General features: G+C 52.7%; 36 protein-coding genes and 5 pseudogenes. 27 read left to right on the top strand and 14 right to left on the bottom strand.

Features of this window, described 5'->3' with window-relative positions; genetic code table 11:
- The 6 genes and pseudogenes from BHE85_RS00825 to hcaE all read right to left on the bottom strand — a co-directional run.
- Positions 1–351, bottom strand: a pseudogene (locus tag BHE85_RS00825) (transposase); the annotation flags it as partial.
- A 65-nt stretch (positions 352–416) separates the two neighbouring features.
- Positions 417–1,429: pseudogene (gene hcaD, locus BHE85_RS00830) on the bottom strand (phenylpropionate dioxygenase ferredoxin reductase subunit); the annotation flags it as partial.
- Between the two features lie 9 nt (positions 1,430–1,438).
- Positions 1,439–2,251 carry a 3-phenylpropionate-dihydrodiol/cinnamic acid-dihydrodiol dehydrogenase gene (gene hcaB / locus BHE85_RS00835; protein WP_001281377.1) on the bottom strand — a complete coding sequence of 271 codons (813 nt, stop codon included), beginning with the start codon at positions 2,249–2,251 and terminating at the stop codon, positions 1,439–1,441.
- Entirely contained in the window at positions 2,248–2,568 is a 321-nt protein-coding gene (locus BHE85_RS00840; RefSeq protein ID WP_001080104.1) for a bifunctional 3-phenylpropionate/cinnamic acid dioxygenase ferredoxin subunit, read from the bottom strand. Before BHE85_RS00840 ends, hcaB begins: the two co-directional genes overlap by 4 nt.
- Positions 2,568–3,086, bottom strand: coding sequence for a 3-phenylpropionate/cinnamic acid dioxygenase subunit beta (hcaF, locus tag BHE85_RS00845; protein ID WP_001276086.1), 519 nt, complete (start codon positions 3,084–3,086; stop codon positions 2,568–2,570). Before hcaF ends, BHE85_RS00840 begins: the two co-directional genes overlap by 1 nt.
- Positions 3,083–4,444 carry a 3-phenylpropionate/cinnamic acid dioxygenase subunit alpha gene (hcaE, locus tag BHE85_RS00850; protein ID WP_000211182.1) on the bottom strand — a complete coding sequence of 454 codons (1,362 nt, stop codon included), beginning with the start codon at positions 4,442–4,444 and terminating at the stop codon, positions 3,083–3,085. The genes hcaF and hcaE overlap by 4 nt, the downstream gene beginning before the upstream one ends.
- Positions 4,445–4,579: 135 nt before the next feature.
- On the opposite strand from hcaE, the gene hcaR reads away from it, so the two are divergent.
- Both hcaR and BHE85_RS00860 read left to right on the top strand, forming a co-directional pair.
- Positions 4,580–5,470: a DNA-binding transcriptional regulator HcaR gene (hcaR, locus tag BHE85_RS00855; protein WP_000423266.1), complete on the top strand. Its 891-nt coding sequence runs from the start codon at positions 4,580–4,582 to the stop codon at positions 5,468–5,470.
- 159 nt (positions 5,471–5,629) lie between these two features.
- Positions 5,630–6,769 carry a 3-phenylpropionate MFS transporter gene (locus BHE85_RS00860; RefSeq protein WP_000244210.1) on the top strand — a complete coding sequence of 380 codons (1,140 nt, stop codon included), beginning with the start codon at positions 5,630–5,632 and terminating at the stop codon, positions 6,767–6,769.
- On the opposite strand, the pseudogene csiE reads toward BHE85_RS00860, so the two are convergent.
- The 3 genes and pseudogenes from csiE to suhB form a co-directional block, all read right to left on the bottom strand.
- A pseudogene (csiE, locus tag BHE85_RS00865) lies at positions 6,761–8,061 on the bottom strand (stationary phase inducible protein CsiE). The gene BHE85_RS00860 and the pseudogene csiE sit on opposite strands and share 9 nt — an antisense overlap.
- Before the next feature lie 169 nt (positions 8,062–8,230).
- The gene (locus tag BHE85_RS00870) at positions 8,231–9,085 is read right to left on the bottom strand and encodes an alpha/beta hydrolase (RefSeq protein WP_001445932.1); all 855 of its coding nucleotides are present in this window, start codon (positions 9,083–9,085) and stop codon (positions 8,231–8,233) included.
- 144 nt (positions 9,086–9,229) lie between these two features.
- On the bottom strand, positions 9,230–10,033 hold the full coding sequence (gene suhB / locus BHE85_RS00875) for an inositol-1-monophosphatase (RefSeq protein WP_000553451.1): 804 nt from the start codon (positions 10,031–10,033) through the stop codon (positions 9,230–9,232).
- 118 nt (positions 10,034–10,151) lie between these two features.
- On the opposite strand from suhB, the gene trmJ reads away from it, so the two are divergent.
- From trmJ to sseB, 11 genes are all read left to right on the top strand, one after another.
- Positions 10,152–10,892: a tRNA (cytosine(32)/uridine(32)-2'-O)-methyltransferase TrmJ gene (trmJ, locus tag BHE85_RS00880; RefSeq protein ID WP_000940019.1), complete on the top strand. Its 741-nt coding sequence runs from the start codon at positions 10,152–10,154 to the stop codon at positions 10,890–10,892.
- A gap of 269 nt (positions 10,893–11,161) precedes the next feature.
- Positions 11,162–11,650, top strand: coding sequence for a Fe-S cluster assembly transcriptional regulator IscR (gene iscR / locus BHE85_RS00885; protein ID WP_001241357.1), 489 nt, complete (start codon positions 11,162–11,164; stop codon positions 11,648–11,650).
- 111 nt (positions 11,651–11,761) lie between these two features.
- Positions 11,762–12,976, top strand: a complete 1,215-nt coding sequence (gene iscS, locus BHE85_RS00890) for a cysteine desulfurase (protein WP_001295373.1) — start codon at positions 11,762–11,764, stop codon at positions 12,974–12,976.
- A gap of 27 nt (positions 12,977–13,003) precedes the next feature.
- The gene (iscU, locus tag BHE85_RS00895) at positions 13,004–13,390 is read left to right on the top strand and encodes a Fe-S cluster assembly scaffold IscU (protein ID WP_000331709.1); all 387 of its coding nucleotides are present in this window, start codon (positions 13,004–13,006) and stop codon (positions 13,388–13,390) included.
- Between the two features lie 16 nt (positions 13,391–13,406).
- Complete coding sequence (gene iscA / locus BHE85_RS00900) at positions 13,407–13,730, top strand: iron-sulfur cluster assembly protein IscA (RefSeq protein ID WP_000028953.1); 324 nt, start codon at positions 13,407–13,409, stop codon at positions 13,728–13,730.
- 95 nt (positions 13,731–13,825) lie between these two features.
- Positions 13,826–14,341: a co-chaperone HscB gene (gene hscB, locus BHE85_RS00905; protein WP_000384413.1), complete on the top strand. Its 516-nt coding sequence runs from the start codon at positions 13,826–13,828 to the stop codon at positions 14,339–14,341.
- 16 nt (positions 14,342–14,357) lie between these two features.
- On the top strand, positions 14,358–16,208 hold the full coding sequence (hscA, locus tag BHE85_RS00910; protein ID WP_001196599.1) for a Fe-S protein assembly chaperone HscA: 1,851 nt from the start codon (positions 14,358–14,360) through the stop codon (positions 16,206–16,208).
- A 1-nt stretch (position 16,209) separates the two neighbouring features.
- Positions 16,210–16,545, top strand: coding sequence for an ISC system 2Fe-2S type ferredoxin (fdx, locus tag BHE85_RS00915; protein ID WP_001124469.1), 336 nt, complete (start codon positions 16,210–16,212; stop codon positions 16,543–16,545).
- A gap of 11 nt (positions 16,546–16,556) precedes the next feature.
- On the top strand, positions 16,557–16,757 hold the full coding sequence (gene iscX, locus BHE85_RS00920; protein WP_000523616.1) for a Fe-S cluster assembly protein IscX: 201 nt from the start codon (positions 16,557–16,559) through the stop codon (positions 16,755–16,757).
- A 177-nt stretch (positions 16,758–16,934) separates the two neighbouring features.
- Positions 16,935–18,218 carry an aminopeptidase PepB gene (pepB, locus tag BHE85_RS00925; RefSeq protein ID WP_000133575.1) on the top strand — a complete coding sequence of 428 codons (1,284 nt, stop codon included), beginning with the start codon at positions 16,935–16,937 and terminating at the stop codon, positions 18,216–18,218.
- 141 nt (positions 18,219–18,359) lie between these two features.
- Entirely contained in the window at positions 18,360–19,136 is a 777-nt protein-coding gene (gene sseB, locus BHE85_RS00930; protein ID WP_005007820.1) for an enhanced serine sensitivity protein SseB, read from the top strand.
- Positions 19,137–19,167: 31 nt separating this feature from the next.
- Here the strand turns inward: sseB and timP are convergent, their stop codons facing one another.
- Complete coding sequence (gene timP, locus BHE85_RS27995; RefSeq protein WP_001385884.1) at positions 19,168–19,293, bottom strand: small toxic inner membrane protein TimP; 126 nt, start codon at positions 19,291–19,293, stop codon at positions 19,168–19,170.
- A 335-nt stretch (positions 19,294–19,628) separates the two neighbouring features.
- A complete protein-coding gene (gene sseA, locus BHE85_RS00935; RefSeq protein WP_000108645.1) occupies positions 19,629–20,474 on the bottom strand; it encodes a 3-mercaptopyruvate sulfurtransferase in 846 nt (281 codons plus the stop codon).
- 199 nt (positions 20,475–20,673) lie between these two features.
- On the opposite strand from sseA, the gene yfhM reads away from it, so the two are divergent.
- The 11 genes from yfhM to BHE85_RS00990 all read left to right on the top strand — a co-directional run bounded on the left by yfhM (position 20,674) and on the right by BHE85_RS00990 (position 37,360).
- Entirely contained in the window at positions 20,674–25,635 is a 4,962-nt protein-coding gene (gene yfhM, locus BHE85_RS00940; protein ID WP_000736280.1) for an alpha2-macroglobulin, read from the top strand.
- Positions 25,636–27,948, top strand: coding sequence for a peptidoglycan glycosyltransferase PbpC (gene pbpC / locus BHE85_RS00945; RefSeq protein ID WP_039064218.1), 2,313 nt, complete (start codon positions 25,636–25,638; stop codon positions 27,946–27,948). It begins immediately after the preceding gene.
- 148 nt (positions 27,949–28,096) lie between these two features.
- Complete coding sequence (gene ndk, locus BHE85_RS00950; RefSeq protein WP_000963837.1) at positions 28,097–28,528, top strand: nucleoside-diphosphate kinase; 432 nt, start codon at positions 28,097–28,099, stop codon at positions 28,526–28,528.
- A 149-nt stretch (positions 28,529–28,677) separates the two neighbouring features.
- Entirely contained in the window at positions 28,678–29,832 is a 1,155-nt protein-coding gene (locus BHE85_RS00955) for a bifunctional tRNA (adenosine(37)-C2)-methyltransferase TrmG/ribosomal RNA large subunit methyltransferase RlmN (RefSeq protein ID WP_000003317.1), read from the top strand.
- A 283-nt stretch (positions 29,833–30,115) separates the two neighbouring features.
- On the top strand, positions 30,116–31,129 hold the full coding sequence (gene rodZ / locus BHE85_RS00960) for a cytoskeleton protein RodZ (RefSeq protein WP_039064217.1): 1,014 nt from the start codon (positions 30,116–30,118) through the stop codon (positions 31,127–31,129).
- 26 nt (positions 31,130–31,155) lie between these two features.
- Positions 31,156–32,274 (top strand): flavodoxin-dependent (E)-4-hydroxy-3-methylbut-2-enyl-diphosphate synthase, encoded by a 1,119-nt coding sequence (ispG, locus tag BHE85_RS00965; protein WP_000551818.1) that lies wholly within the window; start codon positions 31,156–31,158, stop codon positions 32,272–32,274.
- 110 nt (positions 32,275–32,384) lie between these two features.
- Entirely contained in the window at positions 32,385–33,659 is a 1,275-nt protein-coding gene (hisS, locus tag BHE85_RS00970; protein WP_001107136.1) for a histidine--tRNA ligase, read from the top strand.
- Positions 33,660–33,676: 17 nt separating this feature from the next.
- Positions 33,677–34,297, top strand: a complete 621-nt coding sequence (yfgM, locus tag BHE85_RS00975) for an ancillary SecYEG translocon subunit YfgM (protein WP_000409205.1) — start codon at positions 33,677–33,679, stop codon at positions 34,295–34,297.
- A gap of 10 nt (positions 34,298–34,307) precedes the next feature.
- Positions 34,308–35,486, top strand: a complete 1,179-nt coding sequence (gene bamB / locus BHE85_RS00980) for an outer membrane protein assembly factor BamB (RefSeq protein ID WP_001177044.1) — start codon at positions 34,308–34,310, stop codon at positions 35,484–35,486.
- A gap of 117 nt (positions 35,487–35,603) precedes the next feature.
- Positions 35,604–37,076, top strand: coding sequence for a ribosome biogenesis GTPase Der (gene der / locus BHE85_RS00985; protein ID WP_004985527.1), 1,473 nt, complete (start codon positions 35,604–35,606; stop codon positions 37,074–37,076).
- Positions 37,077–37,144: 68 nt separating this feature from the next.
- Positions 37,145–37,360, top strand: a complete 216-nt coding sequence (locus BHE85_RS00990; protein ID WP_001297332.1) for a zinc ribbon domain-containing protein — start codon at positions 37,145–37,147, stop codon at positions 37,358–37,360.
- Here BHE85_RS00990 and xseA read toward each other — a convergent pair.
- Positions 37,357–38,726 (bottom strand): annotated as a pseudogene (gene xseA, locus BHE85_RS00995) (exodeoxyribonuclease VII large subunit). The gene BHE85_RS00990 and the pseudogene xseA sit on opposite strands and share 4 nt — an antisense overlap.
- 161 nt (positions 38,727–38,887) lie before the next feature.
- On the opposite strand from xseA, the gene guaB reads away from it, so the two are divergent.
- The gene (gene guaB, locus BHE85_RS01000; protein WP_001299507.1) at positions 38,888–40,354 is read left to right on the top strand and encodes an IMP dehydrogenase; all 1,467 of its coding nucleotides are present in this window, start codon (positions 38,888–38,890) and stop codon (positions 40,352–40,354) included.
- A gap of 68 nt (positions 40,355–40,422) precedes the next feature.
- Positions 40,423–42,000, top strand: a complete 1,578-nt coding sequence (guaA, locus tag BHE85_RS01005) for a glutamine-hydrolyzing GMP synthase (protein WP_000138275.1) — start codon at positions 40,423–40,425, stop codon at positions 41,998–42,000.
- Between the two features lie 94 nt (positions 42,001–42,094).
- Here guaA and BHE85_RS01010 read toward each other — a convergent pair whose 3' ends face one another.
- Both BHE85_RS01010 and BHE85_RS27120 read right to left on the bottom strand, forming a co-directional pair.
- Positions 42,095–42,634 carry a DUF5384 family protein gene (locus BHE85_RS01010; protein WP_000755183.1) on the bottom strand — a complete coding sequence of 180 codons (540 nt, stop codon included), beginning with the start codon at positions 42,632–42,634 and terminating at the stop codon, positions 42,095–42,097.
- Between the two features lie 15 nt (positions 42,635–42,649).
- Positions 42,650–42,742 (bottom strand): annotated as a pseudogene (locus tag BHE85_RS27120) (hypothetical protein); the annotation flags it as partial.
- Between the two features lie 51 nt (positions 42,743–42,793).
- Here BHE85_RS27120 and BHE85_RS01020 point away from each other — a divergent pair.
- The coding region (locus BHE85_RS01020; protein WP_047664789.1) for an IS1 family transposase at positions 42,794–42,958 on the top strand (165 nt) is incomplete at its 3' end.

Raw genomic sequence — 42,958 nt, forward strand, 5'->3', positions numbered from 1 at the left:
ATACCTGACACATCGCTTCAATGGGAAATTGTTGTCGCCATTGTTCGATTAACGCGTATTTTTCAGCGACTCCTGTGCAAAATACGCTGTTGCTTTTTTTAATATATCTCGCTCAAGGCGAGCTTCATTTAACGCCTTACGCAGTTGCAGAATTTCAGATTCCAGTTCAGCCACCGTGCGGGAACCAGGAGTACCGAGCCCTTTTCTGGCGGCGGTAACCCATTGTCCTAAAGTGCCTTCAGGAAGGGATAATCGGGAAGCGCCTTCACTGATCGAAAGTTGATTTTCAAGAACCGTTCTGACAGCTTCGGCTTTGAACTCTTTAGAGTAACGTTGGTTTTTTCTGCTCATTATTAGCTCCTTCATGATGCCATTCTATTTCAGGAAGGAGTGTCCGTTAAACTCAGGCTACCTCAGTCATCGCCACGCATATCGCCAATAAACTGTAAGTTATCACTGTACTGATCGCTCCAGAACCACGGCAGTAGCGGTAGCGGTAGCCCTAACATTGCGGCAGCGGCAATTTGCGCCTGGTTATTGGCGTTTTCCCAGCTTTCACAGCGGTGTAGTGCACCATTATCAAGACGAGTGATTGCCACATCGCCACCGGCAAAGATCGCGGGATCGCAGGTGCGGCAAGCCTCATCAATGACAATGCCATTGGCAGTATCAAGGTTGGCCTCGCGAGCCAGTTGCTCGTTGGCGCTGATACCAATACCGTAAATCACCACATCAGCCTGAAGCGTTTCCCCACTTTGCAGCGTCAGTTCTACTTTTTCACCATCGACTACATGTTCAATGGCATTATTGAGCAGAATGCGCACACCAGCCTGCTGGTGGCGCTGTAAAAGATAGCGTTGCACGGGCGGTGGTGCATTACGGCCCATGACGGTTGCCGCCAGTTCAATCACTGTCACCTTACATCTGCGCTGCGCTGCGTGGCGCTGGCAGCCAGTTCCAGACCAATAGTTCCGGCACCGACAATCACGACTGACCGTTCGGGCTGCAGAACTTCTCGCAGTCTGGCGGCATCACCGGCATGGCGTAGGGTAAAGCAGCGTTCTCCCAGTGCATCAAGCAACGGCAGCGGTCGAGCTGCCGCGCCGGTTGCTATAAAAAGCTGATCCCAGTGCCAGCTTTCGCCGTTGGTTAACACTAACTCTCGTGTGTCGCGACCCAGCGTTTTGATGGTTACACCGGAATGCAGATGAACATTGTTTTCCTGCCACCAGTTAGCGGGTAACACCTGCTGTAACTGCGGGGAATCTTCCAGCAACATGGATTTCGAGAGTGGAGGTCGTTCATAAGGAAGATGTCGCTCATCGGAAAACAGATGCAGCTCACCGGTGAACCCTTGCTGGCGTAGCGAGGCCGCAGCCATTGCCGCCGCTTGCACGCCACCGACAATAATGATCGTTTTTTCTTTCATCGTGCTTCCTTAAAGATCCAGCCCAGCCGCTACGTGGCGAATGCCGCGAATCGCTAAACCCGCATCAGCGTTGATCATCACACCGCTTAATGCGCGATTATTGCGCCGCGATGCCAACATCACATACGGCCCCGTAAAATCCGCCGGTTGCGGGAAAAATTGCAGCGGTAAAATGGCGGCAATTTTCTCCGGCGTCAGAGACTGCATTATCGAGGTTTCACTTTGCCCGAGCGCCTGTGGGCCGCGCAGGTCGCTGGCCATACCACACGGGCCGACGCCATTCACCCGCACTTTCGGTGCCAGTTCATAAGCCAGTTGGCGAATAAGTCCGGTTGCGGCATGTTTACTGGCGGTGTACAGCGGGCCACCGCCGCCAGGATACCAGGCGGCATTTGACAGTGTGAAAATCATGCTGCCTTCACTGGCGATTAACGCCGGAGCGCAGGCTTTTGCGCCCAGCAGGTAACCGAGTACGTTGACGTTAAACAGCTCGTGGAAGCCGGTTTCGAGCGTCTCTGCGGGAGTATTAACCAGTGAGGCATTGTGATCCCAGATGCCTGCATTGCCGATAAAACAATCCAGCTTGCCGGAACGAGTCAGGATCTGATCGACCGCGCGTTGATAATCGGCATAACAGGTCACGTTACCTTCCACCGCCAGAATATGTTCGCCAAATCGCTGACGCAGACTGGCGACTTTTGCCGCCGACAGTTCCAGCGTGGCAACCTGCGCGCCTTCTTCGATAAATCGCTCGACCAGCGCCAGCCCTAATCCCGATCCGCCGCCGGTAATAAAAATGGACTCGTTATGCAGATCGCTCATGGCTGCGCCTCCGGTAAGTCGATGAAAATGTCACTACCTTCAACGTGTACTGGATAAGTGGTGAGCGGATCGGTGGCGGGCAGGCATAACGCTTTCCCCGTTTTCAGGCAAAAACTGGCGGCGTGTAGCGGGCACTCCACCGTGGCGTCATCTTCCAGATACCCTTCTGACATCGACGCATTACCATGGCTGCAACGATCGTTAATGGCATAAAACTCGCCGCCAACGTTGAACAGGGCGATGACGGGCGAGGTATCGATCCGGAGAGCCTCACCCTCCGGCACATCCGCAACGGGACACGCATAAATTCGATTCATCAGAACAGTACACTCAGGTTATGGGAAGTGATTACCGCTTGATCCAGGACGATATCCCGTTCCAGCAAGCGCCAGTTGTCATCTTCCAGACGGCGAACTTTGTCGAAACGCGTTCCAACATAGAATGTTTCATCGCGCTCTTTTTGTGCCTGATAAAGCAGATAATTTACCCGCACAGCAAATACGTTTGGGATGTCGGTTTCGCTTATCTGGCAGTTGCTGATTAAGTGACGGGTGCGTGACGGCGGCTCTTCTGCCCAGGCCATGCCCGTTTCCAGACGGGCGATTCGCCGCTCCAGCTGGTCTTTGGTGTCATTAAAAATCCAGGTTGTCGGTGGCTGGACGCCTTTGCGGCGGTCGCGTGTTTGCGCGTTAACTGTGGTGCGCATGGTGTAACGAATCTCTTCGTCGAGCTGCGCCAGCCAGTCACGAAATTTCCAGTCGTCCAGTAAGCTGGCTTCGTGAAAGAGAAACTGGCTAATGCGGAGATGTAACTCTAGTGAAACTTGCGCACTCATTTCATCACCTCCTGCTGGTAAGCGGCGGTTTTATCGAGCACTTCCTGCCAGCTTTCGCTACTCAGAAGATCGGCCCAGCGTTGGTACATTCCACGAGCGGCAGTTTCTGAAAAGATATAGTTAGTAATGCCAGGAATGCCGTCGTCGCGGCGCTTTTCCTGACCAAGCCCCATTTCCAGACACAGTTTGCTGTTGCGGGCGCGGTGGCCTTTAAGCAATTTCTGGATTTCACACCAGTTCTCCGAGTCATCCTGCTCGAGAAAACCAGCAGGACCAAAAGCACGAGTGGCGCTGTTTTCAAAAGCGGCTTTAACTTCATCGGAGGCGGCTTTGTCAGTAATACAGAACGCCCACACTTCAACTTGATCAGGGCCGCGCGGATGCCAGACGCGGAGTGTGGCAGTGCCGTTTAGCCATGAAAGCGTGGGGAATATATTGTTATGACCCGCCAGGCGCAGGGCGCGAACTTCACCTAAACGTTGTTCTGCTTCGGCATAGGTTTCGCGGTAATAGCTGGAAACCGCGCCATCGACCCAGACATTAGCATCCGGTTTTTCAGTAAAGAAGAAACCGCTACCGTGACCGTCCTGACCAAATTGCAGCGCATCTTTGGCGGTTTCCCACACCGGGCGGGCGGTTTGTCCATCACCGAGACGCTTATCGCTGCCATCATCTTTCGCCCCTAATACCTGAACGGCAGAAGCATGGCTGAACAGAGCATGATATTGGTCACTGGCGAACTGCTCTGCCGGGGATTTCCAGTTACAGTTGATCACCCACTTTTGTACGCCGCCGACAATTTCGGTGCCGCCTTCGCGACGATCCAGCATGCCATCCAGATACCAGGCAATGTCACCAAGGTAATCACGCAGGCCCGGTGCGCTGGTATCCCAGTTGCCAAAAATCAGCCCTTTATAACTCTCCACACAAGGAACTTCGTTTAGCCCCCAGTGGGATTTACACAACCCTTGTGGGTAGGCGCGAGGTTCCAGCGGTACATCGATCAACTCGCCGTTAATGCCATAAGACCAGCCGTGATACGGGCAGGTAAAGGCGCGAGTGTTGCCGCAATCTGCATAACTCACACGCATGGCCCGGTGGCGGCATTGGTTGAGAAACGCCTTGATGCTGCCGTCTTTCTGACGCACTACGACAACCGCATCTTCTCCCATGTAGGTGTTAAAGAAATCACCGGGTTTTGGGATCTGGCTTTCGTGGGCGAGAAATAGCCAGCAACGACCGAAAATACGCTCAAGCTCCAGTTGGTAAATATCCGGGTCGGTATAAATACGCGGAGTGACCCGACCATTTTGGGTGTCAATCAGTTGGTAAATGTTCAAATCTGAGGGTGTGGTCATATTTTTTAATCCTGAAAGATAAGATGTATTGACCTTCTATTTTTGTGCCATAAGGATGTTGCTGGTTGGTTGCTAATATGTGAAATAGTTAATTTCTACCAGCTGAGACGTTTTTTCGATAACAAGGGGAAGGTGATGGAACTACGGCATTTACGCTATTTCGTCGCAGTGGCGCAGGCACTGAACTTTACCCGTGCGGCGGAAAAACTGCATACCTCACAGCCTTCGTTAAGCAGCCAGATCCGCGATCTTGAAAACTGTGTCGGTGTTCCGTTACTGGTGAGGGATAAGCGCAAAGTCGCGTTGACGGCGGCGGGAGAATGTTTTCTCCAGGACGCGCTGGCAATCCTCGAACAAGCGGAAAATGCCAAATTACGGGCGCGGAAAACTGTTCAGGAAGACAGACAATTAACCATTGGCTTTGTGCCATCGGCGGAAGTGAATTTACTGCCAAAAGTATTACCGATGTTTCGTCTCAGACAGCCAGACACCTTGATTGAGCTGGTGAGTTTAATCACCACGCAACAGGAGGAAAAAATTCGCCGTGGTGAACTCGACGTCGGCTTAATGCGCCATCCTGTTTATAGCCCGGAGATTGATTATCTGGAGCTTTTTGACGAACCATTAGTGGTTGTGTTACCGGTTGATCACCCTTTAGCACATGAAAAAGAGATCACCGCCGCGCAACTGGATGGCGTGAATTTCGTCAGTACCGATCCGGCGTATTCCGGTTCGCTTGCGCCGATCGTTAAAGCGTGGTTTGCGCAAGAAAACAGCCAGCCAAATATCGTCCAGGTGGCAACGAATATTCTGGTGACCATGAATCTGGTGGGCATGGGGCTGGGCGTCACTTTGATACCCGGTTATATGAATAATTTTAATACCGGACAGGTTGTTTTTCGTCCCATTGCCGGAAATGTGCCTTCCATTGCTTTACTGATGGCGTGGAAGAAAGGGGAGATGAAGCCGGCATTACGCGATTTCATCGCCATTGTGCAGGAACGTTTGGCAAGCGTAACGGCATAATTACGCATTATTTTTGCAACATGCGTCGCGGATCGCAGTTTTTTAGTGCTTGTGAACTGGCGTTACAGACATCGGGAAGCAGGCTCGAATATTCTTATTTTTCAACTTGCACCAACATTCGATTAACCCCAGACTAACGCCTCCTGACGGGAGGGACTCATGGTTTTGCAATCCACGCGCTGGTTGGCGCTCGGCTATTTCACATACTTTTTTAGTTACGGCATTTTTCTACCTTTCTGGAGCGTCTGGCTTAAAGGGATTGGTTTAACGCCAGAAACCATCGGCCTGTTATTGGGGGCAGGTCTGGTTGCCCGTTTTCTCGGGAGTTTGCTCATCGCGCCCCGCGTCAGCGATCCTTCTCGCCTGATTTCCGCCTTGCGCGTGCTGGCAATGATGACACTTCTCTTTGCTGTCGCCTTCTGGGCGGGGGCGCACGTAGCGTGGCTGATGCTGGTGATGATTGGCTTTAACCTCTTTTTCTCACCGCTGGTACCGTTGACCGATGCACTGGCGAATACGTGGCAAAAGCAGTTCCCGCTTGATTACGGCAAAGTGCGACTGTGGGGCTCGGTGGCGTTTGTCATTGGCTCGGCGCTGACGGGCAAACTGGTCACTATGTTTGATTATCAGGTGATCCTCGCGCTGTTAACATTGGGCGTGGCATCTATGCTGCTCGGCTTTCTCATCCGTCCGACGATTCAGCCACAAGGGGCAAGCCGCCAGCAGGAGAGCACCGGTTGGTCAGCGTGGTTGGCGCTGGTTCTTCAGAACTGGCGCTTTCTGGCCTGCGTTTGTTTATTGCAGGGGGCACATGCGGCCTATTACGGTTTTAGCGCCATTTACTGGCAGGCAGCTGGCTACTCGGCCTCGGCGGTGGGGTATTTGTGGTCGCTGGGCGTGGTGGCGGAAGTCATTATCTTTGCGCTGAGTAATAAACTTTTCCGCCGTTGTAGTGCACGCGATATGCTGTTGATCTCGGCGATTTGCGGCGTAGTGCGCTGGGGCATTATGGGAGCAACTACGGCGTTGCCGTGGTTGATAGTGGTGCAAATTCTGCATTGCGGCGCCTTCACGGTCTGCCACCTGGCCGCCATGCGCTATATTGCCGCTCGCCAGGGTAGCGAAGTCATCCGTTTACAGGCGGTTTACTCTGCCGTCGCGATGGGCGGCAGTATAGCTATCATGACCGTTTTCGCCGGTTTCCTGTATCAATATCTGGGCCACGGCGTGTTCTGGGTAATGGCGCTGGTGGCGCTTCCGGCAATGTTTTTGCGCCCGAAAGTTGTTCCCTCATGCTGATTCGAGCATTTTGCGGATCTGCTCCTGTTGATGTGTTGTCAGTGTCAGGTCCGTATAGATCAGCGGTGGTGAAAAGAGCGGTAACGGCATGGTATAAGGCGCAATAATCAGTGCCGCGCCGCGCGGAGCGCCTGTCTGCAAAAATGCCTTTACCGACATATGTTTAATGTTGAGCGGCAGTAACGTTAGTTCGCGTAACTGCTGCTCAATCTGCGCTTCTCGCTCGCTATCATTCCCGGTAAGAAGAATAATCTGTTTTTCATGCAGATCGTTTTCCTGCATTAGCCAGGCACCGAAAATCACCGCGACCAGACCACTTTCCTCATCAGAAAGATGGACGCCGTATTCACTTTCAAATCCGGCCAGCGCCGCGCGGGTGGTGCGCACCAGGCGTGGGTACAGTTTGGCGAACTCTTCTGGCAGGGTATTATCAATACCGATGGCAAACAAACTGCGATTTAACGCCTGGGCGAGGTGGGTATAAAGCTGATCGCATAACCCCTGTTCATCATAAAAACGAACATTTCCCAGCTCACGAAAATGGTTTACCAGACGTTTGATAGACTGACGCAATTGTCTGTCTCGCTGATGCGCATCACGCAATGGATCGGGAACCCGCAACATGGAAAAAAGTAATGCCATAAACAGTGGCTCATCAGGCGGTACAGGCTGGAGCGCCGACGCTGCCAGTGGCGTCCAATTTCCTGCGCTACCTGAAATTCAAGGCAGGATTCCGCCCAGCGACGTTGGAGCGGATTAAACTGAGGCGTAATTCCAGCGTGGTGTTGCAGCAAACAATATTGCAGATACAGACACAGGAAATGAATATCGCGCGTTTCAAAGCGTTTTTGCAGCCGTCGGGAGCAGAGATTCACTAACGCTTGTAGATTGGTATCGTCGTAAAAGTTACGCGCAATTCCGCGCCGCTTCAGTTCACTCTTCAGGGCGGGGGTGAATTGGCTGGTAATAAATGACGGACACAGACGGAAACCACGTCGTAGCCAGTGAAATAAACACAAACGTTGGTTAAGCACTGTACCTTCAACCCGGTAGCTACCGTCATAACCAGTCGTCAGTGTGAGTTGATGATAGCGCAGGATCTCCCGTCCTGTTTCGCTGATATCAAGACTGGCAATATCATCATCCACACCATTAAGCTCGCTGAAGGTTGCCATGGTGGCGGTCAACCCCGGCTGAAAGAGCGTCAGCAAGATCTGGCAGCGGCGCTGGGGAGCCGAAAGGACAGATGGTGGAGCAAGCGTAGGCATCATCTGTAGATCTCCCATAAGCATAATTGATAAGAATAGCTAAAGTTTGCTCAGGTAAATGGCGAAGGGAATGCTAATCATCAGAAATGTTGGCAAGCGTCACAGAATTTTTCTCATCTTAAACTGTTCTGACCAGTGGATTAGCATGTCTTAAGGTGGTTTTGTGAATGATTATCGTGCTAGCGATCATGGGTTAGTTCTGCGGATTCAACGCGCTAAGGATAAAGTCCACCATCTGTTCGCGATAAACATCGCCGTGACGATCGGAAAAAGCATCAATGTGTTCGCCATCCGGGATTAGGATCAACCGTTTTGTCTCTTTTGCCAGGCTATACAACTTTTCGCTGTGCTGCCATGGGATAACGTGATCAGCTTTACCGTGAATGAGTAAAAGCGGGATCGGGCTGACGCTGGCGATATAATTTTCGCCGCTGTAACTCTCATCAAGTAAGTAGCCACTGCCGGGGATCATCTGATTGGCGATGGTTGCATAAGAGGCAAATGTGGAGTCGAGGATCACCGCACGTATGCCTTCACGATCATCCTGACCAATAACAGCAAGAATATTCGCCCCGCCAATACTCTGCCCGAACAGCACCAGCCGTTGTGGGTTTACATCACTGCGATGGCGCACCACATTGATGGCACTTTGCGTATCGTCCAGCAATCCGGCCTGGGACGGCGTGCCTTTTGATTTACCAAACCCGCGATAATCAAACATAAAAACGTTGAAATTACGCTCGGGTAACCAACTGACCAGCGGCCAGTGGGCGGACATATTTCCGGCATTGCCGTGAGCATGAATGATGGTTGCGATGGCATTGTCAGCAGGGCCCGTCGAAGAAGGAATAAACCAGCCTTGCAGACGAGTACCGTCCTTAGCCGTAAATTCGACGGATTCCGCCGACCAGGGGTCGGGACCGTAAATTTTATCGTCAGGATAATAGAAGAAGTTGATGGCAACGCGCGGCACTAAATAAACGCAGAAGGCAACAACAAAGAGAATAAACAGAATTTTGAGAACGCGTTTGTTCACTGGCAGCGCCATAACCTTTCCTTGTGACTTCTTTATCATCCATTAATCGGGGAAAGATGGTGGGAGAGTGACGAAAGAAAGTAAAGCGGTGAGGAAGTATTTCGGAATAGCGCCTGAAAGGCGAGGGCGGGTGAGTGACATCACCCGCCTGAGTCATTAACGCTTCAGAGCGTCGCTTAACTCATCACGCATGTTCGCCAGCATGGCTTTCACAACACGCGGGTTACCAGCAACGATGTTACCGGTCAGCATATAGTTATGACCACCGGTGAAGTCGCTGACGATGCCGCCCGCTTCACGAACCAGCAGCTCGCCTGCCGCGAAATCCCACGGACGCAGACCGATTTCAAAGAAACCGTCAACACGACCCGCAGCGACGTAAGCCAGATCCAGCGCCGCAGAACCGGTACGACGGAAGTCTGCACATTCGTTGAACAGTTTGCCGACGATGTTGATGTAGGTAGTGGCGTACTGTTTTGCTTTGAACGGGAAGCCGGTCGCCAGAATGGTACCGTCGAGATCGCGAGCGGTGCTACCGCGCAGACGGTAGCCGTTCAGCTGTGCGCCCTGACCGCGAGTGGCGGTGAACAGTTCGTTACGCATAGGATCGTATACCACAGCAACTTCGGTGCGGCCTTTGATACGAACGGCGATAGATACCGCGAAGTGCGGCAGACGTTTGATAAAGTTGGTAGTACCATCCAGTGGATCGATAACCCATTGAACATCCTGATCAGTACCTTCAAGTTCACCGCTTTCTTCGGTGATGATGGTGTGCTGTGGGTAAGATTTACGAATCGTGTCGATAATCACCGCTTCGGCAGCTTTATCTACGTTGGTCACGAAATCGTTACTGCCTTTCTGGCTCGCTTCTACAGCGTCCGGGGTTTCATAGTTTTTGGCAATTAAATTACCCGCCTTGCGCGCTGCGCGCACGGCGATGTTCAGCATCGGATGCATCGGTCTCTCTCACTGGATGTTAAAGAACGGGAAAACGGCGCAGAGTATAGCAGCGAGATCGGCATCTGTCTTCGTTTTATGATAAGATGCGTGAATAATCTTTAGATGAAGAAAGACAATGCTGCAAAATATTCGAATTGTGCTGGTGGAGACGTCACACACCGGCAATATGGGTTCTGTTGCCCGTGCCATGAAAACAATGGGATTAACCAATCTGTGGCTGGTTAATCCACTGGTGAAACCCGACTCCCAGGCGATTGCCCTGGCAGCAGGGGCCAGCGATGTGATTGGTAATGCTCACATCGTCGATACGCTCGACGAAGCGTTAGCCGGTTGTAGCTTGGTGGTGGGCACCAGCGCACGTTCCCGCACGCTGCCATGGCCGATGCTCGACCCGCGCGAATGCGGCCTGAAAAGCGTCGCTGAAGCGGCAAATACCCCGGTGGCGCTGGTGTTTGGTCGCGAGCGCGTCGGCTTGACCAATGAAGAGTTGCAGAAATGCCATTATCATGTCGCGATTGCGGCTAACCCGGAATACAGCTCGCTGAACCTGGCGATGGCGGTTCAGGTTATTGCCTATGAAGTGCGCATGGCCTGGCTGGCAACTCAGGAAAACGGCGAGCAGGTCGAGCATGAAGAGACGCCGTATCCGCTGGTCGATGATCTGGAGCGTTTTTATGGTCATCTGGAACAAACGCTGCTGGCAACCGGTTTTATCCGTGAAAACCATCCGGGGCAGGTGATGAATAAATTGCGCCGTCTGTTTACCCGTGCGCGCCCGGAAAGCCAGGAATTGAATATCCTGCGCGGGATTCTGGCTTCTATTGAGCAGCAGAATAAAGGTAACAAGGCCGAATAACAGTAGTTGCCTGATGCGACGCTTAACGCGTCTTATCAGGCCTACAATGTACAGAACCGTAGGTCGGATAAGGTGTTCACACCGCATCCGACAACAGGTACAAACGCCACGATAAAAAAATGGCACTGAAGGTTAAATACCCGACTAAATCAGTCAAGTAAATAGTTGACCAATTTACTCGGGAATGTCAGACTTGACCCTGCTATTCAATACCCCCACTTTTACAATAAAAAACCCCGGGCAGGGGCGAGTTTGAGGTGAAGTAAGACATGAGACTGACATCTAAAGGGCGCTATGCCGTGACCGCAATGCTTGACGTTGCGCTCAACTCTGAAGCGGGCCCGGTACCGTTGGCTGATATTTCCGAACGTCAGGGCATTTCCCTTTCTTATCTGGAACAACTGTTTTCCCGTCTGCGTAAAAATGGTCTGGTTTCCAGCGTACGTGGACCAGGCGGTGGTTATCTGTTAGGCAAAGATGCCAGCAGCATCGCCGTTGGCGAAGTGATTAGCGCCGTTGACGAATCTGTAGATGCCACCCGTTGTCAGGGTAAAGGCGGCTGCCAGGGCGGCGATAAATGCCTGACCCACGCGCTGTGGCGTGATTTGAGCGACCGTCTCACCGGTTTTCTCAACAACATTACTTTAGGCGAACTGGTTAATAACCAGGAAGTGCTGGATGTGTCTGGTCGTCAGCATACTCACGACGCGCCACGCACCCGCACACAAGACGCGATCGACGTTAAGTTACGCGCTTAATAAAAAGAATTCAGAATCAGGCCGGAGTGCTAAATACTCCGTAAACACGGTCGTACATCCAGCCGGTAGCCTGATTCCTTGCATTGAGTGATGTACGGAGTTTATAGAGCAATGAAATTACCGATTTATCTCGACTACTCCGCAACCACGCCGGTGGACCCGCGTGTTGCCGAGAAAATGATGCAGTTCATGACGATGGACGGAACCTTTGGTAACCCGGCCTCTCGTTCTCACCGTTTCGGCTGGCAGGCTGAAGAAGCGGTAGATATCGCCCGTAATCAGATTGCCGATCTGGTCGGCGCTGATCCGCGTGAAATCGTCTTTACCTCTGGTGCAACCGAATCTGACAACCTGGCGATCAAAGGTGCAGCCAACTTTTATCAGAAAAAAGGCAAGCACATCATCACTAGCAAAACCGAACACAAAGCGGTACTGGATACCTGCCGTCAGCTGGAGCGCGAAGGTTTTGAAGTCACCTACCTGGCACCGCAGCGTAACGGCATTATCGACCTGAAAGAACTTGAAGCAGCGATGCGTGACGACACCATCCTTGTTTCCATCATGCACGTAAATAACGAAATCGGCGTGGTGCAGGATATCGCGGCTATCGGCGAAATGTGCCGTGCTCGTGGCATTATCTATCACGTTGATGCAACCCAGAGCGTGGGCAAACTGCCTATCGACCTGAGCCAGTTGAAAGTTGACCTGATGTCTTTCTCCGGTCACAAAATCTATGGCCCGAAAGGTATCGGTGCGCTGTATGTACGTCGTAAACCGCGCGTACGCATCGAAGCGCAAATGCACGGCGGCGGTCACGAGCGCGGTATGCGTTCCGGCACTCTGCCTGTTCACCAGATCGTCGGAATGGGCGAGGCCTATCGCATCGCAAAAGAAGAGATGGCGACCGAGATGGAACGTCTGCGCGGCCTGCGTAACCGTCTGTGGAACGGCATCAAAGATATCGAAGAAGTTTACCTGAACGGTGACCTGGAACACGGTGCGCCGAACATTCTCAACGTCAGCTTCAACTACGTTGAAGGTGAGTCGCTGATTATGGCGCTGAAAGACCTCGCAGTTTCTTCAGGTTCCGCCTGTACGTCAGCAAGCCTCGAACCGTCCTACGTGCTGCGCGCGCTGGGGCTGAACGACGAGCTGGCACATAGCTCTATCCGTTTCTCTTTAGGTCGTTTTACTACTGAAGAAGAGATCGACTACACCATCGAGTTAGTTCGTAAATCCATCGGTCGTCTGCGTGACCTTTCTCCGCTGTGGGAAATGTACAAGCAGGGCGTGGATCTGAACAGCATCGAATGGGCTCATCATTAATCGGTATCGGAATCAGGAGAATTTATAATGGCTTACAGCGAAAAAGTTATCGACCATTACGAGAATCCGCGTAACGTGGGTTCCTTTGACAACAACGACGAGAACGTCGGCAGCGGCATGGTGGGTGCACCGGCCTGTGGCGACGTGATGAAGTTGCAGATTAAAGTCAACGATGAAGGTATCATTGAAGACGCGCGTTTTAAAACTTACGGCTGCGGTTCTGCTATCGCTTCCAGCTCCCTGGTCACCGAATGGGTGAAAGGGAAGTCTCTCGTCGAAGCGCAGGCGATCAAAAACACCGATATTGCTGAAGAACTTGAACTGCCGCCGGTGAAAATTCACTGTTCTATTCTGGCAGAAGACGCGATCAAAGCCGCCATTGCGGACTATAAAAGCAAACGTGAAGCAAAATAAGAGTTGAGGTTTGGTTATGTCGATTACACTGAGCGACAGTGCAGCAGCGCGAGTAAATACCTTTCTGGCTAACCGCGGCAAAGGGTTTGGCCTGCGTCTGGGCGTGAGAACCTCCGGATGTTCAGGTATGGCTTATGTACTGGAATTTGTTGACGAACCGACGCCGGAAGACATCGTGTTTGAAGACAAAGGCGTGAAAGTCGTGGTCGATGGCAAAAGCCTGCAATTTCTGGACGGTACGCAGCTGGACTTCGTAAAAGAAGGCCTGAATGAAGGGTTTAAATTCACCAACCCGAACGTTAAAGATGAGTGTGGTTGCGGCGAAAGCTTCCACGTTTGATGCGCATACCGATAACCCCACCGTGGTCGCCTGCGCGTGGGGTTTGTTTTACCTGATTCGCCGTTATCGCGGCGGATCGCAGCCCTGAGAATGTTATGGATTACTTCACCCTCTTTGGCTTGCCTGCCCGTTATCAACTCGATACCCAGGCACTGAGCCTGCGTTTTCAGGATCTACAACGTCAGTATCATCCTGATAAATTCGCCAGCGGAAGCCAGGCGGAACAACTCGCCGCCGTACAGCAATCTGCAACCATTAACCAGGCCTGGCAAACGCTGCGTCATCCGTTAATGCGCGCGGAATATTTGCTTTCTTTGCACGGTTTTGATCTCGCCAGCGAGCAGCATACTGTGCGCGACACCGCGTTCCTGATGGAACAGCTGGAGCTGCGCGAAGAACTGGACGAGATCGAACAGGCGAAAGATGAAGCGCGGCTGGAAAGCTTTATCAAACGTGTGAAAAAGATGTTTGATACCCGCCATCAGTTGATGGTTGAACAGTTAGACAACGAGACGTGGGACGCGGCGGCGGATACCGTGCGTAAGCTGCGTTTTCTCGATAAACTGCGAAGCAGTGCCGAACAACTCGAAGAAAAACTGCTCGATTTTTAATTTCTGGAAGCTAAACATGGCCTTATTACAAATTAGTGAACCTGGTTTGAGTGCTGCGCCGCATCAGCGTCGTCTGGCGGCCGGTATTGACCTGGGCACAACCAACTCGCTGGTAGCGACAGTGCGCAGCGGTCAGGCCGAAACGTTAGCCGACCATGAAGGCCGTCACCTGCTGCCATCTGTTGTTCACTATCAACAGCAAGGGCATTCGGTGGGTTATGACGCGCGTACTAACGCAGCGCTCGATACCGCCAACACCATTAGTTCTGTTAAACGCCTGATGGGACGCTCGCTGGCTGATATCCAGCAACGCTATCCGCATTTGCCTTATCAATTCCAGGCCAGCGAAAACGGCCTGCCAATGATTGAAACGGCGGCGGGGCTGCTGAACCCGGTGCGCGTTTCTGCGGACATCCTCAAAGCACTGGCGGCGCGGGCAACTGAAGCCCTGGCAGGCGAGCTGGATGGTGTCGTTATCACCGTTCCGGCGTACTTTGACGATGCCCAGCGTCAGGGCACCAAAGACGCGGCGCGTCTGGCGGGGTTGCATGTTCTGCGCTTACTTAACGAACCGACCGCTGCGGCTATCGCCTACGGGCTGGATTCCGGTCAGGAAGGCGTGATCGCCGTTTATGACCTCGGTGGCGGGACGTTTGATATTTCCATTCTGCGCTTAAGTCGCGGCGTGTTTGAAGTGCTGGCAACCGGCGGTGATTCCGCGCTCGGCGGCGATGATTTCGACCATCTGCTGGCGGATTACATTCGCGAGCAGGCGGACATTCCTGATCGTAGCGATAACCGCGTTCAGCGTGAACTGCTGGATGCCGCCATTGCAGCCAAAATCGCGCTGAGCGATGCGGACTCCGTGACCGTTAACGTTGCGGGCTGGCAGGGCGAAATCAGCCGTGAACAATTCAATGAACTGATCGCGCCACTGGTAAAACGAACCTTACTGGCTTGTCGTCGTGCGCTGAAAGACGCGGGCGTAGAAGCTGATGAAGTGCTGGAAGTGGTGATGGTTGGCGGTTCTACTCGCGTGCCGCTGGTGCGTGAACGGGTAGGCGAATTTTTCGGTCGTCCACCGCTGACTTCCATCGACCCGGATAAAGTCGTCGCTATTGGCGCGGCGATTCAGGCGGATATTCTGGTGGGTAACAAGCCGGACAGCGAAATGCTGCTGCTTGATGTGATCCCACTGTCGCTGGGCCTCGAAACGATGGGCGGCCTGGTGGAGAAAGTGATTCCGCGTAATACCACTATTCCGGTGGCCCGCGCTCAGGATTTCACCACCTTTAAAGATGGTCAGACGGCGATGTCTATCCATGTAATGCAGGGTGAGCGCGAACTGGTGCAGGACTGCCGCTCACTGGCGCGTTTTGCGCTGCGTGGTATTCCGGCGCTACCGGCTGGCGGTGCGCATATTCGCGTGACGTTCCAGGTCGATGCCGACGGTCTTTTGAGCGTGACGGCGATGGAGAAATCCACCGGCGTTGAGGCGTCTATTCAGGTCAAACCTTCTTACGGTCTGACCGATAGCGAAATCGCTTCGATGATCAAAGATTCAATGAGCTATGCCGAGCAGGACGTAAAAGCCCGTATGCTGGCAGAACAAAAAGTAGAAGCGGCGCGTGTGCTGGAAAGTCTGCACGGCGCGCTGGCTGCTGATGCCGCGCTGTTAAGCGCCGCAGAGCGTCAGGTCATTGACAATGCTGCCGCTCACCTGAGTGAAGTGGCTCAGGGCGATGATGTTGACGCCATCGAACAAGCGATTAAAAACGTAGACAAACAAACCCAGGATTTCGCCGCTCGCCGCATGGACCAGTCGGTTCGTCGTGCGCTGAAAGGCCATTCCGTGGACGAGGTTTAATATGCCAAAGATTGTTATTTTGCCTCATCAGGACCTCTGCCCTGATGGCGCTGTTCTGGAAGCTAATAGCGGTGAAACCATTCTCGACGCAGCGCTGCGTAACGGTATCGAGATTGAACACGCCTGTGAAAAATCCTGTGCTTGCACCACCTGCCACTGCATCGTTCGTGAAGGTTTTGACTCGCTGCCAGAAAGCTCAGAGCAGGAAGACGACATGCTGGACAAAGCCTGGGGACTGGAGCCCGAAAGCCGTTTAAGCTGCCAGGCACGCGTTACCGACGAAGATTTAGTAGTCGAAATCCCGCGTTACACTATCAACCATGCGCGTGAGCATTAACAGAGGTTAGTATGGGACTTAAGTGGACCGATAGCCGCGAAATTGGCGAAGCACTGTACGATGCGTATCCTGATCTTGATCCGAAAACGGTTCGATTCACCGATATGCATCAGTGGATTTGCGATCTGGAAGATTTCGACGACGACCCGCAGGCATCCAACGAGAAAATCCTCGAAGCGATTTTGTTAGTCTGGCTGGACGAGGCCGAATAATTTCCGCGTCATGCTTCACGCCGCAGATGCGTTGGCTGCGCTCGTTCACCCCAGTCACATAGTTATCTATGCTCCTGGGGCTTCACTCACTTGCCGCCTTCCTGCAACGCGAATCATTTAGCGGAAAAATCCTGGGGCTGCCAACTGGCGGCCCTTTTACAAAGAAGGATAACTAAAATGACAGAAGCGATGAAGATTACCCTCTCTACCCAACCTGCCGACGCGCGCTGGGGAGAAAAAGCAACTTACAGCATTAATAATGACGGCATTACCCTGCATTTGAACGGGGCAGACGATCTGGGGCTGATCCAGCGTGCGGCGCGCAAGATTGACGGTCTGGGCATCAAGCATGTTCAGTTAAGCGGTGAAGGCTGGGATGCGGATCGCTGCTGGGCATTCTGGCAAGGTTACAAAGCCCCGAAAGGCACGCGTAAAGTGGAGTGGCCGGATCTGGACGATGCCCAGCGCCAGGAACTGGATAACCGCCTGATGATCATCGACTGGGTGCGTGACACCATCAACGCACCGGCAGAAGAATTGGGACCATCGCAACTGGCACAGCGTGCTGTTGATCTGATCAGCAACGTCGCGGGCGATCGTGTGACTTATCGGATCACCAAAGGCGAAGATCTGCGTGAGCAAGGTTATATGGGGCTGCACACCGTCGGACGCGCTTCAGAACGTTCTCCGGTATTGCTGGCGCTGGATTACAACCCAACTGGCGATAAAGAAGCGCCAGTGTACGCGTGCCTGGTAGGTAAAGGTATCACTTTTGACTCCGGCGGCTACAGCATCAAACAGACTGCGTTTATGGACTCGATGAAGTCGGACATGGGCGGCGCGGCAACGGTTACCGGGGCGCTGGCATTTGCCATTACGCGCGGACTGAACAAGCGCGTGAAGCTGTTCCTCTGCTGTGCGGATAACCTGATTAGCGGCAATGCGTTCAAGCTGGGCGATATCATCACCTATCGCAACGGTAAAAAAGTTGAAGTGATGAACACTGATGCCGAAGGGCGTCTGGTGCTTGCCGATGGTCTGATTGATGCCAGTGCGCAGAAACCGGAAATGATCATTGATGCGGCGACCCTCACCGGGGCGGCGAAAACTGCGCTGGGTAATGATTATCACGCGCTGTTCAGTTTTGACGATGCGCTTGCCGGTCGTTTGCTGGCGAGTGCCTCACAAGAGAACGAACCATTCTGGCGTCTGCCGCTGGCGGAATTCCACCGCAGCCAGCTGCCGTCTAACTTTGCCGAACTGAACAATACCGGAAGCGCGGCGTATCCGGCAGGCGCGAGCACGGCGGCGGGCTTCCTGTCGCACTTTGTTGAGAACTATCAGCAAGGCTGGCTGCATATCGACTGCTCGGCGACTTACCGTAAAGCGCCGGTTGAACAGTGGTCTGCGGGCGCTACGGGACTTGGTGTGCGCACGATAGCTAATCTGTTAACGGCGTAAACTAATATGCCGGATGCGGCGTAAACGCCTTATCCGGCCTACAAATTCTGCAAATTCAACAAATTGCGAATCCCTTGTAGGCCTGATAAGCGTAGCGCATCAGGCATTTGCGCCCCGAACGTTGAATGAATTGTGGTTCTTATGTCCGAAACAAAAAACGAACTTGAAGACCTGCTGGAAAAAGCAGCAACCGAACCGGCACACCGCCCGGCCTTTTTCCGTACTCTACTGGAATCCACCGTCTGGGTGCCTGGTACGGCGGCGCAGGGCGAGGCTGTGGTTGAAGATAGTGCGCTTGATTTACAGCACTGGGAAAAAGAAGACGGCACCAGCGTCATTCCTTTTTTCACCTCGTTAGAAGCGCTTCAACAGGCGGTTGAAGACGAACAGGCATTTGTCGTAATGCCCGTTCGCACATTGTTTGAGATGACCCTTGGCGAAACGCTCTTCCTTAATGCCAAACTGCCGACCGGTAAAGAATTTATGCCGCGTGAAATCAGTTTGTTGATTGGTGAAGAGGGAAATCCGCTGAGCAGCCAGGAAATCCTGGAAGGCGGTGAATCGCTGATATTATCGGAAGTTGCAGAGCCGCCAGCACAAATGATTGATTCACTCACCACCTTATTTAAAACCATTAAGCCGGTGAAGCGTGCTTTTATTTGTTCAATTAAAGAGAACGAAGAGGCACAGCCTAATTTATTTATTGGCATTGAAGCCGATGGTGATATCGAAGAAATTATTCAGGCGACGGGAAGTGTAGCGACCGATACATTACCTGGCGATGAACCAATCGATATTTGTCAGGTGAAAAAAGGGGAAAAAGGAATTAGCCACTTTATTACCGAACATATTGTGCCATTCTATGAACGTCGCTGGGGAGGTTTTTTGCGTGACTTTAAACAAAACCGGATAATCTAAAATATGCCGCCCTAAAGGGCGGCATTCGGGCTTACTTGCTGCTCTGAAGGTTGTTAACCACCAGTAAATTGTCGCCGGAGAGACTCCGGTTATTATTTACTTGGGAAAACAGCGCACCAGAAACAATAAGTACGATACAGAAGCACCGTATCTTCATTGTGCGGTCCATGCGAAGACCGCATCACGACAGCACCACTGGCGATATTGCCGCGATAGCAAGCGCTGAGACGCGCTTGCTCTAACGGTCGCGGAACATCCTTTCCTTAAGCCAGCGCCCGCTTGCGAGACGGCGGAAAGGGCCGCAGTGGATAATATACTAACAGAACAATAATAACTCTCTTTTGCTTGACAAAAAGAGAGTTACTGGCGAGTATTGTCTCCGCTGAGACGCGCTTGCATTACTACGGTAATACAACCTGCTGGAAAGGCCGCGAACCAGACCAGCAATAAAAAACCGCCAAATTCGGCGGTTTTTTATTGCCTGTAAAATACTTATTTCACTGGCTCAACCGGTAAATCTGCCCGCGCGCCCCATTCACTCCATGCGCCGTCGTACAGTTTCACGTTTGGCACATCCAGCGTCGCGAGTGCTAACAAAACCACGGCTGCCGTTACACCAGAGCCGCAGCTGACGATAATTGGTTTGTCGTAGCTGACGCCGCGACCAAAAAATATCGCATCCAGTTCATCGGTCGTTTTTAGTTCGCCTTCGCGCACCAGTTCCGTCCACGGAACATTCAGTGCTCCGGGAATATGTCCGCGACGTAAACCTGGGCGAGGTTCATCAACTTCTGCGTTAAAACGTGCAGCCGGGCGGGCATCAATAATTTGCGCCGTATTTTCATGGCTTGCCAATAATACATCGGTTACTTTCACCACGGCTTCAGGATTAAACGCGGCGTTAAACTCTCCTTCCGGCAGCTCTACTGCACCTTCTTCTAACAGCAGATCATCGCGCTGCCAGCCTGCAAGTCCACCCCCCAGAATCGACACTTTCTCTACACCAAAGGTGCGCAGCATCCACCATGCTCGTGGGGCTGAGAAAAGATTACCTTCGTCATAGACAATCAGGTGCTTATCCTGGTTAACGCCTAATTCACGCATCGCCACGGCGAACGTTTTCGGGCGCGGCAGCATGTGCGGAAGCGGGGAAGTGTGATCAGAAAGCGCTTCGATATCAAAAAACACTGCGCCGGGAATATGTCCATTCAGATACTCCTGAGCAACGTTACGATCTTCCTGTCCAGGCGACGCCATGCGGGCATCGATAATCTGAATTTCCGGGTCATCAATATGTTCGGCGAGCCAGTCGGCTCCTACAAACCATGTCGTGGACATAGGCATCTCCATTTTTGCCGGGGTTAGGCTAAATTGTCGGATGTTTAGTGAAAAGCGACAAGCGAAAGAGGCTGATTTGGCTGTCTGAGCCACAATTCTCACTAAAATTCGGATTGTATGGGCGTGATACTGAATTACATAACGTAAATTCTCACGCATAATAATTATTCGACGTTGCTAACGGGCCATTGTGGCAGGGATGAAAAAGTTACGCGTAGCCGCCTGCATGCTAATGCTGGCGCTGGCAGGGTGCGACAACAACGATAACGCGCCAACAGCGGTGAAAAAAGATGCGCCTTCTGAAGTTACTAAAGCGGCCTCTTCAGAAAACGCGAGTTCAGCAAAACTCTCCGTGCCGGAGAGACAAAAACTGGCCCAACAGAGTGCCGGTAAGGTGCTGACATTGCTGGATCTCTCTGAAGTCCAACTTGATGGTGCAGCCACGCTGGTGCTGACGTTCTCCATCCCTCTCGACCCGGATCAGGATTTCTCACGCGTTATTCATGTCGTCGATAAAAAAAGCGGCAAAGTGGATGGTGCCTGGGAGCTGTCAGATAATCTTAAAGAGCTACGTTTACGCCACCTCGAACCGAAACGTGATTTGATCGTTACTATTGGCAAGGAGGTCAAAGCACTCAACAATGCAACCTTCAGTAAAGATTACGAAAAAACTATAACTACCCGCGACATCCAACCCAGCGTCGGTTTTGCCAGCCGTGGTTCGCTGCTGCCTGGCAAAGTCGTTGAAGGGCTGCCGGTAATGGCGCTCAACGTTAATAATGTCGATGTTAACTTCTTCCGCGTTAAGCCAGAATCTCTGCCAGCATTCATTAGCCAATGGGAATACCGCAATTCGCTGGCGAACTGGCAGTCAGACAAACTGCTGCAGATGGCGGATCTGGTCTACACCGGACGGTTTGATCTCAATCCTGCGCGTAACACCCGTGAAAAATTATTGCTGCCGCTGGGCGATATCAAACCGCTTCAGCAGGCGGGCGTGTATCTGGCTGTGATGAATCAGGCTGGACGTTACGATTACAGTAATCCCGCGACGCTGTTTACGTTAAGTGATATCGGCGTTTCAGCTCACCGTTATCACAATCGTCTGGATATCTTTACCCAAAGTCTGGAAAACGGCGCGGCCCAGCAAGGAATTGAAGTCTCTTTATTAAATGAGAAAGGGCAGACTCTGACTCAGGCAACCAGTGACGCTCAGGGGCATGTGCAGCTGGAAAATGATAAAAATGCGGCATTACTGCTGGCACGTAAAGACGGTCAGACAACGCTACTCGATTTAAAACTTCCGGCGCTGGACTTAGCAGAATTTAACATTGCTGGCGCGCCAGGCTATAGCAAACAGTTTTTCATGTTTGGCCCACGCGATCTTTATCGCCCAGGTGAAACGGTAATCCTCAATGGTTTACTGCGCGATGCAGACGGTAAAGCATTGCCCGATCAACCCATCAAGTTAGACGTGATTAAACCTGACGGGCAGGTACTCAGGAGCGTCGTTAGTCAGCCGGAGAATGGCCTCTACCACTTTACCTGGCCACTCGATAGCAATGCGGCAACCGGTATGTGGCATATTCGCGCCAACACGGGCGATAACCAGTACCGGATGTGGGATTTCCACGTCGAAGATTTTATGCCAGAGCGTATGGCGCTGAATCTGACCGGTGAGAAAACCCCGCTTACGCCGAATGATGAAGTGAAATTCTCCGTGGTGGGATACTACCTGTACGGTGCGCCTGCTAATGGTAATACTTTGCAAGGGCAACTTTTCCTGCGCCCACTGCGTGAGGCTGTGTCAGCCTTACCTGGTTTTGAATTCGGCGATATAGCTGCCGAAAACCTTTCCCGCACGCTGGATGAAGTTCAGTTGACGCTGGATGATAAAGGGCGCGGCGAAGTTTCTACAGAAAGCCAGTGGAAGGAAACGCATTCCCCATTGCAGGTTATTTTCCAGGGCAGTTTGCTGGAATCGGGCGGTCGCCCGGTGACGCGCCGCGCTGAGCAGGCTATCTGGCCTGCCAATGCATTGCCGGGGCTCCGTCCGCAGTTCGCCTTGAAATCGGTTTACGATTATCGCACTGACAGCACGGTGAAACAGCCCATTGTTGATGAAGGCAGTAACGCCGCTTTTGACATCGTTTATAGCGATGCACAAGGCGTGAAAAAAGCCGTGTCGGGCTTGCAGGTGCGCCTGATTCGCGAACGCCGCGATTACTACTGGAACTGGTCAGAAGATGAAGGCTGGCAGTCACAGTTTGATCAAAAAGATCTGATCGAAAATGAACAAACTCTGGATCTGAAAGCGGACGAAACCGGCAAGGTCAGTTTTCCGGTAGAGTGGGGCGCTTATCGTCTGGAAGTCAAAGCGCCGAATGAAGCGGTCAGTAGTGTTCGTTTCTGGGCTGGCTATAGCTGGCAGGACAACAGCGACGGTAGCGGCGCAGTGCGACCCGACCGTGTCACGCTGAAACTGGATAAAGCCAGTTATCGCCCTGGCGACACCATTAAGTTGCATATCGCCGCGCCAACGGCGGGTAAAGGTTATGCGATGGTCGAGTCCAGTGAAGGGCCGCTGTGGTGGCAAGAGATTGATGTTCCGGCTCAAGGGCTGGATCTGACGATTCCGGTCGATAAAACCTGGAATCGTCATGATCTGTATTTAAGTACGCTGGTGGTACGTCCTAGCGATAAATCTCGCTCCGCGACGCCAAAACGCGCGGTTGGTGTGTTGCATCTGCCGCTTGGCGATGAAAACCGTCGCCTCGATCTGGCGCTGGAAACACCAGCAAAAATGCGTCCCAATCAACCATTAACCGTGAAAATTAAAGCCAGCACTAAAAATGGCGAGAAGCCTAAACAGGTGAATGTGCTGGTGTCTGCCGTTGATAGTGGTGTGCTGAATATTACTGACTACGTCACGCCAGATCCGTGGCAGGCGTTCTTTGGTCAGAAACGCTATGGCGCAGACATTTACGATATTTACGGTCAGGTTATTGAAGGTCAGGGGCGTCTGGCAGCTCTGCGTTTCGGTGGCGATGGTGATGAGCTGAAACGTGGTGGTAAACCGCTGGTCAATCACGTCAATATTGTCGCGCAGCAGGCGCTGCCGGTAACGCTCAACGAACAGGGCGAAGGCTCGGTTACACTGCCGATTGGCGATTTTAACGGTGAATTGCGCGTCATGGCGCAAGCCTGGACGGCAGATGATTTCGGTAGCAACGAAAGCAAAGTGATAGTTGCCGCACCGGTGATTGCTGAACTGAACATGCCGCGCTTTATGGCGAGTGGCGATACCTCGCGTCTGACGCTGGATATCACTAATCTTACCGATAAACCGCAAAAACTGAACGTTGCCCTGACCGCCAGTGGTTTGCTTGAACTGGTCAGCGATTCACCCGCAGCCGTTGAATTAGCGCCAGGTGTGCGTACTACGCTGTTTATCCCGGTGCGAGCATTGCCGGGTTATGGCGATGGAGAAATTCAGGCCACCATTAGCGGGTTAGCGTTACCGGGTGAAACCGTTGCCGATCAGCATAAGCAGTGGAAAATCGGCGTCCGTCCGGCGTTCCCGGCACAAACGGTTAATTACGGTACGGCGTTACAGCCTGGTGAGACATGGGCGATTCCGGCGGATGGATTGCAAAACTTCTCGCCTGTTACGCTGGAAGGGCAATTGTTGTTGAGCGGCAAACCACCGCTGAACATTGCACGTTATATCAAAGAGTTAAAAGCGTATCCGTACGGCTGTCTTGAGCAAACCGCCAGCGGCCTGTTCCCGTCACTTTATACCAACGCAGCCCAACTGCAGGCGTTGGGCATCAAAGGCGACAGTGATGAGAAACGCCGTGCATCGGTCGATATCGGCATTTCCCGTTTGCTGCAAATGCAACGTGATAACGGCGGCTTTGCGCTGTGGGATAAAAACGGTGACGAAGAGTACTGGCTGACGGCTTACGTGATGGATTTCCTGGTCCGCGCAGGCGAACAGGGTTACAGCGTGCCGACAGACGCCATTAACCGGGGTAATGAGCGTCTGCTGCGCTATTTACAAGATCCGGGCATGATGTCGATCCCGTACGCGGATAATCTCAAAGCCAGTAAATTCGCCGTTCAGTCTTACGCTGCGCTGGTGCTGGCCCGTCAGCAAAAAGCACCACTGGGTGCGCTGCGTGAAATCTGGGAGCATCGTGCAGATGCCGCTTCTGGTTTACCGCTGCTGCAACTTGGCATTGCGCTGAAAACCATGGGTGATGCAACGCGTGGTGAAGAAGCGATTGTGCTGGCGCTGAAAACGCCGAGAAATAGTGATGAGCGGATATGGCTGGGTGATTACGGTAGTCCACTGCGCGACAACGCGTTAATGCTCTCCTTGCTGGAAGAAAATAAACTGCTACCCGATGAGCAGTACACTTTGCTGAACACACTTTCGCAGCAGGCGTTTGGTGAACGCTGGCTATCGACGCAGGAAAGTAACGCGTTGTTCCTGGCTGCCCGTACGATTCAGGATTTACCGGGTAAATGGCAGGCGCAAACCTCTTTCTCAGCTGAGCCGCTGACAGGCGAGAAAACGCTAAACAGCAATCTGAATAGCGATCAACTTGCCACCTTGCAGGTGAGAAACAGTGGCGATCAGCCGTTATGGTTGCGTATGGATGCCAGCGGTTATCCGCAATCCGCACCTTTACCGGCGAACAATGTGCTGCAAATCGAGCGTCATATTCTTGGTACTGATGGTAAGAGCAAATCGCTGGACTCGTTACGTAGCGGCGATCTGGTGCTGGTCTGGTTGCAGGTAAAAGCCAGTAACAGCGTGCCGGATGCGTTAGTCGTGGATCTGCTGCCTGCGGGTCTGGAACTGGAAAATCAGAATCTGGCGAACGGTAGCGCCAGCCTGGAGCAAAGTGGTGACGAAGTGCAAAACTTACTGAACCAGATGCAGCAGGCGAGCATTAAGCACATTGAGTTCCGTGACGATCGCTTTGTGGCGGCGGTTGCCGTTGATGAATACCAACCGGTAACGCTGGTGTATCTGGCGCGGGCGGTGACGCCGGGAACGTATCAGGTACCGCAACCGATGGTGGAATCAATGTATGTTCCCCAATGGCGGGCGACCGGCGCGGCTGAAGATCTGCTGATTGTCCGACCGTAAATGCTTCGCTTGTTAACCAAACGCGGCTGCTGGATAACGCTGGCAGCTGTGCCATTTCTCCTTTTTCTTGCAGCGTGGGGAGCAGATAAACTCTGGCCTCTACCGCTGCATGAAGTCAATCCCGCACGAGTGGTCGTGGCGCAGGATGGTACGCCGCTCTGGCGCTTCGCCGATGCTGATGGCATCTGGCGTTATCCGGTAACAATCGAAGATGTGTCTCCACGTTACCTTGAAGCGCTGATCAATTATGAAGATCGCTGGTTCTGGAAGCATCCGGGGGTGAATCCATTCTCGGTGGCGCGCGCAGCATGGCAAGATCTCACTTCGGGACGGGTTATTTCTGGTGGCAGCACGCTCACTATGCAGGTTGCTCGTCTGCTTGATCCTCACCCCAAAACATTTGGTAGCAAAATTCTCCAGCTCTGGCGCGCGTTGCAACTGGAGTGGCATTTGTCTAAGCGTGAAATTCTGATCTTGTATCTTAACCGCGCTCCGTTTGGCGGTACGTTGCAGGGGATCGGTGCGGCAAGTTGGGCTTATCTCGGAAAATCGCCTGCGAATTTAAGCTATTCCGAGGCGGCAATGCTGGCGGTGTTACCGCAAGCGCCCAGCCGACTGCGCCCGGATCGTTGGCCGGAGCGTGCCGAAGCCGCGCGTAATAAAGTGCTCGAACGGATGGCCGTGCAAGGTGTGTGGTCCCGTGAGCAGGTAAAAGAGTCAAGGGAAGAACCCATCTGGCTGGCACCCCGACAAATGCCGCAACTGGCACCGCTGTTTTCGCGCATGATGCTCGGTAAAAGCAAAAGCGACAAAATCGTTACTACGCTGGATGCCGGTCTTCAACGACGTCTGGAAGAACTGGCGCAAAACTGGAAAGGGCGGTTGCCACCGCGCAGCTCACTGGCGATGATCGTGGTTGATCATACCGATATGCGTGTTCGCGGCTGGGTGGGATCGGTTGATCTCAACGATGATTCACGCTTTGGTCATGTTGATATGGTCAATGCGATCCGATCGCCAGGATCGGTGCTCAAACCGTTTGTTTATGGTCTGGCGCTGGATGAAGGCTTGATCCACCCGGCATCACTGCTGCAAGACGTCCCCCGGCGCACCGGTGATTATCGACCAGGTAACTTTGATAGCGGTTTTCATGGCCCGATCAGCATGAGCGAGGCGCTGGTGCGCTCGCTGAACTTACCTGCTGTGCAGGTGCTGGAAGCCTATGGACCGAAACGGTTTGCGGCAAAGTTACGCAATGTTGGATTGCCGTTATATTTGCCCAACGGTGCTGCGCCGAATCTTTCACTCATTCTCGGCGGCGCTGGTGCAAAACTGGAAGATATGGCGGCAGCGTATACCGCGTTTGCTCGCCACGGCAAGGCAGGCAAATTGCGCTTACAGCCTGACGATCCGCTGCTTGAATGGCCTTTAATGTCGTCGGGGGCGGCGTGGATCATTCGCCGGATTATGGCTGATGAAGCGCAACCCTTGCCGGATAGTGCCTTGCCGCGCGTCGCCCCACTGGCATGGAAAACGGGCACCAGCTATGGCTATCGTGACGCCTGGGCGATTGGGGTTAACGCTCGCTATGTCATTGGGATCTGGACTGGCAGACCGGACTGCACGCCCGTTGTTGGTCAGTTTGGCTTTGCCAGTGCCGTACCATTGTTGAATCAGGTCAATAATATCTTACTGTCGCGCAGTGCGAATCTGCCGGAAGACCCGCGCCCGAACTCAGTCACTCGTGGCGTTATCTGCTGGCCGGGCGGACAGTCTTTGCCGGAAGGTGACGGTAACTGTCGCCGCCGCCTGGCAACCTGGCTGCTGGACGGGAGTCAGCCGCCAACTCTATTACTGCCGGAGCAGGAAGGCATTAATGGCATTCGTTTCCCCATCTGGCTGGATGAAAATGGCAAACGTGTTGCCGCTGATTGCCCGCAAGCGCGACAAGAAATGATAAATGTCTGGCCGCTACCGCTGGAACCCTGGCTGCCCGCATCAGAACGTCGCGCTGTGCGCTTACCACCGGCCTCGACAAGTTGCCCGCCATACGGTCACTATGCCCAGCTCCCGCTGCAGCTGACAGGCGTTCGCGATGGCGCGATTATTAAACGTTTACCGGGCGCAGCGGAAGCGACTTTGCCGTTGCAATCAAGTGGAGGGGCAGGTGAACGCTGGTGGTTTCTGAATGGCGAACCGTTAACTGAACGCGGGCGCAACGTGACCCTGCATTTGACGGATAAAGGTGATTATCAATTGCTGGTGATGGATGACGTGGGGCAAATCGCGACAGTGAAATTTGTCATGCAATAGTCTGTTTTGTCCCTGATTGTTGCTAAAACTCATTTTATTTTAAAAAAATGTTACCTTCATCAATAGTCAACGGCCCTGTTGCTCATTATAATCCGCGCCATCTCGTACGCTGGTACAGACAACAACAGAACAATTTACAGAGGTAAAAATGGCTATTGAACGTACTTTTTCCATCATCAAACCGAACGCGGTAGCAAAAAACGTCATTGGTAATATCTTTGCGCGCTTTGAAGCTGCAGGGTTCAAAATTGTCGGCACCAAAATGCTGCACCTGACCGTTGAACAGGCACGTGGCTTTTATGCTGAACACGATGGAAAACCGTTCTTTGATGGTCTGGTTGAATTCATGACCTCTGGCCCGATCGTGGTTTCCGTGCTGGAAGGTGAAAACGCCGTTCAGCGTCACCGCGATCTGCTGGGCGCGACCAATCCGGCAAACGCACTGGCTGGTACTCTGCGCGCTGATTACGCTGACAGCCTGACCGAAAACGGTACCCACGGTTCTGATTCCGTCGAATCTGCCGCTCGCGAAATCGCTTATTTCTTTGGCGAAGGCGAAGTGTGCCCGCGCACCCGTTAATAATTTCGTAAATGCCGCGTGCAAACGTGGCATCCGTGCGCCAGAATTTGTACAATGCAGCGCCCCCGGACGAGCAGCCGCTCACCGGGGCGTTTCTTTTTTCAACCCTCCAGGGGCCATAACGTGTAATAACGAGGCCGGAATAGCATATGTCTGAACAATTAGTCACACCTGAAAACGTCACCACGAAAGATGGAAAAATCAACCTGCTGGATCTCAACCGTCAGCAGATGCGGGAGTTTTTTAAAGATTTAGGTGAAAAACCCTTCCGCGCCGATCAGGTGATGAAGTGGATGTATCACTATTGCTGCGACAACTTTGATGAGATGACCGACATCAACAAAGTGTTGCGCGGCAAACTGAAAGAGGTGGCGGAAATCCGCGCACCGGAAGTGGTTGAAGAACAGCGTTCATCCGACGGCACCATTAAATGGGCGATCGCCGTTGGCGATCAGCGCGTCGAAACGGTGTATATCCCGGAAGACGACCGTGCCACGCTCTGCGTCTCTTCGCAGGTGGGGTGTGCGCTGGAGTGTAAATTCTGTTCCACCGCCCAGCAGGGCTTTAATCGCAACCTGCGGGTGTCGGAAATTATCGGCCAGGTGTGGCGTGCGGCGAAAATCGTCGGCGCAGCAAAAGTCACCGGTCAGCGCCCAATCACTAACGTAGTGATGATGGGCATGGGCGAGCCGCTGCTCAACCTGAACAACGTCGTTCCGGCGATGGAAATCATGCTGGATGATTTCGGTTTTGGCCTGTCTAAACGTCGCGTCACGCTTTCTACTTCCGGTGTAGTTCCGGCGCTGGATAAACTGGGCGATATGATCGACGTTGCACTGGCAATTTCCCTGCACGCGCCGAACGACGAAATTCGTGACGAAATTGTGCCGATCAACAAAAAGTACAATATCGAAACGTTCCTTGCTGCGGTGCGCCGTTATCTGGAGAAATCCAACGCCAATCAGGGCCGAGTCACTATTGAATACGTGATGCTTGACCACGTTAACGACGGCACTGAACACGCGCACCAACTGGCGGAGCTGCTGAAAGATACGCCGTGTAAGATCAACCTGATCCCGTGGAACCCGTTCCCGGGCGCGCCGTATGGACGCAGTTCGAACAGCCGTATCGACCGTTTCTCAAAAGTGCTGATGAGCTACGGTTTCACCACTATTGTGCGTAAAACTCGTGGTGATGATATCGATGCTGCCTGTGGTCAGTTGGCGGGCGATGTTATCGACCGTACGAAACGTACCCTGCGTAAACGGATGCAGGGTGAAGCCATCGACATTAAAGCGGTCTGATAGCCATTACGCCACGGTTACTTTATGTACCGTGCGTAATCTTTTATGAATGAAGTATTAAGTTGCAATTGTCTGGTCAATATTAACGGTGCGTTTTTGCTGACTTTAAGGCAGTATGTAACGATGCAACAGTAAGTTAGCCTTAGTGAATGTGGGCTTTGTCACGAGCACACAGACGGTCTTATACTGTATGATAACGGTTAACTTAACGGATGTTTCGCGGTGTGGGTGAGCATGATGGTTCACCGGCATCTCAATTCTCATTTAAACGTACCTGCAGCGAATGAATACTGAAGCCACGCACGACCAAAATGAAGCACTTACTACCGGCGCTCGCCTGCGTAATGCTCGCGAACAACTAGGACTTAGTCAGCAGGCCGTTGCCGAGCGACTTTGCCTGAAGGTTTCCACGGTACGCGACATTGAAGAAGATAAGGCACCCGCCGATCTTGCTTCAACATTCCTGCGCGGATATATCCGCTCTTATGCGCGTCTGGTACATATTCCAGAAGAAGAACTGCTGCTAGGGCTGGAAAAGCAGGCTCCACTACGGGCTGCGAAAGTTGCGCCGATGCAGAGTTTTTCCCTCGGTAAACGCCGCAAAAAACGTGACGGCTGGCTGATGACCTTCACCTGGCTGGTGTTGTTTGTGGTTATCGGCCTGAGCGGTGCCTGGTGGTGGCAAGACCACAAAGCTCAGCAGGAAGAGATCACCACTATGGCCGATCAATCTTCGGCGGAACTGAGCAGTAATAGCGAGCAGGGGCAGAGTGTTCCGTTAAATACGTCGACAACTACAGACCCGGCTACAACGTCCACGCCGCCAGCGTCTGTGGATACTACCGCAACCAACACGCAAACACCTGCCGTAACTGCGCCAGCACCAGCTGTTGATCCGCAACAGAATGCGGTTGTTTCGCCTTCGCAGGCAAATGTTGATACCGCCGCGACCCTGGCACCAACGGCAGCAACAACGCCAGATGGTGCTGCGCCGTTGCCAACCGATCAGGCTGGCGTGACCACGCCGGTGGCTGATCCGAATGCGCTGGTGATGAACTTTACTGCCGATTGCTGGCTGGAGGTCACTGATGCTACCGGTAAAAAATTGTTTAGCGGTATGCAGCGTAAAGACGGTAATTTGAACTTAACCGGCCAGGCACCGTACAAACTGAAAATTGGTGCGCCAGCCGCAGTACAGATCCAGTATCAAGGGAAACCTGTCGATCTGAGTCGTTTTATCAGAACTAACCAGGTTGCGCGTCTGACCCTCAATGCCGAACAATCACCGGCGCAGTAACAGACGGGTAACGCGGGAGATTTTTCATGCATAACCAGGCTCCAATTCAACGTAGAAAATCAACACGTATTTACGTTGGGAATGTGCCGATTGGCGATGGTGCTCCCATCGCCGTACAGTCCATGACCAATACGCGTACGACAGATGTCGAAGCAACGGTCAATCAAATCAAGGCGCTGGAACGCGTTGGCGCTGATATCGTCCGTGTCTCCGTACCGACGATGGACGCGGCAGAAGCGTTCAAACTCATCAAACAGCGGGTTAACGTGCCGCTGGTGGCTGACATCCACTTCGACTATCGCATTGCGCTGAAAGTAGCGGAATACGGCGTCGATTGTCTGCGTATTAACCCTGGCAATATCGGTAATGAAGAGCGTATTCGCATGGTGGTTGACTGTGCGCGCGATAAAAACATTCCGATCCGTATTGGCGTTAACGCCGGATCGCTGGAAAAAGATCTGCAAGAAAAGTATGGCGAACCGACGCCGCAGGCGTTGCTGGAATCCGCCATGCGTCATGTTGATCATCTCGATCGCCTGAACTTCGATCAGTTCAAAGTCAGCGTGAAAGCGTCTGACGTCTTCCTCGCTGTTGAGTCTTATCGTTTGCTGGCAAAACAGATCGATCAGCCGCTGCATCTGGGGATCACCGAAGCCGGTGGTGCACGCAGCGGGGCAGTAAAATCCGCCATTGGTTTAGGTCTGCTGCTGTCTGAAGGCATCGGCGACACGCTGCGCGTATCGCTGGCGGCCGATCCGGTCGAAGAGATCAAAGTCGGTTTCGATATTTTGAAATCGCTGCGTATCCGTTCGCGAGGGATCAACTTCATCGCCTGCCCGACCTGTTCGCGTCAGGAATTTGATGTTATCGGTACGGTTAACGCGCTGGAGCAACGCCTGGAAGATATCATCACTCCGATGGACGTTTCTATTATCGGCTGCGTGGTGAATGGCCCAGGTGAGGCGCTGGTTTCTACACTCGGCGTCACCGGCGGCAACAAGAAAAGCGGCCTCTATGAAGATGGCGTGCGCAAAGACCGTCTGGACAACAACGATATGATCGACCAGCTGGAAGCACGCATTCGTGCGAAAGCCAGTCAGCTGGATGAAGCGCGTCGAATTGACGTTCAGCAGGTTGAAAAATAATAACGTGATGGGAAGCGCCTCGCTTCCCGTGTATGATTGAACCCGCATGGCTCCCCAAACATTGAGGGAAGCGTTGAGGGTTCATTTTTATATTCAGAAAGAGAATAAACGTGGCAAAAAACATTCAAGCCATTCGCGGCATGAACGATTACCTGCCTGGCGAAACGGCCATCTGGCAGCGCATTGAAGGCACACTGAAAAACGTGCTCGGCAGCTACGGTTACAGTGAAATCCGCTTGCCGATTGTAGAGCAGACCCCGCTATTCAAACGTGCGATTGGTGAAGTCACCGACGTGGTTGAAAAAGAGATGTACACCTTTGAGGATCTCAATGGCGACAGCCTGACTCTGCGCCCTGAAGGGACGGCGGGCTGTGTACGCGCCGGCATCGAGCATGGTCTTCTGTACAATCAGGAACAGCGTCTGTGGTATATCGGGCCGATGTTCCGTCACGAGCGTCCGCAGAAAGGGCGTTATCGTCAGTTCCATCAGTTGGGCTGCGAAGTTTTCGGTCTGCAAGGTCCGGATATCGACGCTGAACTGATTATGCTCACCGCCCGCTGGTGGCGCGCGCTGGGTATTTCCGAACACGTAACTCTTGAGCTGAATTCTATCGGTTCGCTGGAAGCACGCGCCAATTACCGCGATGCGCTGGTGGCATTCCTTGAGCAGCATAAAGAAAAGCTGGACGAAGACTGCAAACGCCGCATGTACACTAACCCGCTGCGCGTGCTGGATTCAAAAAATCCGGAAGTGCAGGCGCTTCTCAACGACGCTCCGGCATTAGGTGATTATCTGGACGAGGAATCTCGTGAGCATTTTGCCGGTCTGTGCAAACTGCTTGAGAGCGCGGGGATCGCTTACACCGTAAACCAGCGTCTGGTGCGTGGTCTGGATTACTATAACCGTACCGTTTTCGAGTGGGTGACTAACAGTCTCGGCTCCCAGGGCACCGTGTGTGCAGGCGGTCGTTATGACGGTCTTGTGGAACAACTGGGCGGTCGTGCAACACCGGCTGTCGGTTTTGCGATGGGCCTCGAACGTCTTGTATTGTTAGTACAGGCCGTTAATCCGGAATTTAAAGCCGATCCTATTGTCGATATATACCTGGTGGCTTCAGGTGCTGATACACAATCTGCGGCTATGGCATTAGCTGAGCGTCTGCGTGATGAATTACAGGGCGTGAAATTGATGACCAACCACGGCGGCGGCAACTTTAAGAAACAGTTTGCCCGTGCTGATAAATGGGGTGCCCGCGTTGCTGTGGTGCTGGGTGAGTCTGAAGTGACTAACGGCACAGCAGTAGTGAAGGATTTGCGCTCTGGTGAGCAAACGGCAGTTGCGCAGGATAGCGTAGCCGCGCATTTGCGCACGTTACTGGGTTAAGGAAGGAGAAGGACAGCGTGGAAATTTACGAGAACGAAAACGACCAGGTAGAAGCGGTTAAACGCTTTTTTGCTGAAAATGGCAAAGCACTGGCTGTTGGGGTGATTTTGGGCGTTGGCGCACTGATTGGCTGGCGCTACTGGAACAGCCATCAGGTTGATTCTGCACGCTCCGCTTCTCTTGCCTATCAAAATGCGGTTACCGCAGTGAGCGAAGGCAAACCGGATAGCATCCCGGCGGCGGAAAAATTTGCTGCTGAAAATAAAAATACTTATGGTGCGCTGGCTTCTTTGGAACTTGCGCAGCAATTTGTTGACAAAAATGAACTAGAGAAAGCTGCCGCCCAGTTACAACAGGGGCTGGCAGACACGAGCGATGAAAATCTCAAAGCCGTGATAAATCTGCGTCTTGCTCGCGTTCAGGTACAGCTCAAGCAGGCTGATGCCGCGCTGAAAACCCTTGATACCATCAAAGGTGAAGGGTGGGCTGCCATTGTTGCCGACCTGCGTGGTGAAGCATTGCTGAGCAAAGGTGATAAGCAAGGTGCGCGTAGTGCATGGGAAGCAGGCGTGAAAAGCGATGTTACTCCGGCACTGAGCGAAATGATGCAGATGAAAATTAATAATTTGTCCATCTGAGAGGGACCCGATGCAATTGCGTAAATTACTGCTGCCAGGACTGCTTTCCGTTACCCTTTTAAGCGGCTGTTCGCTGTTTAACAGCGAAGAAGATGTGGTAAAGATGTCCCCATTGCCAACCGTTGAAAACCAGTTTACGCCGACCACGGCGTGGAGTACTTCCGTTGGTAGCGGCATTGGCAACTTCTATTCCAATCTTCATCCGGCACTGGCGGACAACGTTGTCTATGCAGCGGACCGCGCTGGTTTGGTAAAAGCGCTGAATGCGGATGATGGCAAAGAAATCTGGTCTGTCAGCCTGGCCGAGAAAGATGGCTGGTTCTCTAAAGAGCCTGCATTACTTTCTGGCGGTGTGACCGTGTCTGGTGGGCATGTCTACATTGGCAGCGAAAAGGCGCAGGTTTACGCGCTGAATACCAGCGATGGTACTGTGGCATGGCAAACTAAAGTCGCGGGTGAAGCACTTTCGCGCCCGGTGGTCAGCGACGGTCTGGTGTTAATCCACACCAGTAACGGTCAGTTACAAGCGCTGAACGAAGCTGACGGCGCTGTCAAATGGACAGTTAACCTCGATATGCCTTCGCTCTCTTTGCGTGGCGAGTCTGCGCCGGCAACGGCTTTTGGTGCGGCCGTCGTGGGGGGCGATAATGGTCGCGTCAGCGCAGTGCTGATGGAACAGGGCCAGATGATTTGGCAGCAGCGTATTTCCCAGGCGACCGGTTCTACCGAAATTGACCGTCTGAGCGATGTTGACACGACTCCCGTCGTTGTTAACGGCGTTGTTTTCGCGCTGGCCTATAATGGTAACCTGACGGCGCTTGATCTGCGCAGTGGTCAGATTATGTGGAAACGCGAACTGGGTTCGGTGAATGATTTCATCGTCGACGGCAATCGCATCTATCTGGTCGATCAAAATGACCGGGTGATGGCGTTGACCATTGATGGCGGCGTTACGCTGTGGACACAAAGCGATCTGTTGCATCGCCTGCTGACTTCTCCGGTGCTGTATGATGGCAACCTGGTGGTCGGTGACAGTGAAGGTTATCTGCACTGGATTAATGTCGAAGATGGTCGTTTCGTTGCCCAGCAAAAAGTTGATAGTTCCGGTTTCCAGACTGAACCGGTTGCCGCTGACGGCAAACTGCTGATCCAGGCAAAAGACGGAACCGTGTACTCTATTACACGTTAATCGTCTCTGTCGTTCACTTTGAAAACGGCTCCTGGACAGGGGCCGTTTTCCTGTTTTTAACAACGACGCGAATATAGCGTGCGTTGTCTGATGATTTATAAAAATGAGGCTTTAAACATGGTACCTGTGGTCGCGCTTGTCGGGCGCCCTAACGTAGGAAAATCCACGTTATTTAACCGTCTAACTCGCACCCGAGATGCGCTGGTTGCGGATTTCCCGGGTCTGACTCGTGACCGTAAGTACGGTCGTGCGGAAATTGAAGGCCGTGAGTTTATCTGTATTGATACCGGCGGGATTGATGGCACAGAAGACGGTGTAGAAACCCGCATGGCGGAACAGTCGCTGCTGGCGATTGAAGAAGCGGACGTCGTACTGTTTATGGTGGATGCGCGCGCGGGCCTGATGCCGGCAGATGAAGCGATTGCCAAACATCTGCGCTCCCGTGAAAAACCGACCTTCCTGGTGGCAAACAAAACTGACGGTCTGGATCCCGATCAGGCAGTGGTTGATTTCTACTCGCTTGGCTTAGGTGAAATCTACCCGATCGCCGCGTCTCACGGTCGTGGCGTATTAAGTCTGCTGGAGCATGTGCTGCTGCCGTGGATGGAAGATCTCGCACCGCAAGAGGAAGTCGACGAAGACGCTGAATACTGGGCGCAATTTGAAGTGGAAGAGAACGGCGAAGAAGAAGAGGAAGACGACTTCGACCCGCAAAGTCTGCCGATCAAACTGGCGATTGTGGGTCGTCCGAACGTAGGTAAGTCTACACTCACTAACCGTATTCTTGGTGAAGAGCGCGTTGTTGTTTATGACATGCCTGGCACGACGCGTGACAGTATCTACATTCCAATGGAACGCGATGGACGTGAGTATGTGCTCATTGACACCGCTGGCGTACGTAAACGCGGCAAAATCACCGATGCTGTAGAGAAATTCTCCGTAATCAAAACGTTGCAGGCCATTGAAGATGCCAACGTGGTGATGTTAGTGATTGATGCGCGCGAAGGTATTTCCGATCAGGATCTCTCGCTGCTGGGCTTTATTCTCAATAGTGGGCGCTCACTTGTCATTGTGGTGAATAAGTGGGATGGCCTGAGCCAGGAAGTGAAAGAGCAGGTGAAAGAAACGCTGGACTTCCGTCTGGGCTTTATCGATTTTGCTCGTGTGCACTTTATCTCTGCCTTGCACGGCAGTGGTGTTGGTAACTTGTTTGAATCAGTACGTGAAGCGTATGACAGCTCCACCCGTCGTGTGGGGACCTCTATGCTGACGCGCATCATGACGATGGCTGTTGAAGATCACCAACCGCCGCTGGTACGCGGTCGTCGTGTGAAGCTGAAATATGCCCACGCTGGTGGTTATAACCCGCCGATTGTGGTGATTCACGGTAATCAGGTGAAAGACCTGCCTGATTCCTACAAGCGCTACTTGATGAACTACTTCCGCAAATCGCTGGACGTAATGGGATCGCCGATTCGTATTCAGTTCAAAGAAGGGGAAAACCCGTATGCGAACAAGCGTAACACCCTGACGCCAACCCAGATGCGTAAACGTAAGCGTCTGATGAAGCACATCAAGAAAAATAAATAATTATCCGTAAGTATTTTATCTGCCATTCCCTCTATGAATGTAGAGGGATGGCTACCGGAGGAATTCATATGGAACTGCATTGTCCACAATGTCAGCATGTGCTTGATCAGGATAACGGCCATGCGCGTTGCCCATCCTGCGGGGAAATTATTGAAATGAAAGCTCTTTGTCCAGACTGCCATCAACCGTTGCAGGTGTTAAAAGCCTGCGGTGCAGTAGATTACTTCTGTCAGCACGGGCATGGCTTGATATCGAAAAAACGCGTTGAATTCGTGCTGGCTTAATGCACCTTTTTACGCGATTTTTTTACTGGCTGGATGTTTTTAACTTCACTTTCTATCCAGCGTCTTCCAGACGTGTGGTTAGCATTTCACCCGCTTTAACTTGCTTCACTTTTTTCAGTACATTGCCGTCAGTAGCAGTAGTAACGCTGTATCCACGCGCCAGCGTTGACAGTGGGCTTACGGCTTCGAGGTGCGTTACTGCATTACCGAAACGTTCACGCGTGGCGCTAAGCTGTACGCGCAGGGTTTCTGCTAAACGATATTCCAGTTGCTGAATGCGCGTTTGCGCGCGATGAATCTTCGGCTGTGGATTTTGCTGATTCAGCCGCTGTGTTAACCGCTGCTGCTGTTGCCCGGTACGCTTAAGTTGATTTTCCAGCGCAAAGCTCATCCGCTTTTGCAGGCGCTCAAGCATGGTTTGCTGGCGTGCCAGCCGGAGCTGCGGATGCTGTTGCTGTAATCGGTGATGGATCTGCGTAAAGCGACGCGTGCGGTTGGCGAGATAATAATCCATCGCCATCTCCAGCCGTTGACGGGTCGATTGCACCTGGCGCAGTAACTCTTGCTGATTACGGCTCACTACTTCAGCGGCGGCAGACGGCGTTGGCGCACGCAGATCGGCAACAAAATCGGCAATGGTCACATCCGTCTCATGCCCGACGGCGCTGACGACCGGAATGCGGCTGGCAAAAATCGCCCGCGCTACGCGTTCGTCGTTAAAACTCCATAAATCTTCCAGCGAACCGCCGCCGCGCCCAACGATCAACACGTCGCACTCATTGCGCTGATTCGCCAGTTCAATGGCGCGAACAATTTGCCCCGGTGCGTCATCGCCCTGAACGGCGGTGGGGTAGATGATCACCGGTAGAGAAGGATCGCGACGTTTTAACACATGCAAAATATCATGTAGCGCAGCACCGGTTTTTGAGGTGATCACACCAACGCAATGCGCAGGGGAGGGAAGTGGTTTTTTGTATTGCTGATCGAACAAACCTTCAGCCTGCAACTTCGCTTTGAGCTGTTCGTACTTCTGTTGCAGCAGCCCTTCACCGGCCGGCTGCATACTCTCAACGATTATCTGGTAGTCACCGCGCGGCTCGTAGAGCGTAATATTGGCGCGAACTAAAACTTGTTGTCCATGCTGTGGACGGAAGGTCACCCGGCGGTTGCTGTTGCGGAACATCGCGCAGCGTACCTGGGCGGTGTCGTCTTTGAGTGTAAAGTACCAGTGACCGGAAGCCGGTTGTGTGAAATTAGAGATTTCGCCGCTGATCCAAACCTGTCCCATCTCATGCTCAAGCAGCAGACGAACCGTTTGATTCAGGCGACTAACGGTAAAAATTGCAGGGGATTGAGAAGGTAACATGTGAGCGAGATCAAATTCTAAATCAGCAGGTTATTCAGTCGATAGTAACCCGCCCTTCGGGGATAGCAAGCATTTTTTGCAAAAAGGGGTAGATGCAATCGGTTACGCTCTGTATAATGCCGCGGCAATATTTATTAACCACTCTGGTCGAGATATTGCCCATGCTACGTATCGCTAAAGAAGCTCTGACGTTTGACGACGTTCTCCTCGTTCCTGCTCATTCTACCGTTCTGCCGAATACTGCTGACCTCAGCACCCAGCTGACGAAAACTATTCGTCTGAATATCCCTATGCTTTCCGCAGCAATGGATACCGTAACGGAAGCGCGCCTGGCTATTGCTCTGGCTCAGGAAGGCGGTATCGGCTTTATCCACAAAAACATGTCCATTGAACGCCAGGCAGAAGAAGTTCGCCGTGTGAAAAAACACGAATCTGGTGTGGTGACTGATCCGCAGACTGTTCTGCCAACCACGACGCTGCGCGAAGTGAAAGAACTGACCGAGCGTAACGGTTTTGCGGGCTATCCGGTTGTTACCGAAGAAAACGAACTGGTGGGTATTATCACCGGTCGTGACGTGCGTTTTGTTACCGACCTGAACCAGCCGGTTAGCGTTTACATGACGCCGAAAGAGCGTCTGGTCACCGTGCGTGAAGGTGAAGCCCGTGAAGTGGTGCTGGCAAAAATGCACGAAAAACGCGTTGAAAAAGCGCTGGTGGTTGATGACGAATTCCACCTGATCGGCATGATCACCGTGAAAGACTTCCAGAAAGCGGAACGTAAACCGAACGCCTGTAAAGACGAGCAAGGCCGTCTGCGTGTTGGTGCTGCAGTTGGCGCAGGTGCGGGTAACGAAGAGCGTGTTGACGCGCTGGTTGCCGCTGGCGTTGACGTTCTGCTGATCGACTCCTCCCACGGCCACTCAGAAGGCGTTTTGCAGCGTATCCGTGAAACCCGTGCTAAATATCCGGATCTGCAAATCATCGGCGGCAACGTGGCAACAGCTGCAGGTGCACGCGCTTTGGCAGAAGCTGGTTGCAGCGCGGTTAAAGTCGGTATCGGCCCTGGTTCTATCTGTACGACTCGTATCGTTACTGGCGTAGGTGTTCCGCAGATCACTGCCGTTGCTGACGCAGTTGAAGCGCTGGAAGGCACAGGTATTCCGGTTATCGCAGATGGTGGTATTCGCTTCTCCGGCGACATCGCCAAAGCTATCGCCGCTGGCGCAAGCGCGGTAATGGTGGGTTCCATGCTGGCGGGTACTGAAGAATCTCCGGGTGAAATTGAACTCTACCAGGGCCGTTCTTACAAATCTTACCGTGGTATGGGCTCTCTGGGTGCGATGTCCAAAGGTTCTTCTGACCGTTACTTCCAGAGTGACAACGCTGCCGACAAACTAGTGCCGGAAGGTATCGAAGGTCGCGTAGCCTATAAAGGTCGCCTGAAAGAGATCATTCACCAGCAGATGGGCGGCCTGCGCTCCTGTATGGGCCTGACCGGCTGTGGTACTATCGACGAACTGCGTACTAAAGCGGAGTTTGTACGTATCAGCGGTGCGGGCATTCAGGAAAGCCACGTTCACGACGTGACCATTACTAAAGAGTCCCCGAACTACCGTCTGGGCTCCTGATTCTCTTCGCCCGACTTCATGTCGGGCGATTTATATTATCTGTTTCACTTGCCTCGGAATAAGCGTCAATGACGGAAAACATTCATAAGCATCGCATCCTCATTCTGGACTTCGGTTCTCAGTACACTCAACTGGTTGCGCGCCGCGTGCGTGAGCTGGGTGTTTACTGCGAACTGTGGGCGTGGGATGTGACAGAAGCACAAATTCGTGACTTCAATCCAAGCGGCATTATTCTTTCCGGCGGCCCGGAAAGTACTACTGAAGAAAACAGTCCGCGTGCGCCGCAGTATGTCTTTGAAGCAGGCGTACCGGTATTCGGCGTTTGCTATGGCATGCAGACCATGGCAATGCAGTTGGGCGGTCACGTTGAAGCCTCTAACGAACGTGAATTTGGCTACGCGCAGGTTGAAGTCGTAAACGACAGCGCACTGGTTCGCGGTATCGAAGATGCGCTGACCGCAGACGGTAAACCGCTGCTCGATGTCTGGATGAGCCACGGCGATAAAGTTACCGCTATCCCGTCCGACTTCGTCACCGTAGCCAGCACCGAAAGCTGCCCGTTTGCCATTATGGCTAACGAAGAAAAACGCTTCTATGGCGTACAGTTCCACCCGGAAGTGACTCACACCCGCCAGGGTATGCACATGCTGGAGCGTTTTGTGCGTGATATCTGCCAGTGTGAAGCCCTGTGGACGCCAGCGAAAATTATCGACGATGCTGTAGCTCGCATCCGCGAGCAGGTAGGCGACGATAAAGTCATCCTCGGCCTCTCTGGTGGTGTGGATTCCTCCGTAACCGCAATGCTGCTGCACCGCGCTATCGGTAAAAATCTGACTTGCGTATTCGTCGACAACGGCCTGCTGCGTCTCAACGAAGCAGAGCAGGTTCTGGATATGTTTGGCGATCACTTTGGTCTGAACATTGTTCACGTACCGGCAGAAGATCGCTTCCTGTCAGCGCTGGCTGGCGAAAACGATCCGGAAGCAAAACGTAAAATCATCGGGCGCGTTTTCGTTGAAGTGTTCGATGAAGAAGCGCTGAAACTGGAAGACGTGAAGTGGCTGGCGCAGGGCACCATCTACCCTGACGTTATCGAATCTGCGGCTTCTGCAACCGGTAAAGCACACGTCATCAAATCTCACCACAACGTGGGCGGCCTGCCGAAAGAGATGAAGATGGGCCTGGTTGAACCGCTGAAAGAGCTGTTCAAAGACGAAGTGCGTAAGATTGGTCTGGAGCTGGGCCTGCCGTACGACATGCTGTACCGTCACCCGTTCCCGGGACCAGGCCTTGGCGTTCGTGTGCTGGGTGAAGTGAAGAAAGAGTACTGTGACCTGCTGCGCCGTGCTGACGCCATCTTCATTGAAGAACTGCGTAAAGCGGACCTGTACAACAAAGTCAGCCAGGCGTTCACTGTGTTCCTGCCGGTACGTTCCGTTGGCGTAATGGGCGATGGTCGTAAGTATGACTGGGTTGTCTCTCTGCGTGCTGTCGAAACCATCGACTTTATGACCGCACACTGGGCGCATCTGCCGTACGATTTCCTCGGTCGCGTTTCCAACCGCATTATCAATGAAGTGAACGGTATTTCCCGCGTGGTGTATGACATCAGCGGCAAGCCGCCAGCTACCATTGAGTGGGAATGATTTTAATCCCTGCACTATGAATGAACAAAACCCTCTGTTACTACAGAGGGTTTTTTATCTTCAAGAATCATAGGCTTGAAGTTACTAACATCGATTAATTAAACCAGCTGTCCGATTTGTTCTCTTCTGCTTTGCCCACGCTTTTCATCAGATCGCGACCGCCTTCAGTCATATTTCTGTTGGCGTCAGCTTCAGATTGCACCACATCGGTTTGCGCAGCTTTGTGCTTCAGTTCCTGATCGATAAATTCGTTTTCTCGCTTAACGCGGGCTTCTTCTTTTGCCAGCGCCAGTTTTTGTTTCTGAATCTCTAAGCTGCGTAGCTCATCTTCATAACTTTGATCGCGTTTTTTGTCCGCAGAGGCTTCGGCGTCCAGTTTATCCTGACGAGCTTTCTTATTTGCTGCTGCCGTTGCCGCTCTTTTGTTAGCGGCGACCTGGGCATTTGCGCGACGTTGCTTCTCTTGCTGGATTTCCCTGTTGCGCTCCGCGACCCATTCGTCATGCTGCCTTTGCTCTTCATTTTTACCTTGCTGTTCCGCTTCTGCTACAGCAGAGAGTTGATCCTGCAATGATGAGGCGATAGCCGGATAGCTTAAGGAGGCCAAGATGGCGCAAAGAAAAACTTTCTTCATGACTCCTCCTGATTATTAGCTCTTTTCAGGACATTTAGTATTTGGCTGAATACGCGTTTCGTTATACGTTGTGGTAATAACAACGGCTAAACCTGTCGTAAACTGGTAATGCTGCCAACTTACTGATTTAGTGTATGATGGTGATTTTAAGGTGCTTGCGTGGCTTCCATTTCCATCAGATGTCCTTCCTGCTCCGCTACTGAAGGCGTGGTGCGTAACGGCAAAAGCACTGCCGGACATCAGCGCTATCTCTGCTCTCATTGCCGTAAAACATGGCAACTACAGTTCACTTACACCGCCTCTCAGCCCGGTACGCACCAGAAA

The organism is Shigella sp. FC1567 (assembly GCF_001743015.1).
In the GTDB taxonomy this organism is placed as follows: Bacteria; Pseudomonadota; Gammaproteobacteria; order Enterobacterales; family Enterobacteriaceae; genus Escherichia; species Escherichia coli.

Excerpts from the sequence above, each read along its gene's own strand:
- hcaB (WP_001281377.1), bottom strand. The coding sequence starts at position 2,251 with ATGAGCGATCTGCATAACGAGTCCATTTTTATTACCGGCGGCGGATCG.
- BHE85_RS00840 (WP_001080104.1), bottom strand. The coding sequence starts at position 2,568 with ATGAATCGAATTTATGCGTGTCCCGTTGCGGATGTGCCGGAGGGTGAG.
- hcaF (WP_001276086.1), bottom strand. The coding sequence starts at position 3,086 with ATGAGTGCGCAAGTTTCACTAGAGTTACATCTCCGCATTAGCCAGTTT.
- hcaE (WP_000211182.1), bottom strand. The coding sequence starts at position 4,444 with ATGACCACACCCTCAGATTTGAACATTTACCAACTGATTGACACCCAA.
- hcaR (WP_000423266.1), top strand. The coding sequence starts at position 4,580 with ATGGAACTACGGCATTTACGCTATTTCGTCGCAGTGGCGCAGGCACTG.
- BHE85_RS00860 (WP_000244210.1), top strand. The coding sequence starts at position 5,630 with ATGGTTTTGCAATCCACGCGCTGGTTGGCGCTCGGCTATTTCACATAC.
- BHE85_RS00870 (WP_001445932.1), bottom strand. The coding sequence starts at position 9,085 with ATGGCGCTGCCAGTGAACAAACGCGTTCTCAAAATTCTGTTTATTCTC.
- suhB (WP_000553451.1), bottom strand. The coding sequence starts at position 10,033 with ATGCATCCGATGCTGAACATCGCCGTGCGCGCAGCGCGCAAGGCGGGT.
- trmJ (WP_000940019.1), top strand. The coding sequence starts at position 10,152 with ATGCTGCAAAATATTCGAATTGTGCTGGTGGAGACGTCACACACCGGC.
- iscR (WP_001241357.1), top strand. The coding sequence starts at position 11,162 with ATGAGACTGACATCTAAAGGGCGCTATGCCGTGACCGCAATGCTTGAC.
- iscS (WP_001295373.1), top strand. The coding sequence starts at position 11,762 with ATGAAATTACCGATTTATCTCGACTACTCCGCAACCACGCCGGTGGAC.
- iscU (WP_000331709.1), top strand. The coding sequence starts at position 13,004 with ATGGCTTACAGCGAAAAAGTTATCGACCATTACGAGAATCCGCGTAAC.
- iscA (WP_000028953.1), top strand. The coding sequence starts at position 13,407 with ATGTCGATTACACTGAGCGACAGTGCAGCAGCGCGAGTAAATACCTTT.
- hscB (WP_000384413.1), top strand. The coding sequence starts at position 13,826 with ATGGATTACTTCACCCTCTTTGGCTTGCCTGCCCGTTATCAACTCGAT.
- hscA (WP_001196599.1), top strand. The coding sequence starts at position 14,358 with ATGGCCTTATTACAAATTAGTGAACCTGGTTTGAGTGCTGCGCCGCAT.
- fdx (WP_001124469.1), top strand. The coding sequence starts at position 16,210 with ATGCCAAAGATTGTTATTTTGCCTCATCAGGACCTCTGCCCTGATGGC.
- iscX (WP_000523616.1), top strand. The coding sequence starts at position 16,557 with ATGGGACTTAAGTGGACCGATAGCCGCGAAATTGGCGAAGCACTGTAC.
- pepB (WP_000133575.1), top strand. The coding sequence starts at position 16,935 with ATGACAGAAGCGATGAAGATTACCCTCTCTACCCAACCTGCCGACGCG.
- sseB (WP_005007820.1), top strand. The coding sequence starts at position 18,360 with ATGTCCGAAACAAAAAACGAACTTGAAGACCTGCTGGAAAAAGCAGCA.
- timP (WP_001385884.1), bottom strand. The coding sequence starts at position 19,293 with ATGAAGATACGGTGCTTCTGTATCGTACTTATTGTTTCTGGTGCGCTG.
- sseA (WP_000108645.1), bottom strand. The coding sequence starts at position 20,474 with ATGTCCACGACATGGTTTGTAGGAGCCGACTGGCTCGCCGAACATATT.
- yfhM (WP_000736280.1), top strand. The coding sequence starts at position 20,674 with ATGAAAAAGTTACGCGTAGCCGCCTGCATGCTAATGCTGGCGCTGGCA.
- pbpC (WP_039064218.1), top strand. The coding sequence starts at position 25,636 with ATGCTTCGCTTGTTAACCAAACGCGGCTGCTGGATAACGCTGGCAGCT.
- ndk (WP_000963837.1), top strand. The coding sequence starts at position 28,097 with ATGGCTATTGAACGTACTTTTTCCATCATCAAACCGAACGCGGTAGCA.
- BHE85_RS00955 (WP_000003317.1), top strand. The coding sequence starts at position 28,678 with ATGTCTGAACAATTAGTCACACCTGAAAACGTCACCACGAAAGATGGA.
- rodZ (WP_039064217.1), top strand. The coding sequence starts at position 30,116 with ATGAATACTGAAGCCACGCACGACCAAAATGAAGCACTTACTACCGGC.
- ispG (WP_000551818.1), top strand. The coding sequence starts at position 31,156 with ATGCATAACCAGGCTCCAATTCAACGTAGAAAATCAACACGTATTTAC.
- bamB (WP_001177044.1), top strand. The coding sequence starts at position 34,308 with ATGCAATTGCGTAAATTACTGCTGCCAGGACTGCTTTCCGTTACCCTT.
- der (WP_004985527.1), top strand. The coding sequence starts at position 35,604 with ATGGTACCTGTGGTCGCGCTTGTCGGGCGCCCTAACGTAGGAAAATCC.
- BHE85_RS00990 (WP_001297332.1), top strand. The coding sequence starts at position 37,145 with ATGGAACTGCATTGTCCACAATGTCAGCATGTGCTTGATCAGGATAAC.
- guaB (WP_001299507.1), top strand. The coding sequence starts at position 38,888 with ATGCTACGTATCGCTAAAGAAGCTCTGACGTTTGACGACGTTCTCCTC.
- guaA (WP_000138275.1), top strand. The coding sequence starts at position 40,423 with ATGACGGAAAACATTCATAAGCATCGCATCCTCATTCTGGACTTCGGT.
- BHE85_RS01010 (WP_000755183.1), bottom strand. The coding sequence starts at position 42,634 with ATGAAGAAAGTTTTTCTTTGCGCCATCTTGGCCTCCTTAAGCTATCCG.